The organism is Hymenobacter sp. HDW8 (assembly GCF_011305775.1).
In the GTDB taxonomy this organism is placed as follows: Bacteria; Bacteroidota; Bacteroidia; order Cytophagales; family Hymenobacteraceae; genus Hymenobacter; species Hymenobacter radiodurans.
This window is the reverse complement of the sequence record NZ_CP049907.1, coordinates 1,326,443-1,384,113: the sequence shown is the minus strand read 5'-3', so window position 1 is coordinate 1,384,113 and position 57,671 is coordinate 1,326,443. Positions and strand designations below refer to the sequence as shown.

47 protein-coding genes and 2 pseudogenes (2 of these 49 running past the window's edge) are annotated in these 57,671 nt (G+C 53.1%); 26 read left to right on the top strand and 23 right to left on the bottom strand.

Features of this window, described 5'->3' with window-relative positions; translation table 11 throughout:
* Positions 1-627 carry the start of an ergothioneine biosynthesis protein EgtB gene (gene egtB, locus G7064_RS05655; protein WP_317172830.1) on the bottom strand. Its footprint begins 678 nt before the window's first position, so only the first 627 of its 1,305 coding nucleotides appear in the window; its start codon is at positions 625-627; its stop codon lies off the left edge, out of view.
* Between the two features lie 391 nt (positions 628-1,018).
* Between egtB and G7064_RS05650 the strand changes: the two genes are divergently transcribed.
* The 7 genes from G7064_RS05650 to G7064_RS05620 all read left to right on the top strand — a co-directional run bounded on the left by G7064_RS05650 (position 1,019) and on the right by G7064_RS05620 (position 8,927).
* The gene (locus G7064_RS05650) at positions 1,019-1,294 is read left to right on the top strand and encodes a KGG domain-containing protein (protein ID WP_166072825.1); all 276 of its coding nucleotides are present in this window, start codon (positions 1,019-1,021) and stop codon (positions 1,292-1,294) included.
* Positions 1,295-1,474: 180 nt separating this feature from the next.
* The gene (locus G7064_RS05645) at positions 1,475-2,557 is read left to right on the top strand and encodes an o-succinylbenzoate synthase (protein WP_166072824.1); all 1,083 of its coding nucleotides are present in this window, start codon (positions 1,475-1,477) and stop codon (positions 2,555-2,557) included.
* A gap of 69 nt (positions 2,558-2,626) precedes the next feature.
* A complete protein-coding gene (locus G7064_RS05640; RefSeq protein WP_166072823.1) occupies positions 2,627-3,922 on the top strand; it encodes an aspartyl protease family protein in 1,296 nt (431 codons plus the stop codon).
* Positions 3,923-4,012: 90 nt separating this feature from the next.
* Positions 4,013-5,173 (top strand): hypothetical protein, encoded by a 1,161-nt coding sequence (locus G7064_RS05635; RefSeq protein ID WP_240935767.1) that lies wholly within the window; start codon positions 4,013-4,015, stop codon positions 5,171-5,173.
* Between the two features lie 121 nt (positions 5,174-5,294).
* Positions 5,295-6,287, top strand: a complete 993-nt coding sequence (locus tag G7064_RS05630; protein WP_166072822.1) for an alpha/beta hydrolase — start codon at positions 5,295-5,297, stop codon at positions 6,285-6,287.
* 238 nt (positions 6,288-6,525) lie between these two features.
* A complete protein-coding gene (locus G7064_RS05625) occupies positions 6,526-7,056 on the top strand; it encodes a phasin family protein (protein WP_166072821.1) in 531 nt (176 codons plus the stop codon).
* Between the two features lie 188 nt (positions 7,057-7,244).
* On the top strand, positions 7,245-8,927 hold the full coding sequence (locus tag G7064_RS05620; protein WP_166072820.1) for an ABC1 kinase family protein: 1,683 nt from the start codon (positions 7,245-7,247) through the stop codon (positions 8,925-8,927).
* Between the two features lie 630 nt (positions 8,928-9,557).
* Here the strand turns inward: G7064_RS05620 and G7064_RS05615 are convergent.
* The gene (locus tag G7064_RS05615) at positions 9,558-11,294 is read right to left on the bottom strand and encodes a phospho-sugar mutase (protein WP_166072819.1); all 1,737 of its coding nucleotides are present in this window, start codon (positions 11,292-11,294) and stop codon (positions 9,558-9,560) included.
* A 136-nt stretch (positions 11,295-11,430) separates the two neighbouring features.
* A complete protein-coding gene (gene hppD, locus G7064_RS05610; protein WP_205711183.1) occupies positions 11,431-12,564 on the bottom strand; it encodes a 4-hydroxyphenylpyruvate dioxygenase in 1,134 nt (377 codons plus the stop codon).
* 181 nt (positions 12,565-12,745) lie between these two features.
* On the opposite strand from hppD, the gene G7064_RS05605 reads away from it, so the two are divergent.
* The 3 genes from G7064_RS05605 to G7064_RS05595 all read left to right on the top strand — a co-directional run bounded on the left by G7064_RS05605 (position 12,746) and on the right by G7064_RS05595 (position 14,455).
* A complete protein-coding gene (locus G7064_RS05605; RefSeq protein WP_133272204.1) occupies positions 12,746-13,144 on the top strand; it encodes a hypothetical protein in 399 nt (132 codons plus the stop codon).
* A 131-nt stretch (positions 13,145-13,275) separates the two neighbouring features.
* On the top strand, positions 13,276-13,632 hold the full coding sequence (locus tag G7064_RS05600; protein WP_166072818.1) for a DUF952 domain-containing protein: 357 nt from the start codon (positions 13,276-13,278) through the stop codon (positions 13,630-13,632).
* An 82-nt stretch (positions 13,633-13,714) separates the two neighbouring features.
* Entirely contained in the window at positions 13,715-14,455 is a 741-nt protein-coding gene (locus tag G7064_RS05595; RefSeq protein WP_166072817.1) for a hypothetical protein, read from the top strand.
* Between the two features lie 82 nt (positions 14,456-14,537).
* Here G7064_RS05595 and G7064_RS05590 read toward each other — a convergent pair whose 3' ends face one another.
* From G7064_RS05590 to G7064_RS05570, 5 genes are all read right to left on the bottom strand, one after another.
* On the bottom strand, positions 14,538-16,454 hold the full coding sequence (locus G7064_RS05590) for an ABC-F family ATP-binding cassette domain-containing protein (RefSeq protein WP_166072816.1): 1,917 nt from the start codon (positions 16,452-16,454) through the stop codon (positions 14,538-14,540).
* Positions 16,455-16,562: 108 nt separating this feature from the next.
* A complete protein-coding gene (locus G7064_RS05585) occupies positions 16,563-19,373 on the bottom strand; it encodes a PAS domain S-box protein (protein WP_166072815.1) in 2,811 nt (936 codons plus the stop codon).
* A 14-nt stretch (positions 19,374-19,387) separates the two neighbouring features.
* Complete coding sequence (locus G7064_RS05580; protein WP_166072814.1) at positions 19,388-19,873, bottom strand: PAS domain-containing protein; 486 nt, start codon at positions 19,871-19,873, stop codon at positions 19,388-19,390.
* Complete coding sequence (locus tag G7064_RS23205) at positions 19,810-20,100, bottom strand: PAS domain-containing protein (protein ID WP_410505540.1); 291 nt, start codon at positions 20,098-20,100, stop codon at positions 19,810-19,812. Before G7064_RS23205 ends, G7064_RS05580 begins: the two co-directional genes overlap by 64 nt.
* Before the next feature lie 268 nt (positions 20,101-20,368).
* A complete protein-coding gene (locus G7064_RS05570) occupies positions 20,369-20,602 on the bottom strand; it encodes a hypothetical protein (protein WP_133272209.1) in 234 nt (77 codons plus the stop codon).
* A 114-nt stretch (positions 20,603-20,716) separates the two neighbouring features.
* Here G7064_RS05570 and murI point away from each other — a divergent pair, with 114 nt between their 5' ends.
* The 5 genes from murI to G7064_RS05545 all read left to right on the top strand — a co-directional run bounded on the left by murI (position 20,717) and on the right by G7064_RS05545 (position 29,705).
* A complete protein-coding gene (gene murI, locus G7064_RS05565; protein WP_166072812.1) occupies positions 20,717-21,553 on the top strand; it encodes a glutamate racemase in 837 nt (278 codons plus the stop codon).
* Positions 21,554-21,733: 180 nt separating this feature from the next.
* Positions 21,734-22,393, top strand: a complete 660-nt coding sequence (locus G7064_RS05560) for a hypothetical protein (protein ID WP_166072810.1) — start codon at positions 21,734-21,736, stop codon at positions 22,391-22,393.
* A gap of 96 nt (positions 22,394-22,489) precedes the next feature.
* On the top strand, positions 22,490-23,662 hold the full coding sequence (locus G7064_RS05555; RefSeq protein ID WP_166072809.1) for a glutathionylspermidine synthase family protein: 1,173 nt from the start codon (positions 22,490-22,492) through the stop codon (positions 23,660-23,662).
* A 516-nt stretch (positions 23,663-24,178) separates the two neighbouring features.
* Complete coding sequence (locus tag G7064_RS05550; RefSeq protein ID WP_166072808.1) at positions 24,179-27,295, top strand: T9SS type A sorting domain-containing protein; 3,117 nt, start codon at positions 24,179-24,181, stop codon at positions 27,293-27,295.
* Positions 27,296-27,428: 133 nt separating this feature from the next.
* Complete coding sequence (locus tag G7064_RS05545; RefSeq protein ID WP_166072807.1) at positions 27,429-29,705, top strand: T9SS type A sorting domain-containing protein; 2,277 nt, start codon at positions 27,429-27,431, stop codon at positions 29,703-29,705.
* A gap of 77 nt (positions 29,706-29,782) precedes the next feature.
* On the opposite strand, the gene G7064_RS05540 is transcribed toward G7064_RS05545, so the two are convergent.
* The 3 genes from G7064_RS05540 to G7064_RS05530 form a co-directional block, all read right to left on the bottom strand.
* The gene (locus G7064_RS05540) at positions 29,783-30,109 is read right to left on the bottom strand and encodes a HesB/IscA family protein (RefSeq protein WP_133272215.1); all 327 of its coding nucleotides are present in this window, start codon (positions 30,107-30,109) and stop codon (positions 29,783-29,785) included.
* A 90-nt stretch (positions 30,110-30,199) separates the two neighbouring features.
* The gene (gene iscU / locus G7064_RS05535) at positions 30,200-30,616 is read right to left on the bottom strand and encodes a Fe-S cluster assembly scaffold IscU (RefSeq protein ID WP_084446771.1); all 417 of its coding nucleotides are present in this window, start codon (positions 30,614-30,616) and stop codon (positions 30,200-30,202) included.
* A gap of 98 nt (positions 30,617-30,714) precedes the next feature.
* Entirely contained in the window at positions 30,715-31,929 is a 1,215-nt protein-coding gene (locus G7064_RS05530) for an IscS subfamily cysteine desulfurase (protein ID WP_166072806.1), read from the bottom strand.
* 166 nt (positions 31,930-32,095) lie between these two features.
* On the opposite strand from G7064_RS05530, the gene mce reads away from it, so the two are divergent.
* From mce to G7064_RS05515, 3 genes are all read left to right on the top strand, one after another.
* Complete coding sequence (gene mce / locus G7064_RS05525) at positions 32,096-32,500, top strand: methylmalonyl-CoA epimerase (protein WP_133272217.1); 405 nt, start codon at positions 32,096-32,098, stop codon at positions 32,498-32,500.
* A gap of 39 nt (positions 32,501-32,539) precedes the next feature.
* The gene (locus G7064_RS05520) at positions 32,540-33,112 is read left to right on the top strand and encodes an L-threonylcarbamoyladenylate synthase (RefSeq protein WP_166072805.1); all 573 of its coding nucleotides are present in this window, start codon (positions 32,540-32,542) and stop codon (positions 33,110-33,112) included.
* Positions 33,113-33,190: 78 nt separating this feature from the next.
* Positions 33,191-34,621, top strand: coding sequence for a CCA tRNA nucleotidyltransferase (locus G7064_RS05515; protein ID WP_166072804.1), 1,431 nt, complete (start codon positions 33,191-33,193; stop codon positions 34,619-34,621).
* 302 nt (positions 34,622-34,923) lie between these two features.
* Here G7064_RS05515 and G7064_RS05510 read toward each other — a convergent pair whose 3' ends face one another.
* Together G7064_RS05510 and G7064_RS05505 are read right to left on the bottom strand one after the other, a co-directional pair.
* Positions 34,924-37,569: a PspC domain-containing protein gene (locus G7064_RS05510; RefSeq protein ID WP_166072803.1), complete on the bottom strand. Its 2,646-nt coding sequence runs from the start codon at positions 37,567-37,569 to the stop codon at positions 34,924-34,926.
* 43 nt (positions 37,570-37,612) lie between these two features.
* Complete coding sequence (locus G7064_RS05505) at positions 37,613-37,972, bottom strand: PadR family transcriptional regulator (RefSeq protein ID WP_133274623.1); 360 nt, start codon at positions 37,970-37,972, stop codon at positions 37,613-37,615.
* A 483-nt stretch (positions 37,973-38,455) separates the two neighbouring features.
* Between G7064_RS05505 and G7064_RS05500 the strand changes: the two genes are divergently transcribed.
* The 4 genes from G7064_RS05500 to G7064_RS05485 all read left to right on the top strand — a co-directional run bounded on the left by G7064_RS05500 (position 38,456) and on the right by G7064_RS05485 (position 44,726).
* A complete protein-coding gene (locus tag G7064_RS05500; RefSeq protein ID WP_166072802.1) occupies positions 38,456-39,559 on the top strand; it encodes a PorV/PorQ family protein in 1,104 nt (367 codons plus the stop codon).
* A gap of 180 nt (positions 39,560-39,739) precedes the next feature.
* Complete coding sequence (locus G7064_RS05495) at positions 39,740-40,630, top strand: hypothetical protein (RefSeq protein ID WP_166072801.1); 891 nt, start codon at positions 39,740-39,742, stop codon at positions 40,628-40,630.
* Complete coding sequence (locus G7064_RS05490; protein ID WP_166072800.1) at positions 40,582-42,585, top strand: C25 family cysteine peptidase; 2,004 nt, start codon at positions 40,582-40,584, stop codon at positions 42,583-42,585. The genes G7064_RS05495 and G7064_RS05490 overlap by 49 nt, the downstream gene beginning before the upstream one ends.
* Positions 42,543-44,726, top strand: a complete 2,184-nt coding sequence (locus tag G7064_RS05485; protein ID WP_166072799.1) for an interleukin-like EMT inducer domain-containing protein — start codon at positions 42,543-42,545, stop codon at positions 44,724-44,726. Before G7064_RS05490 ends, G7064_RS05485 begins: the two co-directional genes overlap by 43 nt.
* A gap of 72 nt (positions 44,727-44,798) precedes the next feature.
* Here G7064_RS05485 and G7064_RS05480 read toward each other — a convergent pair whose 3' ends face one another.
* The 3 genes from G7064_RS05480 to G7064_RS05470 all read right to left on the bottom strand — a co-directional run bounded on the left by G7064_RS05480 (position 44,799) and on the right by G7064_RS05470 (position 47,704).
* Positions 44,799-45,284: a dihydrofolate reductase gene (locus tag G7064_RS05480; RefSeq protein WP_166072798.1), complete on the bottom strand. Its 486-nt coding sequence runs from the start codon at positions 45,282-45,284 to the stop codon at positions 44,799-44,801.
* Positions 45,285-45,399: 115 nt separating this feature from the next.
* Positions 45,400-46,356 (bottom strand): methionyl-tRNA formyltransferase, encoded by a 957-nt coding sequence (gene fmt, locus G7064_RS05475; RefSeq protein WP_166072797.1) that lies wholly within the window; start codon positions 46,354-46,356, stop codon positions 45,400-45,402.
* 94 nt (positions 46,357-46,450) lie between these two features.
* On the bottom strand, positions 46,451-47,704 hold the full coding sequence (locus tag G7064_RS05470) for an exo-beta-N-acetylmuramidase NamZ domain-containing protein (RefSeq protein ID WP_166072796.1): 1,254 nt from the start codon (positions 47,702-47,704) through the stop codon (positions 46,451-46,453).
* A 49-nt stretch (positions 47,705-47,753) separates the two neighbouring features.
* Between G7064_RS05470 and G7064_RS05465 the strand changes: the two genes are divergently transcribed.
* The gene (locus G7064_RS05465) at positions 47,754-48,968 is read left to right on the top strand and encodes an ABC transporter permease (protein WP_133272226.1); all 1,215 of its coding nucleotides are present in this window, start codon (positions 47,754-47,756) and stop codon (positions 48,966-48,968) included.
* 90 nt (positions 48,969-49,058) lie between these two features.
* Here the strand turns inward: G7064_RS05465 and G7064_RS05460 are convergent, their stop codons facing one another.
* The gene (locus G7064_RS05460) at positions 49,059-49,754 is read right to left on the bottom strand and encodes a peptidoglycan DD-metalloendopeptidase family protein (protein ID WP_166072795.1); all 696 of its coding nucleotides are present in this window, start codon (positions 49,752-49,754) and stop codon (positions 49,059-49,061) included.
* Between the two features lie 171 nt (positions 49,755-49,925).
* Between G7064_RS05460 and G7064_RS05455 the strand changes: the two genes are divergently transcribed.
* Positions 49,926-51,032 carry a ferredoxin--NADP reductase gene (locus G7064_RS05455; protein ID WP_166072794.1) on the top strand — a complete coding sequence of 369 codons (1,107 nt, stop codon included), beginning with the start codon at positions 49,926-49,928 and terminating at the stop codon, positions 51,030-51,032.
* 120 nt (positions 51,033-51,152) lie between these two features.
* A complete protein-coding gene (locus G7064_RS05450) occupies positions 51,153-52,898 on the top strand; it encodes a M3 family oligoendopeptidase (protein WP_166072793.1) in 1,746 nt (581 codons plus the stop codon).
* Positions 52,899-52,980: 82 nt separating this feature from the next.
* On the opposite strand, the gene G7064_RS05445 is transcribed toward G7064_RS05450, so the two are convergent.
* From G7064_RS05445 to G7064_RS05420, 6 genes and pseudogenes are all read right to left on the bottom strand, one after another.
* The gene (locus G7064_RS05445) at positions 52,981-53,580 is read right to left on the bottom strand and encodes a hypothetical protein (RefSeq protein ID WP_166072792.1); all 600 of its coding nucleotides are present in this window, start codon (positions 53,578-53,580) and stop codon (positions 52,981-52,983) included.
* 45 nt (positions 53,581-53,625) lie between these two features.
* Positions 53,626-54,105: a 1,2-phenylacetyl-CoA epoxidase subunit PaaD gene (gene paaD / locus G7064_RS05440; RefSeq protein WP_166072790.1), complete on the bottom strand. Its 480-nt coding sequence runs from the start codon at positions 54,103-54,105 to the stop codon at positions 53,626-53,628.
* A gap of 65 nt (positions 54,106-54,170) precedes the next feature.
* Positions 54,171-54,925, bottom strand: a pseudogene (gene paaC, locus G7064_RS05435) (1,2-phenylacetyl-CoA epoxidase subunit PaaC).
* Positions 54,922-55,602 carry a phenylacetic acid degradation b gene (locus G7064_RS05430; RefSeq protein WP_166072789.1) on the bottom strand — a complete coding sequence of 227 codons (681 nt, stop codon included), beginning with the start codon at positions 55,600-55,602 and terminating at the stop codon, positions 54,922-54,924. The pseudogene paaC and the gene G7064_RS05430 overlap by 4 nt, the downstream one beginning before the upstream one ends.
* Before the next feature lie 145 nt (positions 55,603-55,747).
* Entirely contained in the window at positions 55,748-56,737 is a 990-nt protein-coding gene (gene paaA / locus G7064_RS05425) for a 1,2-phenylacetyl-CoA epoxidase subunit PaaA (protein ID WP_166072788.1), read from the bottom strand.
* 32 nt (positions 56,738-56,769) lie between these two features.
* Positions 56,770-57,360, bottom strand: a complete 591-nt coding sequence (locus G7064_RS05420; RefSeq protein ID WP_166072786.1) for a TetR/AcrR family transcriptional regulator — start codon at positions 57,358-57,360, stop codon at positions 56,770-56,772.
* A 163-nt stretch (positions 57,361-57,523) separates the two neighbouring features.
* Between G7064_RS05420 and thiL the strand changes: the two are divergent.
* Positions 57,524-57,671 (top strand): annotated as a pseudogene (gene thiL / locus G7064_RS05415) (thiamine-phosphate kinase) (it continues 880 nt past the right edge of the window).

The window sequence follows — 57,671 nt, the reverse complement described above, 5'->3', positions numbered from 1 at the left end:
GCCCTCTTCCTCAAAGCCAATCCGATAGACGCCGCCCGCCACCGGCAGCCAAGTGGCGGGGGTAGGCTCGGGCGTGGGCGCTGCTTTCGGAGCCGACTTATAAGCCGGCGCCAACGGACTCGTGCTCAAAATGTACTTGATATCCGTGACGAGCAACTCCTGGTGCTGCTGTTCATGCTGAAGGCCCAACTCAAAGATTTCGGCGAAGCTGGGGGGCAAATCGTTAGCGGCAAGCCTGGTAAGCAAGCGGCCCATATGCTCATCTACGTGCGCGCGGTAGGCGTACACATCGGCGAGGGCAGGGCGGGAGATAGTGCCGCGGTCGGCGCGGTTTACGCGACTGCCCAGCGAGTTATAGTAGGAGTTGAACAGGTAGGCATAATCAGGATGAAATACCTGGTAGCCAGCTAGGTATTCGCGCAGCAGGAAGGTTTCGAAAAACCAGGTAGTATGCGCTAAGTGCCACTTCGGCGGACTCACATCGAGCATAGGCTGCACCACAGTATCCTCCGGCAGCAAGGGCCGACAGATGTCCTCCGTTTGCTGCCGCACGGCGTGGTAGCGAGCGGGGAGTTGGGCCAACATGGGCTCGGCAACGGTTTGGGGGGCAAATACGGAGGAAGACATAGTCACAGGAATGGGGGTTAATTACTTATTAACCTTAACTCAAAAAACGACGACGGGTTTTGTTCTATAGGGCTTCGAGTTTAATTAATCAGCCCCGAGACTACGGCAAATACCGAGTACAAATGCTTAGCGAAGACCTCGTTTGGTAGACGTCGCGGCTAGTACGTAGCACAACAGTAGCAGCGGGTATTTATCGCGTTTACGGCAAGCTCAACTACGGAGCAAACGTCGGTAGAAAGCGGTATTTTGGGCTGGAAATGCGGTTTTTGGGTTCCAAATCGTTATCCTTACTATCGCTATTCCGTTCAACTAAGGAGTGGTTCAGCACCTGTTTTCCTTCTTTGGGACGCAATCAAAATACCATAGATACTTCTCCCAAACCCCAAACGCTATGATCTCGAACCAGCAAAACCAGCGCGGCAATGCCGCAACTCAGTCGTCAAGCCGTAGTGGCGCGGCTAAGCAAACAACTTCTACGGGCAAAAGCCTGCGTGGCTTCGCCGCTATGGATCCAGCTGAGCAGCGTCGCATTGCCAGCGAAGGTGGTAAAGCCTCGCACGAGAGTGGTCGCGGCCACCGGTTTACATCAGAGGAAGCCCGCGCCGCCGGCCGTAAGGGGGGTCAGGCGAGCCGCGGACGGAGCAACCAGGGCGGTGCTACCCGATAGTTTCCATTGATGTAACGACGGCACTTCTCCCGTAGCGGTGCCGCCGACTTTGTAAACCAGCCTTTGCGCACAGCGCAAAGGCTGGTTTTTTTGTTCGTTACTTGTCAGACGGTTGAAATCCCGAACAGCCGGTTCTGAAGTGTATACGATTTCGCCGATAGCCAGCATCTGCCCCGCCCAATGCTTCACCTTACGTATTGCCAGCGCGCTTTGCGCTTCAACTTTCCGGCCCGTACCTCGCGTGGGGCGATTACCGAGCATGTAGCCTATTATTTAGTATTGCGCGATACAGCGCAGCCGGAACATCTAGGGCTGGGAGAAGCAGCGCCATTGGCTGGCCTGAGCCCCGATTTCGGGCCTTCTTTCGAGCCTAGAGTAGCTATGCTATGCGCCGATTTTAACCGCCGCCAGCTCACCGATTTGCCCCCCAATGCATCCATCTACTTAGTTGATGAGCTTGTAGAGCCTACTTGGCCCGCGCTCCGATTTGCGCTTGAAACAGCCTTGCTGGACTGGCAGCTCGGTGGCCGACGTCAGCTTTTCGATAATGCATTCAGCCGGGGCGAGGCGGGCATTCCTATCAACGGCCTCGTCTGGATGGGCGAGGCGGCCTTTATGCAAACCCAGATTCAGAAGAAGCTAGCCGATGGCTATTCCTGTTTAAAGATGAAAATCGGGGGAATTGATTTTGCCACCGAATTGCAGCTACTGGCTGAAATCAGGGCCGTAGCTGGCCCCGAGCAGCTCTCGCTGCGCGTGGATGCCAACGGCGCATTTGCCCCCCATGAGGCTTTGAGCAAGCTGGAGCAGCTGGCCCGCTTCGATCTGCATTCCATCGAGCAGCCCATTGCGGCCGGGCAGCCCGCTCTCATGGCGGATCTGTGTCGGCAGTCGCCTATCCCTATTGCGTTGGATGAAGAACTGATTGGCGTGACGCAGCCTGAGCAACAACAGGCGCTGCTGGCCCACATTCAGCCAGCCTACATTATACTCAAGCCTACGCTGGTAGGCGGACTGCACGCCACCCGGCAGTGGCTGCGCGTGGCGGAAGCGAACAATGCCGCCTGGTGGCTGACTTCGGCCTTGGAATCGAATGTAGGGCTGAATGCCGTGAGCCAGCTGGCGGGCGAGTACGCCCGGTCCGATTTTCCCCAAGGCCTGGGCACGGGCCAACTTTATCATAACAACGTGATGGCACCACTCCAAATAGCATCCGGCCACCTGCACTATGACCCCGCGGGAGATTGGGAAATTCCGTGCTGATATACGTGGTTGATAAGTGGTGCTAAGGCGGTTTTTTCAGTAACTTACCCAACCCACCACCCTCCCTGCATGATTGCCTCTTGGCTCGTTACTGTGCTGCTTTTCGGAAGAACCCTGCGGGGCTGGGGGGCTTTTTTGGGGTTGCTGCTAAGCTTAACAGCTGCTGGCCAGTCAACCCAATCCGCAACCGCAGCATTCAGTTTTAAGAGTGCCAAAACGCGCAGCCTTGCGGTGCCCGTTGAATTGCAGCGCAACCTGATTATTATCAGCGCTTCGCTTAACGGGCAGGGCCCTTTCAACTTTCTGCTGGATACCGGCGTGAGTACGTCCATTCTCACCGACCCAACGCTGCGCACACAGTTGGGGCTACGGCTGGGGCAGCGCTTCCGCGTAGCGGGTGCCGGCGAGGATCAGGCCCTAGAAGCCTTCCAGACCGATAGTGTGCACGTTAGTTTAGCCGATGGCAGGGTGGAAGCGCCAGCCCTCACGTTCCTGATTCTTTCCAGTGATGTGCTCAACCTGTCGGGCTACGTGGGTATGCCCATCCATGGCATTCTGGGCTATGATGTGTTTCGCAGCTTTGTTGTGCGCATTCATCCGGTCGAGTCCCGGGTAGTGTTGATTAATCCCGCGTCGTTTCGGGCGCCCAAGGGAAGGCGCTGGACTTCTATGGGCATCGATATGGAAGGTAGTAAAGCCTACTTACGTACTGAGGCCGTGGTGCACGATTCGCTGCAGCTGCCGCTCAAGCTGGTGCTCGATACCGGGGCAGGGCACGCGTTGTCGCTCGAAACCACCTCCGACCCGCGCCTGACTCTGCCGCCGCGGCGGATACGGTCGCAGCTGGGCCGGGGACTCAATGGGCTCATTAATGGGTACCTGGGACGGGTAACATCGTTGCAGCTAGGTAAATACAAGGTCAAATCGTTGGTTACCTCTTTTCCCGATGCAGCCGATGTAAGCCATCGGGCCGAGGTATTTCGTAACGGCAACGTGGGCTTGGAACTGCTCAAGCGTTTTGATATCATCATTGATTACACCCGCAATCGGCTCTGGTTGCGCCCCAATAGTCTTTACCGCGACCCTTTCGAGCACGATATGAGCGGCCTGGATTTGCTGGCCACCGGCTCAGATTATCATCAGTATATCATTCTGAAGGTAGAAAAAGGCTCGCCGGCAGAAGAAGCTGGTCTGCAGCCCACCGACGAGATTCTGGCCATCAATCTGATGCCCGTAGCGGGTCTTTCGCTTACCCAAATCAGCCGGATTCTGCACTCCGACGATGGCCGCCAGCTTCTGCTCATCGTGCGCCGCGCCAATGGCGAACTGATCACAACCAGCGTGCGCCTGAGGCGTCAGATTTAACGATAGGAGCGACTGACTGCCGTTCGCCTTACTTACAAATTGTCCGTAAAACCACTACATTAGAAGCCCACCTACTTTGTTTTTCGCCTGATGCCAACGGCCCCTTCGCCCGCGCTGCCGCTACCGTCGCCTGCCATCTTGGCCAATCAGCACATCTACTCCGATTATTTCGACGAGGAATACGTGCGGGCCGTCGACAAGCACCTGCTGCAGCTACTCGATCGGGTGTGGTTCCGCTCCAAGCTGGTGGGTTTCGAGCAGTATCCGCAACGGAATAACCCGGAGCGCCCACTGCTTTTCGCCAGCAATCATTCGGGCATGGCGTTTCCCTGGGATGCCATGGTAGCCCTCTCGCACTTGCTGCGCGTGCTGCCCGGTATGTACGACCTGCCGCGGCCCCTTTCAGCACCTATGCTCTCGCAATCGGTGCTGATGAACCCCTATCTGATTCCAAACTTCTGGAAGAAATGCGGCTGTGTCGATGCGACCACGCTCAATTTTGAGACGATGATGTACTGCAACGACCACAACCTGATGCTGTACCCCGAGGGCGTGCCGGGCATTGGCAAAGGGTTTAACCGCAAGTATCAACTGCAGCGCCTCGCTACCAGCATCATCCGGCTAGGCATCGAGCACCGCACCGATATTGTGCCGTACTATACCGTAAATGGGGAATACCTGAACCCCTACGCTTATAGCTGGGACTGGCTGAACAAATGGACCAAGAAGATAGGGATTCCTTTCATTCCCGTGGGGCCCATCATCATCATGGTGCTGCTCCAGCCCTGGTTTTTTTACCTCGCGTATCCGGCCAAGCTCACCTTTGTGCTGGGCACGCGCATCAAGCCCTACGAGCTAACCGAAAAGTCCCCCAGCGAGCTTACCCGGGAAGATTATCTGGCCTTGTCGGAGCAAGTGCGCCAACAAATGCAGACGGAGCTGGATGCGGCTGTGCGCAACCACGGCAAGCATCCTTACTGCTGGAGCGAGCTTTGGCAACGTATGAAAGCCAACTGGAGCTACTTTCCTTTCTTTCTGCCCTTTGCATGGCCCGAACTCTTCCGGGAGTTTGAGCGCCAATATGCGGAGAAAGGTCCTGAGGGAGTAGATCTAAAACTAACTAAGCGCGGCTCTTGGCTGCGCATGATTTGGCGCAACCCCTTCACCCTCACTTTCTTCATTCCCGTATTAGGATGGATACCTATTGCTATTCGTGGCTATAAGGGGCATCGAATAGGAAAAAAAGCATAACCAGTCATTGGGAAGGATTCCCCAATTCTTGCCGCTAACAATATTCCTGCGTGTAAAAGCCCCCCGCTACTGCTCGCAGTCCGTACCCGCCCTGCCTCCCTTCCCACCCAATAGTATACAAATGCCCTCCACCCAGCATTTACTGCTCAAACAACTCCTGACGGCGGCAACTGGCCCGCTTGCCCGCAAGCGGCCCGGCCTTGGAGCCATGCGGCTAGCTATGGAAGTGAGCTCGTTGTTTCAATTTATGCCGTGGGGCGTGCACCTCGAAAAGACAACGATTGACGGTATGAGTGCCGAGTGGGCCCGGCCCGCCAACGCTGATCCGCGCCGAGTAATGCTCTATCTGCATGGGGGCGGCTATGTACTCGGCTCTCTGAATACGCACCGCAGCCTGGTAGGAACGTTAGCCAAACGCTGCAATACCAATGCTTTAGCCATCAACTACCGCAAGGCGCCCGACTATCCTTTCCCCGGTGCCCTCGACGATGCCTTGCTGGCGTATCATTGGCTGCTAAAGCAAGGATTTGCCCCCCATAATATTATTGTGGCCGGCGACTCGGCCGGCGGAGGCTTAGCTCTAGCCTTGCTTATTGCCTTACGCGAAGAAGGGCAGCCTTTGCCTGCTGCGGCCGTGGGGCTTTCTCCCTGGACCGACCTCGATATGCCTGATGCGCTGCTGCGCCGGGTAGCGCGCGAGGAAACCCAGTTGTTGGAGGCCCTTGAGATGCGCGGCTGGGGCCCGCACTACGCCGGCGAAACGTCTCTCACGCACCCGTTAGTATCGCCGGCCCGCGCCGCGGTACACGGATTGCCGCCGCTGCTCATTCAGATATCGGACTCGGAAGTGCTGTGCGAAAGCGTCTTGTGCTTTACCGACAAAGCCCGCACAGCTGGCGTAGCGGTTACTCTGCAATCCTTTACAGGGTTGGTACACTGGTGGCACCTGTTCTGGCGCTTGCTACCCGAGGCCCGCGAAGCCCTCGATGGCGTAGCCACCTTTGTCAATGCTATATGGGCGGCTCAGCCGACAATACTACCTCTCCCTACTCTCAAGCCCAGCAGCCCGATAGTCATAGCAACTGCCACGCGGCCCCGTAAAAGAGCAGCGTAAAATTGAAACGAAAAAAAGCCCCCCAGGCATTAGAAATAGGTGAAAAAACCCATAAAACACGGTTGTATGAAGAGGGGGTGACGAGGAATCTGAAAAATTTCTACCTCAGCACCAACTATATAGCTATGTTTTCGTAGGTTTGCCAAAAGTAGTCGGCTTGCATACTATTTTTTCCGGCGTGCAAATCCGTAACGCCATTTTTCGTTTCATTTCACCTCCTTTTAACTAACTCAACAACATGGAAGATCTGTTTAAAAAATTCATCAATGCCGGCGTTGGTTTTGTTTCGCTGACCAGTGACCGTTTCCAAAGCACCATCGATAAGTTGGTAAAGGAAAGCAAGCTGTCGGAGAAAGAGGGGCAGAAGATCATGGATGATCTGAAGAAGAACACCGATACGAAGCGGAAGGAGTTGGAAGCACAATTCACGGGTATTGCCAACCGCCTGATGAAAGGTGTGGGTGTAGCTACCAACGCCGATGTAGAAGAGCTAAAGCGCAGTGTGCGTGGCACTAAGACCTCAACGGGTGCTGCTGCCGGCAGCAAGAGCAGCGCCAAGCCAGCTTCAAGTACAACTGCCAAAGCCGCAGGTGCTACCAAGAAGGCCGCCGACAAAGTGAGCAGCGCCGCTGGCACTGCCCAAAAATCGGCTGCTGCCAAAGCAGGTGCCGCCAAGCCTGCTGCAAAACCTGCCGCTAAGCCAGCAGCCAAAAAAGAAGCCCCCAAGCCCGCTGATAGTGGCAACAATGGCGCTTCCAACGCGTCATAGTTTTGCTATAAGCGCCTTGCGTGAAAAGCCAGCGCCGCTACTGCGGGCGCTGGCTTTTTCGTAGGCACACCGTACGCATCGCACTTCAAGCGGTGCAGTTTTGATTTTTAGCTAGCTGGGGGGCATTTTGCTTACCTTTCTTGTCGAGGCTGGCCAGGCTGCCTCTTCACGGGCTTCTTTTTTCGCGCATGTTCAAAAACACGATTTCTAATCTGGGCCGCATCCGGCAGGTAATGGAGGTGCTGGTGCGCTACGGGTTTGAGGATGTAGTAACCAGCACGGCCCTACGCCGCTTAGTGCCCCAAGGACGCCGGGTATCGTGGCAGCACGCGGAGAAAACGGTGTTTGACACCAACCGCTGGGAGCGTATCCGCTTGATTATTGAAGAATTGGGCCCCACGTTTATCAAACTTGCCCAAGCCTTGAGCAACCGCCCCGATTTGCTCCCCGAAGCTCTGATCGACGAGTTTGAGAAGCTGCAAAGCGACGTGCCGCCCTTTGATGTTGTCACGGCCCGCCGCCTGATTGAAGAAGAGTTGGGGCGGCCCATCTCAGAGGTTTTTAGTGAATTCAACGACGTAGTACTGGGCTCGGCCAGCATCGGGCAGGTGCATAAAGCCCGCCTGCTCACGGGCGAGGAAGTAGTGGTAAAAGTGCAGCGCCCCGGCGTGCAGGAAAAGGTGCGCACCGACCTGAGTTTGCTGCGCGAGTTAGTGCGTCTCACGGCTGGTTTTTTGCGCAAGCAGGGCCTTAGCAACCCGCAGGATATTGTGGATGCCTTCGAGCGTAGCATGACTAAGGAATTGGACTACACCTCCGAGGCCCGGAGCATGGACCAGTTTCGCAAGCTCTACGCTGACTACGAGACGTTTTATGTGCCGAAGCCTTACCGCGAGTTCTCTACCAGCAAAATTCTGGTAATAGAGTTCGTGAGTGGCTGCAAAATATCCAACAAGCCGCAGCTGCTGGAATGGGGCCTCGACCCCGCCAAGGTGGCCGAAACGGGCATGGATATTTACCTGACCCAGATTTTTGAGTTTGGCGTTTTCCACGCCGATCCGCACCCTGGTAACGTACTGGTGCGGCCCGATGGCACCATCGTGCTCATCGACTTTGGGATGGTGGGCAAGCTCACCAAGCAGCAGAAATACGCTTTTGCTGGTGTGTTTATCGGGATGGCCCGGCAGGATGCGCGCAGTATGGCGCTTAACTTCCGCCGCCTCGCGCTCCACGCCGAAATTCCGGATATGCGCCGCTTTGAGGCCGACCTCAACGAGCTAATCGAGGATTTCACGGTGCTCGATGTGAAGGAAATGAGCATGTCGGACCTCGCCGACCGCCTGCAAGTCATCATCTACGACTACAAGCTGCAAGTACCGGGGGCTGTTTTCTTGATTCTGCGAGCGCTGGTGATTCTGGAAGGAATCGGTAAGGTGCTGCACCCGTCGTTCAATACGTTTGAATTCGTGCGGCCTTACGGCGCCCGTATTATTGCGGAGCAGTACTCACCCGAAAACCTGATGAGCGAGGCTCAGTACACGGGCGTGCAACTTCTGTCGTTGCTAAGCACCTTGCCCACGGATGTGCGGCAGATCATGCGCAAAATTTCCCGTGGAGATTTGCGCGTTAAAGTAGAATTAGGCGGTTATCAGCCGCTACTGCGCAAAGCCGACCAACTTGTAAGCCGCACCATTATCGCTCTGTTGGCAATAGCGTTTCTCCTGTTTTCGGGCCTGAGTCTGATGGGTAGGTATTCGCCCGAAATGACCTACCACCGCGGCATCCCCATGCTAACGTGGTTTAGTCTGGGCGTGACAGGTTTTTTGTTGTTGGTACTGGTTATTCTGGGGCTGCGTAAGCCGCGCGACTAAGATTGCATGGTGTGTTCGTAAGATTAATAAACTACTTGCACATTGAAAAGTGTGCTGAGTTCTTGTGCTCTGACTAAAGCTGTTTCCTTACTACACCAAGCTGCCACAATCCCGACGTTAGAATTTGCCACCGATAATAATACACGGTAGCCACCTTCTTGGGCTTGCAGACTAATGGTGGCCGCATCACCTATGCTACGGCTTAGTAAGAGGTAAAATATGCTGATGTTTGTAAGGATTCAGCAGGATTTGAGTTATGACAGGTAAATGTTGCCACCTGCCAAAAACAATCCCTAATACTTTCGTAGAAATTCGGTAACGTTTCGAATCTATGTCAATTGTAATACTCTCTTGTTGAGTAAGTATTGCGATAATAATTAGAGAGTAATTTATGATCAGGATGACTATAAATGGAGTTGGCTCTGAACTGGGAAATAAGGTTAATGCCACACACAAGATCGGAATAGTGCTCCATAAGCAAGTGATAAAAGCTTTGTGACACTTATCAAACAAAAGTGGAGTTCGAAATAAGCGCTCATATTTTTCTGAGGGCATGAATTTACTTATTGAGTAAAAATGAAGCCCGACAAGATATCTTGTCGGGCTTCATTTTTATTATACGTTGATTATTTATTTCAACTTCATATCCTCAATAATGCGAGCAATTTTGCCCCCCAGTTCTTCATAACCTTGCTCAAACTTATCCACTGAATCGAGCGGCTGTTTTACGCTGAAATAGAACTTGATTTTGGGCTCTGTGCCGGAAGGACGGGCGGAGATTTTGCTGCCGTCTTCGGTCAGGAACTGGAGCACGTTGGAGGCCTCTAAGCCGGTGCGCGTTTCCTGGCCGGTGCGGAGGTCGCGGACGATGCCTGTGTGATAATCGCGAATTTCTACTACCGGCGAGCCAGCAATGGTGTGGGGCGCCTGGGCACGTAGGTCGCGCATCATCTCCTGAATTTCCTCGGCACCGCGCTGGCCTTTTTTGGTGAGCGAAATCAGGTCTTCGCGGTAGAGGCCGTAGGTGGCGTACATCTGCACCATTTCCTCGTAGAGCGTGCGTCCGTTGTCTTTAGCTACGGCGGCCATTTCAGCTATCATGGCGCAGGCCGACACGGCGTCTTTGTCGCGCACAAAGTCGCCAATCATGAAACCATAGCTTTCCTCGCCACCACCGATGTATGTTTCCTTGCCTTCCAAGTCGCGGATGAGACCGGCGATGTACTTGAAGCCCGTCAGCGTCTGGTACGACTTCACGCCGTGCGCCTTGGCAATGTCACCCAGCACTTCGCTAGTTACGATGGTGTAGACGATGAAATCCTGCTCGGTCATTTTGCCGGCATTTTTGCGCGCCGACAGTAGGTAGAAAGTGAGCAGTGCGGCCGTTTGGTTGCCATTTACCAGCACCCATTCGCCCTGGGTATTTTTCACGGCAATACCTACGCGGTCCGCGTCGGGGTCAGTGGCAATGACCAGGTCAGCGTCGAGTTGGCGGGCTTGGTCGAGGGCCATTTGCATGGCAACTTTTTCCTCGGGGTTTGGCGAGACAACGGTAGGGAAGTTGCCATCGGGAGTAGCCTGGGCCTCCACGATGCTGACATTGGTGAAGCCGAAGCGCTCCAATACTTTTGGTACTAACGTAATGCCGGTGCCATGGATGGGCGTGTACACAATTTTTAGATCGTGCTGCCGCTTAATGGCTTCGGGGTTGATGCTAAGCTTTTGAACTTCATTCAAATAGGCTTCGTCCAGTTCCGCTCCAATCAAATGAATGCGCGACTCAACGGCTTTGAACTTTACCGTGTCTACGCTCTGAATCTCATTCACTTCGCGGATAATGTTCGTGTCGTGTGGCGCAACTACTTGCGCACCGTCGTTCCAGTACACTTTGTAGCCGTTGTACTCCTTGGGGTTGTGCGAAGCCGTGATAACCACGCCGCTTTGGCAACCCAAGTGGCGGATGGTAAACGACAACTCCGGTGTGGGGCGCAGGGCTTCAAACAAGTAAACTGTGATGCCATTCGCAGAGAAAATACCAGCGGCAATGCGCGCGAACTCGGAGCTATTATTACGCGAATCGTGGGCTACGGCCACCTTTATCTCCTGACTCGGAAATGAGTCCAGTAGGTAATTGCATAGTCCTTGGGTAGCCATGCCCAAAGTGTAGCGATTCATGCGGTTGGAGCCCGTACCCATGACGCCACGCAAGCCACCTGTTCCAAACTCCAAGTCGCGGTAGAAGGCGTCATTCAGGGCCTCTTCCTGATTGCTGTCGAGCAACTGTTGGATGTCGGCTTGGGTTTGGGCGTCGTAGTTGCCTTTGAGCCAGGTGTTTATTTTCTGCTGAACGTCGGAGGTGAGGGCCATAGGATTATAAAAAAGTGCGATTGGACTAAAGAACGAGCGTAAAGAAAAGAGGTTTGATGAAAGCAATCACAAAAAAGAACGTCATGCCGAGGCGAAGCCAAAGCATGACGTTCTTTTTTGTGCGTTCTATCACGTATTACAAATTCCCGCGTAGCGCCTGCTCACGCTCTATGGATTCAAACAACGCCTTGAAATTGCCTTTACCAAAGCTTTTGGCGCCTTTACGCTGAATGATTTCATAGAATACCGTGGGCCGGTCTTCTACGGGCTTGGTGAAGATTTGTAGTAAGTAGCCTTCCTCGTCGCGGTCCACCAAGATGTTCAGATCCTTCAGCGTCTGGAGGTCCTCCTCAATGCTACCGATGCGCTCCAGTAGATCGTCGTAGTACACGGCTGGCACGGTCAGGAACTCTACGCCGCGGCGGCGCAACTCCGTGACGGTGTGGCGAATATCCTTGGTGGCAATGGCGATGTGCTGCACACCGGGCGAATGATAGAAGTCGAGGTACTCTTCAATCTGCGACTTTTTCTTGCCCTCAGCCGGCTCGTTGATAGGGAATTTGACGTAGCCGTTGCCGTTGCTGACCACCTTGCTCATTAGGGCCGAATACTCAGTGGAAATGTCTTCGTCGTCGAAGGTTAGCAGGAGCTTAAAGCCCATTACGCCCTCGTAGAATTTCACCCACTGGTTCATCTCGCCCCAACCCACATTGCCTACGCAGTGGTCAACGTGCAACAGACCCACGGGAGTAGGTTGTGGAATCAGGCTGGTTTTGGGCACGAAGCCCGGCATAAAAGCCCCCCGGTAGTTACGGCGCTCCACAAATGTGTGGATAGTCTCACCGTAGGTATAGATACCAGAAAGCGTTACTTCGCCGTGCTCGTCGCTGATGGTATAGGGCTCGAAAGCGGCCTTCGCGCCACGCTTGGTGGTTTCTTCGAAGGATTTGCGGGCGTCATCTACCCACAGCGCCATCACTTTTACGCCGTCGCCGTGCTTGCGTACATGCTCCGAAATGTCGGAGTCGGGGAGGAGGGAGGTGGTGAGTACTAAGCGGATTTTTCCTTGCTGCAATACGTAGCTGGCGCGGTCGCGGAGGCCAGTCTCGGGGCCAGCGTAGGCTACCAACTCGTAGCCAAAGGCCGCTTGGTAATAATAAGCCGATTGCTTGGCGTTACCAACATAAAACTCAACGTAATCAGTACCGTTCAGGGGGAGGAAGTCGTGGGCGGGGTGGGCCTGCACGGCCGGCGAGGTCATCGTCTGCATAGCGGATGGGTGGAAATCGGGTGAGAAAAATGTTAGTTTGGTAAAAATAAGGGTTTAGGTTAAATAGCTTGGGCAAACACGCCAGTCTGGTGCGCTGGGGGGCAAAAGTGCCCTATGTCTGACCCGACACAGAATTGCCGAATCCTACGCACCTTTGTACTACACTTATGCACGAGTAGCTATGAATAAAGAGGAATTAAATAAAGCCCTGGTCGCCCTGATCGAGAAGAAGCAGGAGTTGCACAAACTGCCTTACAACCACGACAGCTACGACGACATTGAGGAGGAACTGCACGACCTGGAGGATGACTTCAATGAGGAGTACGGCGCTTACCTGGAAGAAGTGCTAGAAAAAGTACACCAGCAGCTCTGCCCCGACACCGACGTGCTGCTGCCCACCGCCTATCTGCCCAACGACGTGGGCGGCGACACCGGCTACGAGCCTTCGCATAAGGAAGGCGTATGGGTCGATTCGGATGAGTTCCCGGGCAAAGAAGCCCGCCTTGTGCTTGTGCCCAATCCTACGCGCCTGATTCTGTCGGTAGGCAAAAAGGTGCGCAAAGAAGTGTGGCAGGCGTAAGCACGCTACCATTTTCGTAACAAGCATTTTCTCTCTGGTGCACTTGAAGAACCTCTCCTGCAATAGTAGCTACTGTTGCGAGAGAGGTTCTTTACGTTGTGCTGGGGGGCAAATACTTCCCTTTTTCTACCATGATTTACCGCATTGCCGAACTAGCTGATTGGCAACATGCCCAGCAAACCGGCTTTTTTGCCAGTGCCGACTTATCGGCCGAAGGCTTCATTCACGCTTCCGAACTGTATCAGGTAGAAGCCACTGCGAACCGCTACTACGCCGGTCGCTCCGATATTATCCTGTTGGAACTCGACGAATCGGAGTTGTGGGTGGCGGCGGTGCCTGTGAAGCGGGAATACGCCGAAGCGCGCAATGACTATTTTCCTCACATTTTTGCGCCCTTTCCGCTCGCCGCTATTGCCCGTGCTTTGCCATTTCAAGTTGGTTCCGATGGACAGCACGAGTTGCCGCCGGAGTTGGAAGACGAAGCTTGAAAAATAGCACGGGTTCTGTTTCGGCAATGAACCGTCTTTCTGCTACTATTGCCTGTCTGCTATATAAGCCAGTAAATACTGTATGAGCTCTCGTCTATATTTTGGCTGCAACGCTTGGCTACTGGTAATGCTTGGGCTGTTGCTCACGGCTTGTGGGCCTTCGTATTATCTGGCTGTGCAACCCACTGAGCTAAAAGGTGATCCAGTAAATGCCTCTCAGACATTATTTGCCGAACTCGACGGAGTGGAAGTGGAGCTTACATTTTCTCATTTCCGAATCAAGGATGCAGTGTTCCAAGCGGAGATTCGTAATGGATCGAGCCAACCCGTAATGGTTGACCCGGCTAATTTTTATTACCAGTTGAGTGCGCTTCAGGCAGCGCTATCCACCGCCGATACGGCGTCCTTTTTGCCCCCTGTGCCTGCCTACGATCCGGAAGCGGAAGTACAGCCGCTCAGCACCCGGCTCAGCATCGACAATGGTGCCGTTATGGGCGTCAGCGAAATTGAATGGCTGGTTATTATGGCTAGTGTTACCAAGGAAGCCATAGGTAAAAAACGGCTGGAAGCTAGTAGGACAACAGAAAATCGTCAAAAAAGCACGCCGCAAACCCAGGGGAAAGACGTCGACGATATGATTGCGCAGGAGTTGGAGTTGTGGCAGGGAGCTATGCTGCGCCGCTACAACCTACAGCCTGGTGAGCTGATTCGCGGCTACGTCGTGTTTCCGGGCTATGATCAAGCGGCGGTACTGCGCATCATTACGCCCGTTGGTCCGCATGTCTTTACTTTCGACTACAGCCAAAAGCGTTTGAAGTATTGAGCCGGCTGCTCTCCATTAAGTATGTTACATAAAAAGCCCCCAGAAGTACTTCTGGGGGCTTTTTTTCGCTGTTTGTTAGATATTATATAAAGTCGGCTAGCTCAAGCCACCGCTCGCCTTTGCTATCTAAGGCAGCGTCGGTGCGCTTTAGTTCGGCGGCCCAATCAGTCAAGTCTTTATGGGAACCAGTGCCGGCATTGAGCTTCTCGATAAGCTGCTGCTTCACTTCTTCGAGCTTCTCGATTTCCTTTTCTAAGGTCTCGTACTCCTTTTTCTCCGCAAAAGTGGCCTTGCGTTTTGGTGCCTCAGCAGGGGCAGCTGCTACTGCTTTCACTGGGGCGGCTGAAGGCGCAACGCCCGCAGCAGCTTTGGCCGTTTTGGCTTGCTCTTTCGCGTATTCTTCGGCGTTGTTTTCCTTCTGCCACTCGCGGTAGTCGGTGTAGTTGCCGGGAAAGTGGCGAATTTGCCCCCCGGGCTCCAACACAAACACGTGCTCCACCAGCGCATCCATGAAGTAGCGGTCGTGGGAAACGATGAGCAGGCAACCACCAAAATTCAGCAGAAAATCCTCCAGAATATTGAGCGTGATGATGTCCAGATCGTTCGTGGGCTCGTCAAGAATCAGGAAGTTTGGGTTCTTGATAAGCACGCGCAGCAGTTGCAAACGACGCTTCTCGCCGCCTGAGAGCTTGCTAACCAGTGTGTACTGCTGGGCCGGCGGAAACTGGAAGTGCTGTAAAAACTGCGACGCCGTAACTACCTCACCGTTGGCCATTTCCACCACTTCGGCCACCTCCTTTACAATGTCGATGACGCGCTGGGTAGGGTCAAATTCCAGCTCCGTTTGGGTGTAGTAACCGAAAACGGTGGTCTGGCCCTTGTCGATGGTGCCGCTATCCGGCTCTTGGCGGCCGGTGAGCATGTTGAGCAAGGTAGATTTGCCGGCGCCATTCGGGCCAATCAGGCCAATACGGTCCTTTTTCTTGAATACATAGCTGAAGTCATCGAGCACTACTTTATCGCCAAATTGCTTGTGCAAGTGCTCCACCTCAATGATTTTGCCCCCCTGACGCGTGGTTTTCACCGACAGCTCCAACTGCGGACCGCTGATTTTGGTCTTGGCCTTTTCCTGGGTTTCGTAGAAGGCATCGATGCGGGCCTTTTGCTTAGTGCCGCGGGCTTGCGGTTGCCTACGCATCCAGTCTAGTTCCTTGCGTAGCAGGTTGCGGGCTTTTTCTACTTCGGCTACCTCAATCTGCTCGCGCTCAGCCTTTTTCTCGACGAAGTAGGAATAATTGCCCTGGTAGCGGTGCACGCGACCTTGGTCGAGTTCCACGATTTCATTGGCTACTTTATCGAGGAAGTAGCGGTCGTGGGTCACCATTAATAAGGTGAGATTAGGCGAAGCCAGCCGGTTTTCGAGCCACTCAATTGTGTCGAGGTCCAGATGGTTGGTGGGCTCGTCAAGAATCAGAACTTCCGGCTCTTCAATCAGAACGCGCGCCAAAGCTACGCGCTTGCGCTGTCCGCCCGATAATTTGCTGACCGGCCGCTCCAGTAAGTCACCCAGAATACCCAAACGCCCTAGTATTTGCTTCACCTGCGACTCGTAGTCCCAAGCGTTCAGAGCGTCCATGCGCTCCATTACGCGCTGCAAATCGTCGGATTTGTGCGCGGGGTCATTCACTACATGCTCGTAGTCGCGGATGGCCGCCAGCGTATCGTTCTGACTGGCAAAAATGGTTTGCTCTACAGTCAGGGCCTCATCAAAAATGGGCTGCTGGCCCAAAAAAGCCACCCGGATATCCTTGCGTACGCTCACCGAGCCCGTGTCGCCGGGCTCTAAACCGGCCAGAATGCGAAGCAGAGTCGTTTTGCCCGACCCATTGATGCCCACCAGTGCCACCCGCTGACCTTGGCTCAAGCCAAAGGAAAGGTCGCGAAACAGCCAGCGGTCGGCGTAATTTTTAGAGATATTCTCAGCTGATAACAGATTCATGCCGCAAAGGTAGGCAAGGCATCCCAGCTAGGAAGCAGAAGTGTTAATTCTGAGCCGCGTAATATCCCCGGCAGACTATGAAGGCTAGGCTTTTTATCAGCAACAACGTTACTGGGGGGCTTTTTTGGCAGCTAATGCTTGTATATCGAGGTGCATCTGCTCAATTATTTGCAGCAACAGGTTGTTCACGGTTTCAATGCGAGGTTGCAGTACCTGGGGGGCAAAGTTGCCTTCCCACGAATCCAATTCCTCCACTAACGAGAGTGTCTGATGCACTTGCAGATGATCGAGGCTGGGCTTGAGCTTATGGGTGGTGGCTTTTAGAAGCGTCACATCATAGGTCTGCAACGCCTGTGTGAAGTCGCGCACGGCTTCTTCACAGCTCTCAATAAAGCTCTCGAGCATGAGGGCCACGAAGTCATCATCGCCCTGGCCTACTTGGTGTAACAGGTCAAGCTTGTAGAGCGGGGTGGGGAAGTTTGAGCTGACGATTGGGCCGCTAGCAACCGGCGTTGCATCCGTGTTGGCAGCAGCAGGGCCTAATACCCAGTCGCCAATCAATTTTAGCAGCTCATCTTCCCGAAACGGCTTTGCCAGGTAGTCATCCATGCCTGCAGCCAAGCATTTTTCCCGCTCCCCTTTGATGGCATTCGCCGTTAGAGCAATAATCGGCGTTTTTAAGGCCAGCTGCTCGCGCAATATGGCAGTGGCTTCCAACCCATTCATAACGGGCATTTGCATGTCCATCAAAATCAAATCGAAATGCTGGGTCTGCAATAGCTCCACCGCCAGCGCGCCATTCTCCGCCTCAGCCACGTGGATCTGCGCATTAGTAAGTAAAGCCTTCGCAATCTGTCGGTTAAATTTGTTGTCCTCCACTAATAGCACTTCCTTCCCGCGTAGCCTTTCGCGCAAGCCCTGATCGACGGTTTCCTTGCGCGGCAAATCACTTTCGCTGCCTATCTGCAACAGGAGCGAAAAGGAGCTAACGGTACCTTGGTGCTTCTCACTCTCAATCTGCAATTCGCCCCCCATCAGGTTCACCAGGCTTTTACTGATGCTGAGCCCGAGGCCAGTGCCGCCAAATTTGCGGGTCACCGAGGGGTCCTCCTGGCTAAACTCTTTGAAAATGTGGCGCAAGTACGTTGGGTCGATGCCAATACCGGTGTCAGCCACGGAAAACTTGATTTCCACGGCATCATTAATCTGCCGGATGAAGTCACACGAAATCGTGACGTGCCCTTTTTCCGTGAACTTGATGGCATTTCCGGCCAGATTCAGTAGTACTTGGGTGATGCGGTAAGGATCGCCGAGCAGCACCGCGGGCAGCTGTGGCGCTACCTTCGTCTCAAAGAACAAACCTTTCTCTTCCGCTTTGTAGTGCAGCGTTTGCTCAATCTGAGCCATAAACTGATTGGCACTGAAGCCAATCTTCTCGACTTGCAGCTGGCCCGCCTCTATTTTAGAAAGGTCCAGAATATCGTTGATGATTACCAGCAGGTTTTCGCCCGATATAGTAATAGCGCGCAAGTATTCGTCCTGATCTGGAGCAAGTGGAGTTTTGGCAAGAAGTTGCGCCATGCCCAGAATGGCGTTCATAGGTGTCCGAATTTCATGGCTCATATTGGCCAGAAATAGCTCCTTTGCTTTCGACGAGTCCTCGGCGTGCTCCTTGGCGGCGCGCAGCTTGTGCTCCAGGGTTTTCTGGTGGGTAATATCCAGCGTTATATGGATGGAGCCTATAGCCTGGCGGTCATCGTCGTATACGGGCGCGCGGCTTACCAATAGCCATTTGTAGCTACCATCTTTGCCCAACACCATGCGCTCGTAGGCCCCCAGATCATCCTGCGCGGTGGACGCTGCTTCCTGCGCCAGCAGCGGATGCAAGAGATGCTGTTCCAGAATTTCGGCACTGGTAAAGCCGAGCATATCACAGAAAGCCTGGTTGATATACAGTACCTGCTCCGTTAAATCGGTCTCGATAAGACCCAGATTCATTCGCTCGATGATGCGGCGGTACTTCTCTTCACGCCGCTTCAGTATGTCCTCTGCGTTCTTCTGCTCCGTCACATCCTGAAATTTCCACAGATAGCCCAGGGAAGCGTCGTGGCTGAGTATGGGAATAAAGTCACGCTGGAATACTTTACCATTTCTGCGCGGAAGTAGCTCGCCAATGACAGCCTGCTGCTCCAGAACACGGCCATCAGTGCCCTCCAGCCACCCGAGTTCTGTAGGAAGCTCAACGGCGGCCAGCAGCGCTGCGGTTTCTACGCCAATCAATTGCTCAGGCATCACCTGAGTGTTCAGCATTCGGCAGAAAGCCTCGTTTACCAATACCACACGGCGGAGTTCATCCTCTATTAAAATACCTTCCTGAAAGTTGGCAATAGTAGTTGACAATCGCCGCGTAGAGGCCTCAATGGCCAGATTAGCTTGTTTTATGGCCGAAATATCCGTGTGGACGCCGGTCATAATGAGCGGCGCGCCATTGGCGTCTCGCTTGGTTATGAGGCCCCGGGTCAGCACCCACTTATACTCGCCATTCTTGCAGAGCAGGCGGCGTTCCACGGAGTAAATGGGGAGGTCGCCGCGTAAGTAGGCATCGGAGGCCTGCATACTAGCTACATGGTCGTCGGGGTGAACGTGGTTCTGCCAGGCATGAAAGCCCGTCGGAAAATCCTCATTCGGGTAGCCAAGCATGGTGCGGTAAGCGTTGGAAAAATACTCGTCGCCTGTTTGATAGTTAAACTCCCACGCGCCGTCGCCAAACCGCTCGATAGCTAAGTGCCAGCGCTGTTCGCTGTCCTGCACCGCTTCTTCGGCTTCTTTTAGGGGGCTAATATCCTGTATAATTCCGCTGTACAGAATGCCCTCAGCATCGGTGGCCGTAGGTTGGCAGTCGGCTTGAAACCAGCGCAATGGCTGACCCGGCACTAATGCACGACCCTCGAATGAGGCCGATCCGACACTGGGGGGCGCTTCCAGAACTTAACCCACGCTGCCCGGTCGTCGGGGTGAATGATTTCTCCGAGGTGAGCTAATTGGGCTGGGTTGTACCCAAATATTTTCGAGGCATTATCACTCAGGTAAGTGAGGTGGGAAGTGCCATCGTAATTATTGCGCCATTGAAAAAGTACACCCGGAACCTGCGCCAATAAGTGTCGCTGCTGCGTTTGATAAGCTTGAGTTGCTAACTGCTCAGCTTTCCACGTGGTGATATCTTCCAACAGTACTAAAAACCGAGTCGGCTCGTGCGGCTCGGTTGGCACACTGGGTTGCAGCTTGGCGCGCATCCAACGGGCGCTGCTATCGGAGCCAGTTATGCGGCCTTCATATTGCAGAGCGGTCTTAGCGTTCAGGCTAGCCGTGGGGGGCAAATCTGGCGCTGTATCAGCGGGCTCGGGGGCAAAAGTTGCCATAAGGTATGCTCCGACAACGAACTAGATTCACAGCCAAAAAGCGTGAAAAAGCTATCATTAGCCCACTCCAGATGACCTTGTTCGTTGATGATAGCCACGGCCGCAAAGGCGTGCTGAATCAATAGTAGCGCCTGCTGCAACTGCTCCGGTAGTTTGGAGTCCACAGGCGGTGGGCTGGGGTGCACCCGTACTGGTACCGAGGACGTGTGAACACCACTTTGCTTCATAGCATCAACAGCACGTTGGAATTCATATTTGCTATAAAAACCCCGGCTTGTTCATTAAAAATGCACTAAAAATCTATATTCACTAGGCTGATTTAAACAACAATATACAGGTAAAACGAGAAATTTTTACGCAAGCGCTCTTGACAACTAAGCGCAGTTGAGTATCCTGATAGGAAGACAAAATGTGACTTTTAGAAGAAGGACACAAAACTGTTTGGGGTAAGGCATTACCACAGCGAAGTAGTGTAGTTGCCTTTCATGGCGGGGCTTAGATTACCCGCACGCGGTCTACATACAACTCGTCGCGCAGGATCTCTAGACCTTTATAGGCTAGAGGGCGGCCGGTATTGGTTGTCAGCTCGCCACCATCGCGGTACAGATGAGCTACGTCGAGCACGAGCTGAGTGTATTTTAGTTCACCCAACTCTATTGCCACTGGCCGGCCTTGGCTAACGTCGAAGGCGGCAATGGCATGGTCTATTTCTTCTAAAATCTTACTCATAAAAAGGCAAAGCTTGAGCGAAGAGGCGTCAAGATAGAACATTACTAAAAATTACACATTTACTAAGACCCCAAATTACAAAGCAGGTTGCCTAAAGCCCGTACCTTCGCCTCTATGGCATCTTCTTCTGCTTCCGCCGATTTGCGGACCCGGCCCATTGGAATGTTTGATAGCGGTATCGGCGGGCTCACTGTGGCACGGGCTGTCAGCCGCCTTTTACCCCACGAACAGCTTATTTACTTCGGCGACACGGCTCACCTGCCTTACGGCGACAAAAGCACGGCTGCTATTCAGGCTTACTCAGTCAAAATCTGCGACTTACTGCTCAAGCAACAGTGCAAAGTCATTATGATTGCCTGCAACTCGGCTTCGGCGGCAGCCTACGAACTGGTGCGTGAGTATGTAGGCTCTAAAGCACGAGTACTCAATGTAATTGACCCAATTGTTGCGCACGTAGGGAGGGCATATGCTGGGCGCGCCGTAGGTCTTATTGGTACCAAGCAAACCGTCAATTCTAATGTGTACAAAAAAAAGCTGGACGACCTCGATGCCGGCGTGCGACTGCAGTCTCTGGCCACGCCGCTGCTGGCGCCCATGATTGAGGAGGGTTTCTTTAATAATAGTGTCAGCGACAATATTATTCAGAACTACCTCACCAATCCGGCCCTTGATGATATTGAAGCGTTGGTGCTGGCCTGCACGCATTACCCCATGATTAAGGAGCAGATTACCCAGTTTTACGAGGGTAAAGTAGAAGTATTGGATGCTTCTGATGCAGTGGCTACTCACGCGCAAGCTTATTTGGAGGAGCACAACTTGGCTGCGGGGCCCGCAAAAAAGCCCCCCACGCATCATTTTTACGTTTCTGACTTCACCCAGTCTTTCGAGGAAAGTACCCGCATTTTCTTTGGGCAAGAGGTTCATCTGGAGCACTATCCGCTCTGGGAGTAGTGGTTGCATAAAGGACCTCAGTGAGCCGTTCTACAGGCAGTAAGACGCGCTTGATAGCTGTCTAATAAGCCAAAGTAGATTCGACCTTTTTCAAAGCTATTCACGTTTAGATAGTCTGATTAATTTGCCATTCCTGAAGCGCGCAACGTCTCAGGTATATGCAGTAAGGAGCTAATAACCATGAAAAAGACCTATTACCGTCTCGGCGACTGGCGCCGCAATACATTATTGGTAGCGGCCGCCGCTACCTTAGGCCTGTCGGTGTTGCCGGCTTGTTCGGGCAATAGCGGCTCCGAAACCAGCCAGGAACAGTGGAGTGGGGGCGAGACCTATTCGCAGGGTGTTATCACGGAAATGACTGAAGTACAGCCAGGCGAATGGAAAGTAACTGCTGAGCGCCCCGCTGGAAAAGAGGAAGTAGCTGCTATTCTCAAGCACTTCGACGGTCAGGTGGACACACTACAGGGCCAGGCCTTGCAGAAACAGATGCAGGATTACAGCCAGCAACACCCCGAAAACCGGGTAGCTGGCACCGGTATGATGGATATTCTGATGTGGAGTGGCATCGGCTATATGGCCGGTCGCTTTCTTACGCCCAACCGGGCAGCATATGCTAACCCCGGTTTGCTACAGCAGAATGCTGGCTGGCGCCAAAATGTGGCGCGGGAGCAACAGCAAGGCCGTGGTTTCTTTGGGCGGGGCTTTACTGGCAGCCGCACTGCTGGCGCTGGTATTCGTCCGAGTACATCAGTAAATAGATCGGGAGTGCGTAGTACTGCCCCGCGGGCGGGCCGTAGCAGCGGCTTCTCCAATCGGGGAGGCGGCAGCTTCGGTGGCTAGATCAAAAGACTTGTTTCTCCTATAATTTGCCCCCCAACACCTTGTACAGGGCGTTGGGGGGCAAATACATAGTATATAGTTGCTAACGTTAACCGTATGATAAAGCTGTTACCTCTGACCGGTGATATTGCACCTGCTGTGCGTGGCTTAGGCTGGGATTGGGCCATTGAGGAGGCCTGCGCGGCTTACGTAGCGCGCGAAGCCGTTGTATTGACTGAGGCTGAGGCTGATACCTTGCTCCAGGCTGCTGATACCCTCTACGAGATGCTCGTAGCCTCCATTCCCGACCCAATTCCGGATGATCTGCTCCAGTTGCTGGCTATTCCGCCCAACCTGTGGGCAGCGGTGCGTCATTCCTGGAATGATGAGCGACACTGGCATATATACGGTCGGTTCGATATTGCCGTCACGCCCGATGGTCCTAAACTGCTTGAGTTCAATGCTGACACTGCAACTAGTCTTCCCGAAACAGCTGTGGTACAATGGGCTAGTTTGGTGGCAGCAGGCACCTCCGATGAAAGCCGACAAGCTAACGGGTTGTTTGAAGGACTGAGTGCGCAGTTTCGCGAGTGGCTTGATCTCAATTCAGACCTAGATCCAACCTTATTACTGGTGTATTTGCCCGGCAGCCCAGAAGATGAAGCCAACTGCGCTGTGCTGGCCGAAGCCGCTCGCGAGGCTGGTTTTGAGCAAGTGCATATCTGCTCGGTAGATACTATGCAGGTGTCCGTGGCAGGAGAAGAGCGCGGCGTGTGGGCACCAGTTGAAGCAGATCAATGGCAACGCTTTGGCTTCCTATTTAAGCTGGTACCATGGGAAGTTTTAGCGGAGGAGGAGCCAGCGCTTACCGCTGACTTATGCGAACTGCTTTTAAGCCGTGACGTAATTATTGCTAATCCAGCTTATGCGCTTTTATTTCAGAGCAAGGGCATTCTAGCGTGGCTCTGGCAAGTATATCCACACCACCCGCTACTTCTAGAGGCTTCCTTGCAGGATTTGTCGGGCCACAGTGTGCGCAAGCCACTTTTCGGTCGCGAAGGCCAGAACGTAGCTGAGATGCAAAATGGGCAGGTGGCGTATGAAATTCCAGGTGATTTTGCCCCCCAGCCCCAAGTGCGTCAGCGTTGGGCCGATCTTCCTGCGGATGGGCAACGGCGCCTTTATCAGGCGGGCGTATTCTGGGCGGGTGAAGCATGCGCCTTGGGATTTCGCCGAGAGAAAGGCTTTATAACCAACCTGTCGGAGTTCGTACCTCATATCCTGGAGTAGCACGCTATTCGCTTGGTAGCAACATGATTCGAAGACAAGTCGACTAGTTTATCTAATCATGTACAGATCAAAATAGCGTCGTGTATAGCTAAAGTCTAAAATCTATTAATAGAATACCCAGCCTACATAGCGCTGCTCATATATGGGCAGTCATATGTAGGCTGGGTATTTTATTATCAAAAAAAATACTGAGCCTGGTGAATTTAAGGTATGCTAATTGTAGAAGGAGGACTCAAAAGTCAGGTTGGATATTACTGAGAATCAGATTTATGGCTTATTCAAAAAATAATTGTACTCCTGCATGTTTTGCGAAATGGCCGTTATAAAAATTAGATTCTGCAAGTATAAGAATAGACTTTAAATAGAGACTCATAGCGCATTTTACAAGTCACATCTCATTCTCTATAAACTTTCTTTCCCACGCGTATGAAAAACACTTACCTAAGTACCATGGCCCGAGCACTACGACCTCGAACTTGGACTCTTCTATGTTTGATGCTTTTGCCATTTTTCACTATGGCTCAAACCATCACCTATACACCCAAACAGTCAACTCGACAAACTTTAGACTTTGGTGATCAAGCCGTTGGCACCCAAGCATCACCACCTGAAGAGTATGTTGTTACGGGTAACGGATTGACAGAGCGTATTCTGGTAACGGCTCCAAATGGGTTTGTTGTAAGTACTAACGGAAGTACTTACAGCTCATCTATAACCTTAGCCAATAATGGTGGTAATTTCTTTCTAACCTTTGCTCCTTCCGCTGGGGGACTTTATAGCGGCAATGTTGTGCTCGGTAGTGCCGGCGCAACCGATGCTACTATTAGAGTAGCAGGTAACGGAATTGCCCCATTGGTTACTCCGAGTACTCGTAACATAGTGTTTGGTAGTGTTACGGTAAACACTTCTGCCACACGTCAATTGACGATTGATGGAGAGAATTTGCAGGGAGACTTAATCCTCTCAATTCCGACTAACTCGGGTTATCAGGTAAGATATAATGGAGTTACTGCTAACACAGTTACAATACCGAATAAGCCCAATGGTCGCTTGAGCAACATAACTGTCGACGTAATATTTTCACCTACTTCGACCAGAGACTTCAGCTCAAACCTTCAGATTTCCAGTACTAATCTTGCACCTGCTGTAAGCATCGGGTTAGATGGATCTGGTGTTCCTCAACCACTATTAACTGCTCAACCTGCTACTCTCCCCAACTTTGGTGCTGTTGTAGTTGGTCAAACTTCTTTCACTCAATCATTTGAAGTCAAAGGCAGTTTCTTGCAGGCACCAGTAACGATTGCTGCTCCTGCAAATGGCGCTTTCCGAATTCGGACAGGTACTACTGCTTTCTCCACAAGCACTTTCACACTCAATCCTGCTGCTGATGGATCGGTAGATGCTACTGTTGATGTAGTATTTGCACCCACTGCTACTGGTGCGGTTAGTGGAGCAATTGCCATCGCTTCTTCGGGAGTGACTTCTGCTCAGGTTCAGGTTAGCGGTACAGGTACAGCTGTTGGCCAGCCTACAATTGTTGCTTCACCCACTTTACTCGACTTTGGGACAGTTAGCAGCAACGGTTCGGCTAATACACTAACGTTTACCTTGAGTGCTACTGGACTTACTGAGGCACTCGTATTGACCCCTTCCTTTACTACCGCTGGTGGCGAAGAGATTCGCAATATTGAGTTCCGGGATACTTCGGTGCCAAGCTTGTTTCAAAACCGTCCGCTGACAATCAATCAAGTAAACGGGAATATTCAGACCCGCACAATTGAAGTGAACCTAGCCGGAACAATAGCCACTGGTAGGTTTCGTGGCTCATTGATCCTAAGCAGTTCAGGTACACAGACTGTGGTTACGATTGAGGCAAATAGCACCGGTAATCAGTCAGTTATTGTAACCTCACCGGGTGCGTTTTCGCAATTTACCACTGTTCCTAATGTGCCTTCAGCGGTACAGTCTTATCAGCTGTCCGGACAAAACCTGCTACAGCCTATTACTGTAACTGCCCCACTGCTTTTCCAAGTATCGAAATTTGCTGACTTTAGTGATCTGACAGATTCAAAAGCGACTGGTAACTCAATCACCTTTGCTCCAAACAAAGGGAATGATTTGACCCCAGCTGTCAATGTGTATGTGCGTTTCTATCCTACTACCGCTACAACGGTTTCAGATGGCGTGAGAAACACAAGTGCCCCTGCCACTGGTACCAGCATCCCGGTGTCTGCGACCAGCGTTCCATCTATTCAAACGGCCGATGTTGCTCTGATCAAGCAGGTAGTGATTTATACTTCCAAAGATGGACAAACGCCGATTACCGTGCGTGCTTCACGAGTACAGCGCGATATTACCCTCTCTGTAGCACAATCCCCTAACTCGTTTAACCCAAACAAAACGCCTCAGTACCAATTATCACTCGATGGTACGACGTTTGGATCAACAGTAGTTCTACGCCCTAATCTAGATCCAAATAGCGCGGCAGTTTATACTGTAGATCAGCCGGTTTATGTTCGCTATAACCCTACTTATTTAGGCGTTGCAGATGCTGCATTGCAGTATCAGAGTGGTGACTTTGCAGTGCAAACAGCACAGTCTTTCACTGCTAATGGCTTGATTACTGGTCAGTCGATTGCTACTGAGCCCGCTCAGATATTGGTAGCGGCGCAACAGTCTATCACTCGTAGCGCTGATGGTAAGTCGGCTACTGTAAACTTCAATCCGGTACCAGAGCGTACTGGCACTTCAACTTACGGCGAAGGTCGTTTGATAGTAGCGAGTGAGAATGGCACTCTAACCAATGCTCCTGCGAGCCAGCCTAATGATGGTGCTGGTTATGAGACGTCTAATGGAGTGTATAACGGACAGAACCAGGGAACCATAGCTCCGGGCTTCTATACCGTATTCGCTGGTACTGCTGTTCCAAGTACTACTATTACTGGTCTAGATCCTTACAAGACGTACTACTTCTACGTTTATGGCTACAACAACATTGACCCTACGCAGAACATCAGCGTAACCGGTGCTGAAAATTACCTCACGCCTACGACTCCTACCACGCTTGTGGGTATTGAAGTTGTTGGTCTACCTCCTGTTATTCTGCCAGTTGAGTTAGTGTCCTTCACGGCTAAGCTGCAAAACAACAAGGTCAATTTGAACTGGGTAACTGCCTCGGAGAAGAATAACAAAGGTTTCGAGATTCAGCGCAGCCAGGATGCTACTACATTCTCTACCATCCTGTTCAAAAATGGCAAAGGCACTACCAACAACAAGACTACTTACACGGCCGTTGATGAGCAACCTTTATCAGGTGTATCTTACTATCGCCTCAAGCAGATAGATAATGATGGCAAAATCAGCTTGTCAAATGTGGTAGCCGTTACTGGCCCCGAACTGGCTGAAATAGCTATGTATCCGAATCCGACACAGCACATCCTCAACATTCGTTTGCCTTACGCTAGCAAAGCAGGCGCGCAGGTAACAGTAACTGATCTGAGTGGCCGAGTGGTGCGTACGGAGAAGTTGGCTGCCAACGGTGAAATGAATATGAGTTCTTTGAGCAACGGCACTTATTTAGTGACTGTGAATGATGGAGTGAAAAAGGTGACTCGTCGCATCGTAAAGAACTAGTACAGACTAAACAGTTGATAAAAAGCCCCCCAGATTCTGGGGGGCTTTTTTTATATGATTTGCTGACTGTGGCATGATTTGGGGTAAGCGGCAATCACCTTCAAATATTCCTATCTGTGTTATTATTTAAGAGATGAAAATCTTTACTATTCAAGTACGTTTTCTACGCCTTTCATTCTCAGTAATTACTTTAGTTATTGCCTTCATATTGGTTACGACAGCCAATGCAGCAACCTATACTTGGGTAGGAACAGGTGGGAACACCAATTGGTCAAACGCCAACAACTGGGAGCCGGCGCGCACGCCGGCTAACGATGATGTACTAATTTTTGATGGTAGCAAAACGGCGGCAGCGAGCGTGAACGTCGACTTTGCTTCGCCGCAGATTATTGGTCAGTTGCGGTTCATCAACGGTGTGGTTGCCGTACTGACAGTGCAGCCTAATACAGACGCTACTGCGGCACCGCCGGCTCGGCAATTGACACTGGCTGGTACACCGTTAGCAGGTGCTAATCTCGACATTGCGGCTGGTAGCTCCGTCCAGGTTAAAAGCCCTGATGGGGTGAAGTCGACTGCTGGGATGGGATTTTATCTGGGCTCTGACGGGACAGCTGTTATTGCCGGTACGCTCATATTTGGAAGCAGCAGTACAGCATCCCTCACCAATGATCCGCATCAGCTAATCTCTTTAAAAAAGGGATTCAACATGATTCAATTTACTGCAGGCAGTACTTTTCGAGCAGATAAAACTTTTACTGGCTTTCCCTTCAATGATAAGGCCGAGTCCAGCGGGACCGTCGTTTTTAGAAGCAATTCGGTATATGATCATAGAGGCGGCAGCGCTCCATTCGGTACAAGTCTTCCGACCGCGCCAGTAACTGCTTTTGAGAAAGGGAATCGTTACGTTTATTCAGTTACGTCTACGGCTGCTGGCCCACAATTGTCTGGTCGTACGTATGGCTCCATCGAATATAACCGGGCCACTACGGCTACTGGAATTGTAGGAGGAACCACAACAATAGCTTCCTCAAGTCTGCCACTAATAATCCTTAATGATCTGATTATCTCGACGGGTAACGTTCGTCTTAACGTCGCAAATGTGAATGTGCAAGGCAACCTGATCATAAACGCGGGCACGCTAGTAAATACACTCGGACCGTCTACTATAGCCTTTAATGGGAGCACTGCTCAACTCATAACAAGTGCGGCGGTTCCGGTGGTACCTGTTTCATTCGGCAGTGACATCACAGTGGTTATAAACAATCCTACAGGTGTGACTTTGCAAACACCCGTGCAGGTAGCCAAAGCACTGACTCTAACTAATGGTAAGCTGATTACTACCACGGCTGGGTCTCTCACTTTAGGAGCAGGCGCAAGTACAACCGCCAACGAAAATAGCTTTGTAGTTGGCCCACTCACCCGCGTTGTAGCAGCCAGTGGCATAACCGGCCTGGATTTCCCCATTGGCTTTGGAACAGCATATCGCCCCCTGACACTAACCGTAAATCATGCTGACGGTACCGAGGCACGCTATACTGCAGAGCACATAAAAGGTAAGCCCCAATCCAGAAATCTTACTGGCGACTTAAAGAAAGTGTCGGCTGTACGTCACTTTACTATAACCAGGAGTTCTACTGTGTCTAACCTGGTCAGCGGCACTGTGAAACTAAGCTATGGAACAGATGATCAAGTTGATAACATAGAAAAATTACGCATTGCCAAGTCATCCGCTGATAACCAGACTTGGGAGGATCTGGGTGGCACAGGAAGTGGAATCCCTACTGGCACCATTACTTCCAGCATACCTTTTGCCAGTTTTGGCACCTTCCTGTTGGCGAGCACAGATGCCGGTGCTTTGACAGGAGCAGGAGCCAATCCATTACCTGTTGAGCTTGTCTCTTTCTCGGCTGAACCTCGGGCTCAAGGCGTATTACTGCGGTGGGCGACGGCCAGCGAAAAGAACAACGCTGGATTTGAAGTGGAGCGTAGCACTGACGGACGCGTATTCGAAACTGTAGGTAAAATGAACGGGCAAGGCCAGAGCACGCAAAAGCAAGCGTATAGCATATGGGATACTGCACCTCTCAGCAACTCTATCACCTATTACCGCTTGCGGCAAATTGACTTGGATGGTACAGCAACCTACTCAAATGTTATAGTCGTGAGAGGGGAGAGCAAGGAGGAGATTTTTCCTAATCCTGCTCATAACATTCTCACATTTCGCTTGCCATATAGTGGGGTGGCTAAATATCGGATTCTGGCTTCAACTGGTCAGACTTTGCAAACTGGGCAGTCTACGAGTGCTTCAACAACCCTTGATATAGCAAGGCTGCCTGCCGGCCTCTATCATCTAGAGATAGAGATTCAAGGCGCGCGAACGGTTTGCAAGTTTGTAAAGCAGGTAGATTAGGTATTATACTGTAAAGTAGGTCATAAAAAAAGCCCCCCAGACGTCGTCTGGGGGGCTTTTTTTATAAGAAAATGGATCTATACGGAGAAACTTTCACCGCAACCGCACGTGCGAGATGCGTTGGGGTTATCAAAGTAAAAACCTTTGCCATTGAGACCATCAGAAAAGTCGAGTTGCGTACCAGCCAGATAGAGAAAGCTCTTCATATCGACTACTACCCGTACGCCTTTGTCCTCAAACTCCTGGTCCATGGGCTTGACTTCGTTATCAAAATCAAGCTTGTAGGAAAGACCTGAACAGCCACCTCCTGCTACTGAAGCCCGCAGACGATATGTCTCGTCGAGCTGCGCGTCGTGCATGAGATGCGTTACTTTTTCCTTTGCTTTATCAGATACAGTAATCATGGGAATTGCCAGTTACGAGTTGTAAGTTGTCAATTATGAAGAGCCTGCCTTTGCTCAAAGCCAGCTCTTCATACTAACATTCGCAACGAATTAATGGTGCGATTTGGCTTCTTCCAGTGCTGGCAAACCGTTCTTCACGCGGTAGTCGTTGATAGCCGATTTGATCGCATCTTCAGCCAGTACCGAGCAGTGAATCTTAACGGGAGGAAGAGCAAGCTCTTCTACAATCTCCATGTTGTCGATGCTTAGCGCTTCATCTACTGTTTTGCCTTTCAGCCACTCAGTAGCCAATGAAGAAGAGGCAATAGCCGAACCACAACCGAACGTTTTAAACTTGGCGTCGGTGATGGTGTTGGTGGCTTCGTCCACTTCAATTTGTAGGCGCATTACGTCGCCGCACTCAGGAGCACCCACGAGGCCAGTACCTACGTTCTTTTTGCTTTTGTCCAGCGTGCCCACGTTGCGGGGGTTGCTGTAGTGGTCGATTACTTTATCGGAATAAGCCATTATAGTAGAATTAGGAAGTTACAAGTGAGATGTGAGACTAAAAATCGTTAATAGACAAAAGAGCCTCACTACTCATGTCTTGGTACAGAAGGGCTAAATCAATGTTCTGCCCACTCAATCTTACTGAGATCAACACCCTCCTTGAACATCTCCCATAGCGGAGACATTTCGCGGAGTTTATTCACGGCCTCTTTCACGTGGTTGATGGCATAGTCAATCTGCTCATCGGTGGTAAAGCGGCTCAATCCGAAACGGAGGGAAGAGTGCGCTAAGTCGTCGCTGAGTCCTAATGCCTTCAATACGTATGAAGGCTCCAAAGAGGCTGAAGTACAGGCAGAACCGGACGATACGGCTAAATCTTTTACACCCATCATCAGGCCTTCACCTTCAACATAAGTGAAAGAGATATTGGTTACGTGCGGCAAGCGATGTTCACGTGAGCCGTTTACGTAGCTCTCTTCCATCTCCAGCAAAGAATTCTCAAGCCGGTCGCGCATAGCGGAAAGACGCTTGGTGTCGCTTTCCATCTCGAGGCGGCATAGCTCACACGCTTTACCTAAACCTACGATACCAGGAACGTTGAGTGTACCCGAACGCATACCGCGCTCGTGCCCGCCACCGTCCATCTGGGCAGTAACTTTTACCCGAGGATTCTTACGACGTACATACAATGCGCCTACGCCTTTCGGACCATACATCTTGTGGGCAGTGAATGCCATGATGTCGATGCCGTCAGCTTGAACGTCCACTGGAATTTTTCCAACAGCCTGCGTAGCGTCAGTCATGAAGAGCGCACCGTGCTTGTGGGCAATAGCCGCGATTTCACGAATTGGCTGAATAGTGCCGGTTTCGTTGTTGCCGTACATGATAGTCACCAGAATAGTCTGGGGCGTCATGGCAGCTTCGAGGTCGGCTAGGCTGATAAGTCCTTCGCGGTTCACCGGAAGATACGTCACTTTGCCCCCCAGCTTCTCAATATGCTTGCAGGTATCGAGCACCGCTTTGTGCTCGGTGGTAGCGGTGATGACGTGATTACCCTTCTGGGAATACATCTCAAACACGCCTTTAATACCTAAATTGTCTGATTCGGTAGCGCCAGAAGTGAAGATAATCTCCTTGGGGTCGCTATTGATGAGCTGAGCAATCTGCTCACGGGCATAATCCACAGCCTCTTCCGCTGCCCAGCCGAAAGGGTGGTTACGAGAGGCCGCGTTGCCAAATACCTCCGTGAGGTAGGGCATCATGGCTTCTAACACACGCGGGTCGAGTGGCGTGGTGGCGTTGTTATCGAGGTAAATAGGTAGCTTGAGCATGGCTCGAATTTCAGTAAGTCAACGGAAAACCAATGAAAGTCCAAAGGTAACTCAGTGGAGAATCATTCGCATCTAGAACAGCAAAACAAACAAACTGGTTTTACTTTGCGCCCACAAAAGTAGAGATAATCCAAGTAAGCTTTCTCACCCACATTATTTGCCCCCTATGTTTACCAATTTGGAGCACCTTGGCTTGGCCGTACACGACCTAGAAGCAGCTACTGCGCTGTACAGCACGCTCTTAAATCAAGAGCCCTATAAGCAGGAGCATGTAGCCAGCGAAGGTGTAGACACCGTTTTCTTTCGGGTGGGCGGCTCCAAGATTGAATTATTGGCCGGTACGACGCCTGACAGCGCCATTACGCGCTATTTGAGTAAAAAAGGGGAGGGAATCCACCATGTTGCCTTTGAGGTGGCCGACATCCGAGCAACCATGGCGCGCTTGAAGGAACAAGGCTTTACGCTCTTAAATGAGGAGCCCAAGCGTGGGGCCGACAATAAACTGGTGTGCTTCGTGCATCCGAAAAGCGCGGCTGGCGTATTGGTAGAGCTGTGTCAGGAGATTGTCTGAGCAAGCAAAACGTTTTTCTGTCCTCTATCTAATAGCTCCGTGGCCAATTTTCAACAAGAAGTAGAAGCCGCCGTCGAGGCGTTGCTCTTTCAGCAAATCATACTGTATCCTACTGATACCGTGTGGGGAATAGGCTGCGACGCCGAGGTGCCACGGGCTGTAGAGCGCCTCTATAAACTAAAGGAGCGCCCCGAAGGCAAGCCCAGCATTGTACTGGTAGCTGACCTGGATATGCTGCGCCACTATACTGCTGAGGTGCCCGAGGGCTTGGAGCAAGCTATAGCGGAGCAAACGCGTCCTACTACCTATATTTTACCAGCCAACCATCGGTTGGCCCCGCAACTACTAGGTCCAGACGGCACTATCGGCTTGCGCATTCCGCAGGACGAGTTTTGCCACAAACTTGTGCGCCGCCTCGGTCACGGCGTAGTTTCTACCTCCGCCAACAAAGCTGGAGAGCCTACCCCGGCGACGTACGCTACCGTTGATCCTAAGCTGGTGCGGGCCGTTGACCATGTAGTAGGCTGGCGGCAGGAAGATGTAGCGAGCACCGCGCCCTCGCGGGTAGTTCGATTTGGGGCCGATGGACAGTTGGAAGTAATACGTGAGTAGAAGCCAAGGTCACAAATTTGCCCCCCAGCCACAGTGGGAGTGCTACCTTTGCGGCGTAAAATGCCCCCCAGTACTCTTATGAATTCTCCCCAGCTTCCTGACCTACCTATTTTCCGAGTTATTGCCGATGCCGCCGGTGAGTTGAATTTTCCGGCTTATGTGATTGGCGGTTACGTGCGCGATTTGGCTCTGAATCGGCCCAGCAAGGATATTGACGTAGTGTGTGTGGGCGACGGTATTCAACTGGCGCAGGCGGTGGGCAAAAAGCTGCCCGGTCGGCCCCGCGTAACAGTATTCAAAAACTTCGGCACGGCCATGCTGCCCACGCCGGAGGTTGAGGTTGAGTTTGTAGGTGCCCGCAAAGAGAGCTACCGCAGCGAATCGCGCAAGCCGGAAGTGGCAGCGGGCACGCTGGAAGAGGATTTGGCGCGCCGTGATTTTACCATTAATGCCTTAGGGTTAAGCCTGAACCCGCAGGATTTTGGGGCGCTGGTAGATCGCTACGATGGGATGGGCGACCTCAAGCGCAAAACTATTCGCACGCCCCTCGACCCGGATATTACCTTCTCCGACGACCCGTTGCGCATGATGCGCGCCGTGCGCTTTGCTACGCAGCTCGACTTTGATATTGAGCCGGATACCTACGACGCTATTGCCCGCAACAAGGAGCGGATTCGCATTGTGTCGCAGGAGCGGATTACGGATGAGCTGAACAAGATTATATTAGCCCCCCAGCCCAGCTATGGCTTCAAGCTGCTGTTTCAAACGGGTTTATTGCAGCTGATCTTCCCGAAAATGGCCTTGCTGCAAGGCGTCGACAAAGTAGGTCAGCACGCACACAAGGATAATTTCTACCACACCCTGCAAGTGCTGGACAATGTGGTGGCAGCCGGCGGCGACTTGTGGTTGCGCTGGGCTGCGATTCTGCACGATATTGCCAAGCCCGCTACTAAGCGCTTCGATCCTAAAGTTGGCTGGACATTCCATGGCCACGAAGACCGCGGCGCACGCTGGGTTCCCCAGATTTTTACGGAACTGAAGCTGCCCCAGGGTGAGGAGATGCGCCAGGTGCAGAAGCTAGTAAGGCTACATCTGCGCCCGATTGCCTTGGTTAAGGAGACCGTAACCGACTCGGCAGTACGGCGCCTATTATTTGAAGCTGGCGACGATATCGACCGCCTTATGCTGCTGTGCCGCGCCGATATCACCAGTAAAGACCACCAACGGAAGGAACGCTATCTGCGCAACTTTGGAGTGGTGGAGCAGAAGCTGAAAGAAGTAGAGGAGAAAGACCACCTGCGCAACTTCAAGCCAGTTATTACGGGAGAGGTCATTATGGAGACCTTCAACCTGAAACCTTCGCGCGAAGTGGGTGAGTTGAAAGAAGCGGTGCTGGAGGCTATTCTGGATGGTAAGGTGCGGAATGAGCTGGAAGAAGCGTACGCCTTGTTACTAGAGCTCGGAAAAGCAAAAGGGCTGACTCCGGTTCAGCCCTCAACTCTCCAGTAAGTCTTTGACTACACAACGTAAATGTATAAGGGCCAGGTGGTTCGCAGTATGTGCACTGCGAACTACCTGGCCCTTACACAAATGTGAGGAAGCTTCTACCCCCAGTTGCAGCTCGGTTAGGTAGAAAGCTTCCTCAGGGTCCACCTTTCACTCACTTTCAGACCCTATACTTTGTTCACCGCAATAATAGATGGTGATTATGAAGGCAAGGTTGCCCGATCGTCACGGTTTTGTTGCGTAAAATTTAGGTAGCGACCCATTCATGTGTTAAAAAAGCCCCCTCACTTATACTGGGGGCTTTTTTACTCATTAACCCGAGTGATACGGGAAGCACCTACGTCGCTCACCTTCACGCTATTGGGGTTGCCACTGTACTCAATCACGCTGGCACCCACGGCATCAGCCCGAAGCGACTCCTCAATCCGTAGGCGGGCCTTGCTCATGCCAGCCAGATCCACATCGGCCGAGCGGGCAGTGAAGTTAGCGGCCGCCAATTCGCAGGCGCCGGCACCGTCTACTTCTAATGTCTCGGCGCGGCCTTGCAATGTGGTGCGGCAAGCACCAGCCAAATCCAGATTCAGCGTGCGATAGTCACCATTCAACCGTAAGTGACTAGCGCCGGCCTGATCTACTTCTAGTGTCGATTGGTTTGAAAAGCCTGATACATCGGCGCGCACGGCTCCGGCTAAATCCAGCTTGTCCAGCGCAGGCATCTCAATCGTGATCAACACCTTCTCGCGGTCGTCATCACGGCCCCAGTTGCCACCAAAAAGGGAGCGGTTGCGGGGACGTACTAACAACTCATCGCCCTCGCGGTCTACTCTCAGATCACGCAGTTCCCGCTCTGGACCAGCCGCTGTCACCCGGAAGGTGTTGCCTGACCGAATAACTGTCCGGTAAGAACCCACCACCGTTACTTCCCGAAACCCATCCATATTATACGTCTCACGGCCCGAGCCGTAGTCATCGGCGTTGGTAGAGAAGCTGGGGGCACCGCCGTAATCCAGGGATACGTTTGTGTCGCCGGTTTCTTCATTCTCGTCAATATCAATATTGATCTCGCCTTCCTCGTCCGTGTTCTCGTCCTCGTCCGTGGTTCTGTGCAGATCTTCCTCCGTGCAGTCAATGCACTCGAGCTCGTTGCCTTTCAGGCGATAGAGATGTTGCTCTACGTTCTCGGGCATATCGTTGTCGACGAAGTTGTCGCTGCCGAGCCAGTGCGCCGCGCCTTGGCTCAACCGAATGGTCCGATTGCGGGGCAATTTGAGCGTCACATCTACTCCTTGGTCGCGGAAGCGAGCGTTTGGGCGGAAGGTAAAGTGATCATCGAAGCGCAGGGTAGTGTCGTTTACCTGCCGCACATTATAGGCTATGCTGCTAAGGGCCATCTGGCGAGCTTCTTCCTCGGTAGCGCCTTCAGCTCGGAACGTTTTGTCAACAGAAACCACCTGATTGCTGTCTACGGCGGCTATCTGCGCGCTCACCCATTGGTCGTGGCCGTTGTCGGTTCCCCGGATATCCAGATAGAGGTTAGAGGCACGCAGGGTTGGGAAAGCCTGGTTTTGCGTCACGTCGGCCTCTTCTTGGAAATCGTGGCTGATGCGGGTGGCACCGATGGAGGTACCCACTATACCCAGCAACCACAGGCCCAGCAACGTCAAGCCTACTGTACGAGTAAGAATGGAGCGGCGGAGTAACAAGCCCAAACCACCCAGCAACAGCGCAAGAGCAGGAATGGCAGTGGTCAGATAGAAGGCCAACATTGCCCATACTGGAACGCCATTGAGGAAAACGTGCGCCGGAATATCACCAGTCATGAAGCTGTTGGTGGCTGGAACCATGCCCAGTCCGATACCTAAGGCTATAGTGAGGCCCAGCAGCATCGAGAAACCGATAATGACTAGCAGGATGCCAGCAAACACCCGAATCAGGGAGCCTAGGAAGTTAACCAGCGGGCGCAGATTGCGGGCTAGCTCTTCCAAAAATGTTCCTACCTGGCGGCCGCTCCCTGCTACGCCGCCAGCTTCAAAAGCGTTGTTGCGCAGGCTATTGTCGATGCCAGAGAGGGTTACTGCGTCGCCGCGCATCCGCATCTTTTCAGATACGGTGCGGGCTTCGGGTATCACAATCCACAACAACAAGTAGAGCAGCAGGCCAAAGCCGGTAAACAAGCTCAGCACAAACAGGATGCGGATTAGGGTAACATCGGCTTTGAAATAAGCAGCTAAGCCAGCCGAAACGCCCCCGATTTTACCGGTATCCGTGTCGCGGAAAAGCTTCCGCTCGCCGGTGGCCTCACCAATACCCACTGGGTCGGGTAGGTCGTTGCGCTTGGGCAATACAGCCCACAGAATCACGTAGGCCAGAATGGTGAAGGCCGGTAAGGCACCCACAAAGTCGCCGATAACAACGGAGAACAGCGAAGCAAGCGCAATCAGCCGGATCCAAACGGCATTGATACCAAAGTAGTGAGCCAAGCCAGCGCAGACACCAGCAATCTTCTTGTTGGCTACATCGCGGAAAAGACGACGGGGCTCGGCAGCATCGGCGGCAGCAGTAGCAGAGGCTGCGCCGGCACCAGCGCCGGTGGTGTTGTAAGCATACTCGGGGCGAGCGTAGGTGCCAGCAGCCGTGCCGCTATTTACGGCGGAGGCGAGGAGCTCTTCGTCGTCCTCGGCATCGTCGGCGGCTTGGAAATCGCGCACCCGGCCCATTTTGGCGGTCATGGCCTCCACATCCTCCAGCGAAATAATTTGCTTGGTAGGGGAGAGGCGAGCCACAAATAGCTCGGCGATGCGGCTCTCAATGTCGGCCACGATTTCCTCGTGTCCGCGGTAGCCGCTGAAGTGGGCTTTTACCTCGGCCAGGTAGCGGCTGAGTACGTCGTAGCCATCTTCCTCGATGTGAAAGATGATGCCCTGGAGGTTGATACTGATGTTCTTTTTCATCTCAGTGCTGCAAGAAAACGTCGAAAGAAAGGTGGAAGCGGCGCTACTGCTGCGCCGGAGCAGTGCCGTTCACATGCGGCTTTTGGCGAATGATGCGGATTGAGTCGGCAACTTCTTCCCAAGTCAAGCGCAGCTGGTGCAAAAACTCCAGACCAACGGAGGTAAGGGTGTAGTACTTGCGCGGTGGCCCTGACGTGGACTCCTTCCAAGTATAATCAAGTAAACCCGCATTTTTTAGTCGGGTCAGGAGCGGATACAGCGTGCCTTCCACTACGATCATGCGAGCGGAAGTTAGCTCTTCCAGCATATCGGAGGCGTAGACCTCGCCGCGGGCGATAATTTCCAGAATGCAGAATTCCAGGATGCCCTTCCGCATCTGCACTTGGGTGTTCTCTACTTTCATGGGCTTGAGGCAGATATCGGTGAAGAATGAGTCAAAGATAACAGAAGGTACTATGTAACGCAAGGTACTTGTCAAAAATATTTTTGCAGAATGCTATTGAGGCGCGTTTTATAGTGAGAGAAAACATGTAACATCAAATAAAAAAGCCCCCCAGATCACATCTGGGGGGCTTTTTTACTTCCTAATAATTTCTTTTAGATCACTGAAATAAAAATGAGGCGCTTTTACTGATGAGTGGAAAGCAGGAGACGAGTCGAAGAGAAATAACAATGCTTAGGTAGGATCAGATGATAATAAGCAGAAGCTGTAAAACTGAATTTTGTCCCCCACGCATTTCTCACTTCCCAAAAAGCCCCCCGCTACCGCCCGGCCCGATTTATGCGGACCAAGCAGGCATTATTAGCCCGATTAGGCCAGCAGACGCACTAGAAATAAGTAACTTGCGCTACTGCTGCAATTATTCGTTTTTCCCTACTTTATTCTATGCTGCACTTCTCCAAAGTAGTCCCGTTGCTGGTTGGCTTGGGACTGAGCTTGGGCGCGGCGCCCGCCGCGTGGGCACAGTCGAACGATGCCACTCCTAAGTACAGCAATGAATTCCTGAATATCGGGGTTGGCGGCCGGGCTCTTGGTATGGGCAATACCCAGGTCAGCATCGTGCAGGATGCTACCGCTGGCTACTGGAACCCAGCCGGTTTGCTCGATTTGAAAACTAAGTACGATGGCGTGCTCATGCACTCCGAGCTTTTTTCGGGCATTGTAAAAAACGACTATGCGGCCTTTGCTATGCCGCTCGATGAGAATAGCGCCATTGGGGCTAGCATAATCCGCTTGGGCGTTGATGATATTGCCGACACCCGCGACCTCGTGAATGAGTACGGCTACATCCAGTACGACCGGATTCGTTATTTCTCCGTGGCCGACTATGCATTGCTACTCTCGTATGCCCGGCGCATTGGTGCTATCGAGGGCTTAAAGCTGGGTGTCAACGCCAAGATTATCTACCGCAACGTTGGCAAATTCGCTAATGCCTACGGGTTTGGCGTCGATGCCGGCTTGCAATACGAGCACCAAGGCTGGCGCCTCGGCCTGATGGCCCGCGATATTACTACCACCTTTAATGTGTGGTCTATTGATGCAGATGAGTTCAAAGGATCTGCTACTACCATCGACGAAATTCCGAGTAACAGCTCGGAAGTAACGCTACCGCGCCTCGTGTTGGGTGTAGCGCGCGCTATTAAGTTGCCCGGTCAGTTCACGGCCCTCGTCGCCACCGATCTGGAAATGACCACCGACGGGCAGCGCAATACACCTATTTCTACGGGCTTAATCAGCATCGATCCGCACGCGGGCTTAGAAATCGGTTACAACAACATCGTGTTTCTGCGCGGCGGGGTCAGTAACTTTCAGAAGATACAGGCCTTTAACGGCAAAGAGGAGTGGAAAGCCCAGCCGAGCCTTGGCGTAGGTGTAGCTACCAGCGGTCTGCGCTTGGACTTAGCGTTGTCGCGGCTGGCGGTGGAAAAACTGGGGCAGCGCTCCCAAACCAACTCTATTATCGTCTCGCTGGGCTACGGATTTAAATAAGCAAGTGAATGAGTACTGGCGATGGGTTAACCATCTGGCCAGCCGATTATTCAGCCATACCATTAGCATGAAACAAAAGTACACGTTACGCTACCTGCTGGGGGCTTTTTAGGGCTCCTACTGCTGTTCAGTAGTCTCCCAGCTGCCGCACAGTCGGGCCCTTACGGCAACGAGTGGATAGTGCCAGGTCAGCAGTATTATAAGATCAGGGTAACGCAGGATGGCATTCACCGCCTCGACAACCAATACCTAACTCGCGCTGGCCTGAGCAACGGCACCGATCCGCGCCGCCTGCAACTCTGGCGGCGGGGCCAGGAAGTAGCTATCTATGTGGGTGGCAACCAAACCAGCCTCGACCCCAGCACTTTCATCGAGTTCTATGGCCAGCGCAACGATGGGCGCCTGGACCGCGGCATGTATAAAAAGGCCGGGGATCAACCGCAGCCATTGTATAGCCTTTTCACGGATACCGCCGCTTATTTCCTGACGGTGGCCCCCACGGCTACTGGCCGGCGCATGGCGGAGCCCACCGCAGCGGCTTCAGCTGGTCAGCCTTACCACTTACAGCAACGGCAGCGTATATTTTCTAACGAATACTCTGATATAACCGAGGGGGTGCTCGCTTATATGCCGTGGGCCGGTGCTGGTGAAGGGTTTCTCTCAGGCGCCTTTGGGCGCAATGCTGCCAATCCGGTAGAATACGAAGTTGATTCTCTACAAAGTATCCTCACTAATGGGCCAGCGCCGCGTGTAAAAATTGGCTTAGCTGGCACCAGTGATACCGACCATATCACGCAGGTGTCGGTAGTAGGAAGCGGTGGTGCAGTGCGTTTATTAGGCACTGTGGCCAATTATGATAGCTTTAATCGTGTCGAGGCTGAGTTTCCGCTTCTTCGCTCAGATATCAGTTCGGAAGGAAAGGTAAAACTGCGCTTCGAAGGATTAGGGGCAAATGACAGTCGCTTTCCTCGCGATAGATCCCGGCTGGGCTACATTACTATAATTGCCCCCGCGATAACCGCGTGCTTGGTGAGCGGCGTAGCACAGCCTTCACCAACGATTCTACGCTAACCGGCCCTGCTACGTTCACCTTAGAGAATGCCCCATCCACCCTGCGCGGCTATGACGTCACAGACCCCGCCAACGTGCAGCGTGTGGAAGGAAGCGCTCAACGAACCTACGTGTTTCCGGCGGCTAATGGCCGCACGCGCCGACTACTGTTCGCTGATGTAGCACGCCCACAGGTACCACTTCCGGCTCGTTTGATTCGGTTTCGGACCTTGGTTCCCAACGCGTATAGCTTCCTTATTGTAAGTCATGAGACTTTAATGCGCCCTGCGGGTAATGTGCCCAACCCCGTGCGTGCTTACTCCAACTATCGGGCATCGGCTGCTGGTGGCCGCTATGATACGTTGGTGGTAACCAGCCAGCAACTCTACGATCAGTTTCACTATGGCGAGAAATCTCCCCTAGCCATTCGTCAATTTGCGCAATGGATGCTAACGAGCAATCGTGAGAAATTTCTGTTGCTGTTGGGTAAAGGCCTATCCACGGGTTGGGGAACGGGCGGAATTTATCATCGTAAAAATCCGCTTCAGCTTCCAGCCCAAGACTTGGTTACGGCTAGTACCCGTGCCGCATCTGATATATTTTTTACCGCCGACTGGCAGCGTAATCAATACGTAGCACGCATCCCGACTGGCCGCGTCTCAGCTCGTACTTCGCAAGAGGTAGCGAACTATTTAAAAAAGCTTCAGGAGCATGAGGCTTTAGGACCAGAGCCTTGGCGAAAGAATCTCTTACATCTGGCCGGTGGTGCTAATGAAAGTGAGTTTGCTCAGTTTCAGAGCTATGTAAATGGGTACAAGGAGCGAGCTGAAAAGCCTTGCTTTGGAGGCACAGTGGTAAAAACTTACACGCGCGATACACCCGGCGACTACCAGCGCTTTCCAATTACCATCAATATTGCACCGGAGCTAAATGCTGGCTTAAGCTTGATTACGTACTTTGGCCACGGTGCACCCGAAGTGTTCGACCTGAACTTGGGCGATATCAATGACCCGAGTAATAACTATAATAACCGCAGTAAATACCCCGTATTTATTGTGAATGGCTGCGCTGGGGGCAACGCTTTTGGCGGATTTACATCGATAGGTGAAGCTTGGACACTTGCAGCTGATAAGGGGGCTGTAGGCTTTCTCGCTGACTCGGATTTTGGCTACGACGGTCAGCTGGACGCTTACTGTGACCGTCTGTATCAATTACTTTTCAATGACCCTCAGTGGTATGGCAAGCCCATAGCGGTGATCCAAACAGAAGTATCGCGCCGTCTACAAACAGTATTTGGCACGAATCCGAATGGTATTTCGCTGATCTTGAATACCATCTGGCAAGGTGACCCCGCGCTAAAGCTTTACGCGCCCGACAAGCCAGATTTCGCTACCGCCGATCCACGCTTGCAAATTGCCCCCCAGGCGCCCGAAACTACAGTTCAGGCTTCATCGCCCCGCTTTCAATTGCGGGTAGGCGTGAGCAATGCTGGTAGCCTCTGCTCCGGCAGCACAAGCCTGGGTATTTCCGTAACGCGCCGCTATCCGGCAACGGCTACGCGGCCCGCTGAGGTTCTGCGTTTCGAGGTTCCGCAGCCCCGCCGCGACACGACTTACGTTTTTGAGTTGACAAATACAGGCAATGTATTCGGCGAAAACGAGTTCACAGTTGTGCTGGACGAAGGCAATAAAATTGCCGAGCTAAGCGAGACAAATAACCAAGCAACGATTAAGTTTAACTTTTTGCAAGGCGGCGTTACGGCCCTCAGTCCTCCCGAGTTTTCGATTGTATCTAATCCGGCCGTCCGCTTAATTGGGCAAAATAACGACCCCAAAGGCCAGCTGCGCTTCTATGAAATGGAGCTAGATACGGTGCCAACGTTCAATAGCCCACTAGTGCGCCGCACCACCGTACAGGCTGCTGTGGCCCCGGAGTGGAAGCCAACTTTGCCCCCACGGCCGGCCGCGACAGTGTAGTATGGTATTGGCGGTTGCGTTTTCAAACCAGCGGCCCCAGCGAAAATCAGGAGTGGGCTGTCAGTTCTTTCCGTTTCATTAACGGTAGCCCCGGCGGTTGGTCGCAGAGCCACCACGGACAGTTTCGCCGCGATGGACGCACTACTGTGGATGTTGCGGCTCCATCGGGCAAGTGGGACTTCAGCGACCAAAGTATTGGCGTGAAGCTTTCTACCCGCGGCGGAAGCACCGGCGCCGGCCCTACTTTCCTGACTTCCTACGGCATTGCGCCGGAAGGTACCAGTCCGTACGTGATCAACTGTGCGCCCTCAACGCCCAATATGTTGGCGGCCGTATTTGATGGACTGACGTTGAAGGCGGTGCGCAACGTGCCGGGCGCATACGATTCCTGCGGTCTTAAACCCAATATGTATTATCACTTCGCCCGCGAAGGGACAGCTGATAACCTGAATACGCCTGCCCGTCAGGCGCAGCTTCTGGCCTTGCTGAATAACCTAAAGCCTGGTCAGTACGTGGCGCTGGTATCGATGAATAAGGTGAACTTTTCTTCCTTCTCGCCCGAGTTGAAAACGGCGCTGAAGTCACTTGGTTCGCAGCTTATTGATCAGCTGCAAGACGGCGACCCATTCGTATTCCTAGGGCAAAAGGGCCCCGGCGCCCGGCCGGCGCAGGAGCGTACATTCGACGCGGCTAGCACGGTGGCTCGCGCTGAGCAAGTCATAACTCTAGACGCCTTCCTGCGCACCCGCGCTGCCCGCGGCACGATAACTTCTACCCTGATTGGGCCGGCCAAGCAGTGGGGTACACTCTTCCATACGGTGCGCACGGAGGCATCCGATGGCTACACGCTCCGGCTGATTGGTATTGATAAAGACGGCAATCAGCGACAGCTAAATCCCGACGTGAAAAACCGGCAATTGGCCTTGGCTGGCGTATCGGCACAGGACTACCCTTATTTGCAGCTGGTGCTACAGATGCGCGACACGCTCAACCGGACGGCTCCACAGCTCAAGCAATGGCTGGTAACTTATGAGGGCTTGCCAGAAGGAATTGTGCGCCGCGACTTGGCAGAAGCGAAAGATGCGAAAGTATACGATGCCGCTACGTTGGCCCAGCAGGCCATGAGCCGCGGCGAATTAACCTTTCCGGTTTACTTCCAAAACGTATCGTCTGTGGCGTTTGGCCAGCCACTTATTGCCGAAATCACGGTGCGCGACGCCAGCAATAATGTGCGCACGGCTAAAATTCAGTCGCTCCGTCCGCTCAAAGCCGACTCGACGGCTACGTTCAATATCCGCCTCGATGTGCGCGGGTTGCTGGGGAACATTACGGGGCAGGTAAACGTGAATCCACGCTTGCTGCCGGAACAGTTCTACTTTAACAACGAGCTGATACTGCCGCCTTTCACGATAGAAGACCGCAATACGCCGCCCGTACTCGATGTGGCCTTCGATGGGCAGCATATCTTGGATGGCGATATCGTGTCGCCGATGCCCGTTATCATGGTGCAACTCAATGATGAGGACAAGTTGAATGCCGTCCGCGACCCTAGCAACTTTGACTTGTTCCTGACGAAGCCCGGCGAATCTATTCCAATTAAGGTGCCGATGACAGGCTCCGATGTACTGTTCACGACCGACGTAGAGAAAGGAATCGCGCGCGTCGAATATCAGCCGGGTAAGCAGACGCCTTTGCTAAATGGTATCTACAAGCTGGAAGTGCAGGGCCGCGACGCCACTAATCTAGCGGCTAGCACGCAGCGCTACTCCATTCGGTTCGAGGTGATTAACGAGTCGACCATTACGAATTTCTATCCGTATCCGAACCCTATTACCAGCAAAGCCAAGTTCGTGTTTACGCTCACGGGCGCCGAGCTGCCTCGCGACCTGAAAATTCAGGTGATGACGCTGACGGGCAAAGTGGTTCGCGAGATAATGATGGCTGAACTCGGGCCTCTGCACATCGGCAACAACATCACCGACTATGCCTGGGATGGCACCGATGAGTTTGGTGACCAATTGGCAAACGGTACCTACCTGTACCGCGTGGTAATGGATAACCCTGGCCAGTTTGAGCGCCGCCGTACTGCCGGCGACCAGGCCTTCAAGAAAGATTGGGGTAAGCTAGTGCTATTGCGTTAACCTTTATTTAAGCACAAAAAAAGCCCCCAGAGAAGTTCTGGGGGACTTTTTTTGTGCTATTTACTTTTGCAATTAACGCCGACGCAGGGTCACGAAACTGAACGGATAGGCGTGCTTCTCATCAGGCCCATGACGTTCCCGAGTTTCTTCGCGCCATTCCGTGTGACTGAGGTCGGGGAAAGTAACATCGCCCTCAAAGTCGTAGTGCACTTCGGTCAGGTAAATCGTGTCGGCCGCCGACAGGGACTGACGGTAGATCTCGCCGCCGCCAATGACAAAGATATTTTCATCGTGCGTTTGGGCCAATTCTATTGCTTCGGGTACAGAGTAAGTTGTTTCCGTGCCGTCGGCTTTCCAGTCAGGCTGACGGGTCACCACAATATTCTGCCGCCCCGGCAGCGGCTTCCCGATGGCCTCAAACGTGCGCCGGCCCATAATAATTGGGTGACCCAGCGTCAGGGCTTTGAAATGCTTCAAATCTTTCGGCAAGTGCCAGATAAGCTGATTATCACGACCTATAACGCCATTCTGAGCTACTGCTACTACTAAAGCAATCATATAATTCTTTCGATTAACGAGAAGTGTTTTCTTCTCACTCTATTCCGCGATGTCAAGTTGCTGCAAGCGCAGTCGGACATTGCGTAATAGCTTATTGTGGGCCGGAAGCAGATGGCTATTTCTGCAATGCCGACAGATTAAAACCGCGCAGAAACTCCTGGATCGACATGCGCTTTTTACCTTCTAGCTGTACGTCCAGCAGATCTAGTAGGCCATTGGTCGTTTGTACGCGCAGATACGTCCGACCGTCGGAAAACCATGTACCCGGATACGTGGTGGTAGGGCCGGTGGAGTCTTCATCATCCAGGGCCTGAGCACGAAATACCTTGAGGGTGCGGCCATCAGGTAGCGTGGCGAAGGCCGTGGGGATGGGGGAGAGGCCGCGCACCAAATTCACCAGCTGGGGGGCATGTTGCTTGAAATCGAGGCGGCCAGTTTCCTTCTGAATCTTGGGAGCGGCGCGCAGTTCCCTGTTTTCTATTTGGGGCAAGCTAGGCGCGGTACCATCCGCAATGGCTTGCACGGTGCGCAGTGCCAGCGCTGCACCGGCTATTTTTAGTTTTTCATACAAGGAGCCAAAATCGTCCTCATCTGTAATCGGCACGACATCCTGAAAAATCAAGTCGCCAGTGTCAATCTCATGGCGCAGGAAAAAGGATGTGACGCCCGTTTGCGTTTCACCGTGAATTAGCGCCCAGTTGATCGGCGCTGCTCCCCGATACTGCGGCAGCAACGAGGCGTGTATATTAATGGAGCCCATGGGCGGCATGCTCCACACGGCCTGCGGCAACATCCGAAAAGCCACTACCACCTGCAAATCAGCCTCGAAGTCCTTCAGCGCAGCCTGAAATTCCGGGTCTTTCAGATTGGTGGGCTGCAATACGGGCACATTATGCGCCTGCGCGGCCTGCTTCACTGCCGACTCGGCTAGCTGGCGTCCGCGCCCGGCAGGCTTATCGGGAGCCGTAATGACTGCCACCACCACGCACCCAGGCCAGGAAAGCAAGGATTCCAGCGTAGGTACGGCAAATTCGGGCGTACCCATGAAGACAATGCGCAGGGGTTGAAGCATAATACTTAGTTGCGGTGAACAGAGATAAAGGGTTGTGTATGCCGTACTAGCATAGCTTTTATGTGATTACGCGCCTCGCTAGCACAGCGGCAGGTTACGCCTCAGGATACAACAGGTACTTCTTGCGCATAGCCTTGTACTGGCTCAACGCCGGCTCCCAGGTCTTACGAATCTCAGCCTCCGACTTACCGGCGATAATTTGCTGGCGTAGGGCTGCCGTACCAACTAGGCGCTCAAATCCTTTATTAAAGAAGTTTGCTTTATCGGTACTCTGTTGGTAGAAGTCGAGCAGGTATTTCAGCGTGAAACCGATGTCGCCGTTGGTCTGGCGTAGGTCGAGGCCGTAGCAAAGCTTGCCTTTTTGGGGTGGCGCGGTAGAGGCAGCGTTAGGAGTAGGCGTGAAGCTGAACGGGCGGCTAGTTGGCTGAGTAGGCGCACCAATTACTTCAAACGGCATCGCTGTGCCCCGGCCCACGCTGACATCCGTGCCCTCAAACAGACACATCGTTGCATACAGATCAACTGAGTGTGCGTTCGGTAGGTTGGGCGAGGGACGTACGGGCAGCTTGTAGCGGGTGGTATGGGTGTAGCCTTCCACTGGTATCACCGTCAGGGAGCATTTTTTGCCCCCCGCGAGCCAGCCTTCCCCATTTATCATTTGCGCCAGCTCGCCCATTGTTAGCCCATGAACCACCGGAATAGGGTTCAGGCCGACGAAGGTTTTAAACTGCGGCTCCAGCACCGGTCCATCTACGTAATGGCCGTTGGGGTTGGGACGATCCAGCACAATTACCGTTTTGCCCTGCTCGGCGGCGGCCTCCATTACATAATGTAAGGTGCTACTGAACGTATAGAACCGAGCACCCACGTCCTGAATGTCGAATACCAACACATCTAGGTCTTTCAGCATTTCGGGCGTGGGCTTGTGGGTGGCGCCGTAGAGGGAGCGCACGGGCAGACCGCTACGAGCATCGCGCCCATCCTTAATCGTAGCTCCATCAGCCTCTTCGCCCCGAAAGCCGTGCTCGGGAGCAAAGATGGTCTTGACCTGAATGCCTTGCCGAAGGAGCGTATCTACTAAGTGAGAGCGGCCCACCAGCGAGGTCTGATTGACGACTAGCCCCACGCGTTTGCCTTTAAGCAAGGGCAAGTAGCGGTTGCCCAGCTCAGCGCCCATGCGCGGACCCTCCATAATTTGCTGCGGCGCCGACTGCGCTGTTACCGGCGCGACTGCTGTACTGGCTTTGGTAGTCGTGCTGGGGGGCAAAATTGGTGTGGTTTGGGCTGCGGAGCAGTTGGCCATCAGTACACTCAAACTTAGCAGACTAGGGAGGAAGGACGAATACATGCGCAAAATGGGGCTAGAAAACTGGATGGGTTAGAGTAGCTTTACGGCAGTGAATATATCGCGCTACATCTCCAGTAAGATTGACGGAGCCGACTCCGGGTCGTTTACTTCGTCGGTGACAAAAATAGCCATTATCAGCATTGCCCTTGGGCTGGCTGTGATGATTGTGTCATTTTCCATCCTGGAGGGCTTCCGCAACGAGATTCAAAGCAAGATATTTTCCTTTGGCGCGCACCTGCAAATCAGCAAGTACGACACCAATAACTCCCTGAACGCCGAGCCCATCAGCGGGCCGCGCCTGATTCAAACCTTGCGTCGTTCGCCGCAGGTAGATGTTATCCAGCCCTTTGCCCGCAAGACGGCAATTATCAAAACCAAGGATGAGGTGCTGGGCATCGTGCTCAAAGGTATCGATGAGAAAACCAGTCGCTCGCCCATGCGCCAAAATCTGGTGGCTGGTGAGTTTCTGACATTTCCCGATTCCAGCGCCAGCAACGACGTGCTGCTTTCCCGTAAAGTGGCCGATAAGTTGCGTTTGAAAGTTGGCGATGAGGCGCTGTTTTATTTCATCCAAAATCCGCCCCGGGTGCGCAAATTCCAGGTGCGCGGTATTTATCAGACCGGCCTCGATGAGTTTGACGAGGTGTACATCATTGGCGATATTCGGCAGATTCGGGAGCTGAACGCTTGGCCCGACACGTTGGTGGGCGGACTGGAAGTGACGTTACGCGACTTTCAGCGCCTCGACCCTGTGTCGGATACCTTGTACGAAACCCTACCCTACGACCTGAAGCTGGACAAGATTACCGATCAGTACGCCCAGCTTTTCGACTGGCTGAAGCTGCTAAACAAGAACGTTGTCATCTTCCTGATCCTCATCATCTTCGTGGCTACCTTCAATATGGTGGCTACTATATTTATCATGATTCTGGAGCGCACCAATATGATTGGTGTGCTCAAAGCCATCGGCGCTACCGATAACCAGATCCGGAGCATGTTTTTCTTTCGAGGCCTAAGCCTGACCTTGCGCGGCATGCTTATCGGCAACCTAATCGGTCTGGGTTTCTGCGCCTTACAGTACTACACGCACCTTATTCCCCTCGACCCTGAGAACTACTACATGGACCGCGTGCCGATTCACTGGGACCTTACCATTATCATCGTCCTGAATGTGGCCACTTTCCTCACGTCGCTCTTAGCCGTACTCATCCCAACGTACCTGATTTCGCGCATTATGCCCGTAGCCGCTATCAAGTTCGACTAAATTAGCTAGATAAGAGTATCCTATAAAAAGCCCCCAGCGCATTACTGGGGGGCTTTTTTATGTAGCGAAGTGTCGGTCCTGCTTTCTGCGCTAGTCGAGGTGCCGGCTTTGCAGAATCAGGTTCGGATTGGGGCACAAAGCGGCCCATTTCTCGCGCTCCGCTGGGAGCGCTACGCCCGGGAAATCACCCTCTAGGCCCTGCATATCAGCTATAACCTGAAAGTGAAGGTGAGGTGGCCAATCGCCATTCTCGGGGTGTGGGCCTACTTCGGCAAACGTGACGCCCGGCTCCACCAGCATTCCCGGCCGCAGCAACGCCACTTCACGGCGGCCTAAGTGCCCATAGAGGGTATAAAATGTGGTGCCTTCCAGCTTGTGCTCCAGAATAACGGTAGGGCCATAATCGCCGAAATTATCATTGTCGGCGAGGCTGTGTACGGTAGCTGGCAAGGGCGACCAAACGGGCGTGCCGGCCCGCACCCAAACATCGACACCGAGGTGCAAAGAGCGCGCTGGCACGGCTGGGTCGCCAAACAAACCAGGGCTGCGGCGGTAGATAATACGATTCTCCAAATAGCCACCAACCCCAATTAATGCTTCCTGAGCTTCCAGCAGTTCAGTTACCAACTCCTCAAAAGCAGCGGTATCGCGCAAATCAGCCTCCAAGACTCGCGGATTACGGTCAGTAAAGTCGAGCCGACATACTTCCGGGCTGTTCAGGTCAATGGGCAGCACCGGCCCGAATTGCGCCTGATGCCGTTGTAAGAGTTGAGAAAGTTCAGTCATATAAATTTCGGGAGCAGATGACCGTTTATGAGGCATTCGTAAATAATGAAAGCTCATAACCGCGCTGACCTTACCACGTAAAGTCGAGCGCAAGCTAAGGTCTGAGCAGCATTAATCCCGTACTTTTGTACCTAGGTTTCCAAGTTCCTAAGCCCCAGTCCTCCATCCAGAATGAGCAGTCCTTACCTCACCCTCCACGTTGTCGAGCTCACCCACGAAACGCCCGACGCCGTTACTATCCATCTTGAACAACCCACCCGTCAGCCCATTGCCTGTCAGCCCGGCCAGTTTCTAACCCTGATTCTGCCCTGCGGTCCGGGGGGCAAAAAAGAGCGCCGCGCCTACTCCCTGAGCAGCACGCCGCACGAAGCCCCGCGCCTGTCCGTCACGGTAAAGCGGGTGCCGGGCGGTTTGGTAAGCAACTATCTGCTTGATACAGTGCGCGTAGGTCAGCAAATCGAGGCAATGGCGCCGCTCGGCAACTTTACGGTGAAGCCCAGCCCAAAATCGGCCCGCTCGTTGGTGCTGGTGGGTGCCGGCAGCGGCATTACGCCCCTGATGAGCATATTGAAAGCCGTGCTACGCGAGGAGCCACAAAGCCATATCTTGCTCGTGTATGGCAACCGCAACGAAGAATCTGTGATTTTTCGGCAGCAGCTGGCCACGCTGGAGCAGGAGTCGGGGGGGCGTTTGCAAGTCGAGCACGTATATAGCCAACCTTCTAACCCTGCCGCTACGCAGCACAAAGGCCGCCTGAACCGCACTATGCTGCTGCGCATTCTGGAGCAGCGCCACCAGTTCCCAGCCGAGCAAGCCGAATACTACTTGTGTGGCCCCGATGGCTTGATGCAGGAAGCTCGCTCTGCGCTGGAGTTACTAGGTGTTCCTGCTGCTAATATTCATCGTGAAAGCTTTGTAGCCGCAGCCGACAGCACCGAAGCCGCTGCTGCCCAGCCAAACGGTCACGGCGACGTATCAACGGCCGACGACGATGGCAAAATCGTGACCCGCACGGTAACTATTAATTATGAAGGCAGTGAGTATAAACTGGTAGTTGAGCCCAACCAAACGATTCTGGAAGCGGCTCTCGATCAGGATATCGACTTGCCATATTCCTGCCAAGCAGGCTTGTGCACGGCTTGCCGCGGCAAGTGCCTTTCGGGCAAAGTGCACTTGGATGAGCGTGAAGGCTTATCCGACTCCGAAATGAAACAAGGCTACGTACTTACTTGCGTTGGTCATCCGCTCACAGCCGACGTCGTTATTGAGATAGCATAAAGACCTGGCGGAACGGAATTTCGCGTAAATGCCTCATGTTGAGGCTGATTTGTACTAAGTTGATAGGAATTTGCCTCAACTATCGACAACATTAAATCGCTGGCTTATCTTGTACTCCCTATGCTACACGCCGCCCCCGAAATTCAACTCGCCTCGGCCACAGATACCCAGCGCCCAGCGCGCCGCTACTTGCCCGAAGATTTTGTCGTAACAGATTGGTCTGCCCTTGAATCATATTTTATTGAGCTGCGCGACCGGGAAATAAATGCCCCCCAGGAGCTGGAAGAGTGGCTGCTCGACCGGAGTGAACTGGAAAGCGCGTTGAGTGAAAACCTGGCGTGGCGCTACATCCGCATGACCTGCGATACGCAGGATGAGGAACGCGCCGAAGCCTTCCAATACTTCGTGAGTGAAATTGAGCCTAACGTAGCGCCCTACGACCACGCCCTGAACGAAAAGCTCATCCAATCGGAGTACGTGGGCGAGCTGGATCCGCAGCGGTATCGTGTGTTTATCCGTTCGGTTCGGCAAGCTTTGGAGATTTATCGGGCCGAGAATATTCCGCTCAAAACCGATATCAGCACGAAGCAGCAGCAATATGCGGCTACAGTAGGCGCGATGACGGTCACGATAAACGGGGAGGAAATGACGCTGCCGCGGGCAGCTGATTTCCTGAAAAACCCTGATCGGGCAGTACGTGAGCAAGCTTACATAGCTGTGCAGGAGCGACGCTTACAAGACAAAGACTCTCTCGATACGTTATTTACGCAGTTGGTGCGTTTGCGTCACCAGATGGCTCTGAACGCGGGTTTTAAGAACTTCCGCGATTACATGTTTGCCGCGCTGGGCCGCTTCGACTACACGCCCCAGGATTGCTTCAACTTCCACCGCGCCATTCGCGAAACGGTAGTGCCGCTCATCGACGACCTCGACTTAGAGCGCCGCCAGGATCTGAATCTGCCAGAGCTGCGCCCGTGGGACTTGGATGTGGATGTGAGCGGTAAAGCGCCGTTGCGCCCATTCGAGACGGGCGCGGAGCTGCTCGAAAAAACCATCACCGTTTTCCAACACCTTGACCCTTATCTCGGTGATTGTCTGCGTACGATGCGTCAGATGGGCCATCTTGATTTGGAGTCGCGAAAGGGTAAAGCACCTGGTGGCTACAACTATCCGCTGGATGAAACCGGGGTGCCGTTCATCTTCATGAACGCTACCTCCTCCCTGCGCGATGTGGTTACGATGCTGCACGAAGGCGGCCACGCCGTGCACTCTTTCCTGACCCGTACGTTGCCGCTATCGGCCGACAAGCACCCACCGAGTGAAGTAGCCGAGTTGGCCTCCATGAGCATGGAGCTAATGAGCATGGACCATTGGGATGAGTTTTTCCCGGATGCTGATGAACTGCGTCGGGCTAAGAAAACGCATCTGGAGAGCGTACTTGAAACCTTCCCTTGGGTAGCTACCATCGATAAGTTTCAGCACTGGATTTACGAAAACCCGGAGCATACCACGGAGCAGCGCCATGAGCGCTGGGTGCAGGTATTCGACGAGTTTAACCAACGCACGGTGAGCTGGAAAGGCCTTGAGCAATACAAGCCATATCTGTGGCAGAAGCAGTTGCATCTGTATGAGGTGCCGTTCTACTATATTGAGTACGCCATGGCTCAGCTTGGTGCTATTGCCGTGTGGCGTAATTACCGTCAGAATCCGCAGCAGGGCCTAGAGGCCTATAAGCGCGCTTTGGCGTTGGGCTACACGGCGCCCATCGGCGAAATTTATGCTGCTGCTGGCATCCGCTTCGATTTTAGCACTGAGTATCTGCGCTCCCTGGCTGACTTTGTGCGTGAGGAAATGGCTCGGTTGTAAGGAATAGAGGCATAACTCACTACTACCCAAAAAAGCCCCCAGAACTATCTGGGGGCTTTTTTGGGTAGTAGTGAATTTATGTCTATTGCTGCAACTCGAACAAAGGCACAGGCTGTAACTGCCGGTACTCACCACCTATCTTAGAAATCTCAGACTCGTGCAGCTTTAAGTAGTTGTTAAACTGTTTAGCCGCCTGATCGTAGCGGACGCGGTAGCCAACCACTTCATTATCAGCTGTCTTAATGTTTTCGGTAAGCGTCTGTACAGTTTCGTTGACAGGGCCACTAGCAGGGAGTGCTACTGCGTAAACTGCCCGTAGCACCGAATCCTGAGCGTTGTCGTAAGCATCAATGCGTTCAGAAGCAGCCATGCTTTGTTGGTTGTAGCGCAACGCTTTAAGCCGCTCATTAGCGCGTGTTAGCTGTTGCACCTGAGTTGCATTGGTATCGGGTTGCTTGCGCAACTCGCTCAGTACTTGTGTAGTGGCTTCTATTTTGGCGTCGTCACTGGCTATCATTGTCTTCCAGCGTACATCCAGCGTGTCGCGGAATACATCGAGCTGTGCCTTGGCAGCGGCCGGCGATACAGGATCGACAACGGCATTTTTGTTGGCTGGGTCAGTTTTGCAGGCCGTAAAGGCGGCCACAAATAGAAAGAATGCTAGCTGAATTAACTTTTTCATAGGGGCAATAACGCCGAAGTTCGGCGAAGAAATACATGGTAAGGGTTAAACAGGTTTAAATTGTTCAAATAGTTGTCGACAGTCGTTGCAATAGTGCATAGAACGGCACAAAGTGGCTCCAAAAGGCGTCCGCAGCTCCGTATTATGACTGTTGCAGTGCGGACACTGGGCGTACTCCAGAATATCAAGGTCCAGAATTCCTTGGTACGTGGGCGGAGGCGCAAGGCCAAAGTTCTTCAGTGCCTCCCGACCTTTCTCCGAAACCATATTTGTATCCCAAGGTTCCTCAAAGCTCATTTCGGTGGTCACTTCGGCTATGCCGTGCGCTTGTAGTGTTTGTACTACGTCGCGCTGCATATAGTCCATGGCCGGGCAGCCCGAAAACGTCGGCGTCATCTTCACTGTTACGCGTCCTCTCTCGTCTATCACTACGTCGCGGATTACTCCCAAATCCACCAAGGAAAGCACTGGAATCTCGGGGTCTTTTACCGCTTCGAGCCAGGTAAGAATGGTGGCCTTATCCATGAGTAGTGAGTAATGAACTTCGGTTTAGAGGTTACGGGTGCTAAGGTTGAACAAACAACAACCCATTACCATTCCGCCGTCGGATCGACCCGAAACACTTCGGCCATCTCATCCAGTAAGGGCTGCAGATATTCTGTGTGTTGACCAACTCGCCCACCATAGACGGGTGTAAGGGTAGCCAAATCGGGAATATCCAACGCAGTTTGACTCAGCACTTTGGTAATATTCTCCTGCCAGTGGGCCTTGATTTCATCTTCGCCCACGAAGATGCCTTCGGAGATAATCTCATCCTCGGCCGCAGTCTTCTCAAACAACCCCAGCGCGTAGGGCAAGGTGTAATTCAGTGAGTTCTGCAGTCGCTCAATAGCTTCTTCCGTCGAGCTACCAAGCTGCTTTATCCAGGTATTGGCGTGCAGGGTGTGGTACTTCAACTCGCCTTTGAACTTGCGCGCCACCTGAGCCAACGGCTCGTAGCTGCTGTGGCTCAGCGCCTCGAAGCGCAGGATTTCGGCGTGATCGTACAGGAAATGACGAATCAGGCTGAAGTCGTATTCCCCGATGGGCAGTTCCACTAGTTGCGCGCAATGGAACTGGGGGCATTTCTGGTGAAAGCTACCGTGTCGGGCTCCGCTTCGCCGAGCTGGTGCAGGAGGGTATAGAGCTGCAGACTGTGGCCCAGTTTATCTTGAGCCATGGAAGAAAAGGCAATGTCTTCTTCCAGAATTGGCCCCAAGCCGTTCCACTCGGAGTTGCGATGACCTAGGATTAGCTGGTCGTCGGCCAGGCGGTAGAGCAGGTCTTTTAACGCGTCGGTGTTCATGCTTGGGGGGCGTTTTCGGGGTTTTCAGCTTTGAAGCGCTCAATCTTGTCCTGTACTTTGTAAGCCAGGGCGTCGCGGTATTTCTTTTCCGGGGTCGTCGACCAGATGTCGCGGTCGTCTTCGTCGGAGCGCAGAATATCGGCCGAGCGAATCACCCACACATTTACTACTGGCTTTTGCTCGCCAAAAACTGCTTTGGCTTGCTGTAAGGCCATTGCATGCGAGCTAGCCCGCACTTTACCCACGTGCACGTGGGCTTTGCCGCGCTTCTTCAGGTGAAAAATATCGTAGTCTTCCTCACCCGCCGCGTAAGCTGCCTGTTCCTCCGCCGATTCGGAAAGTGGTGCTTCCGTGGGCTCATTTTGCCCCCCAGGCAGCGTGTCGTACACAGAACCGGCATCGTCGCCGTACGCTGTCACCTGCACGGCGCTGGTCGGCGTCACCCACAGACCAGTACAGGCAAAACGACGGCTATACTGCTCTTTGCCAAACAGAAAAGCCACTTCTAAAGAAGGTGCGTGCACTGGCCCCACGTAAGCGTAAGCTGTACCTTCCTTTTTCTGGTGAAACACTTCGTAGGTCTCGAACTGGTCTAGCTCGGGCTTATCCGGTGGAGGCAGGGGCGAATCGGGCAGCCCTAGGCGGGAAATGCGCGGGTCGAGGGAGGAAAGGGACATGGGAGAATCGTGTGTCAAGCTAATAAACGTCATGCAGAGCGGCAGCGAGGCATCTCGCTCGCGGTCGTTGCAATGGTAGCTTCAACGAAGCGAGCGAGATGCTTCGCTGCCGCTCTGCATGACGTTCTACTTTATTTCAATCTGACTATGCTAGGGGCTTCACGTACTTCGCCTTAGGCGAAAGCAAAGCGCGGCGTACCCAAGCACCGTTCTCTTCCGCAGCGCGGCGTACGGCTAGTCGCTCAGCATTGCAAGGCCCGTCGCCGTTGATAACACGCTTGAAATCTTCCCAATCAGGCTCGGTGAATTCCCACACGCCATCTTCGTTTTTACGCAGCTTGGCATCGGGCACCGTCAGACCAAGTTCCCAGATTTTGGGCACGTACATATCGAGGAATTGCTGGCGGCAATGGTCGTTGGAGGCCATCTTTACCTTCCAACGCATCAGAATCTCAGTGTGCACGCTCATCTTATCTGAAGGACCGAAGAAGGTCATAATCGGCGGCCACCAACGGTTCAGCGCCTCCTGAATCATGCGGCGCTGAATGGGCGTACCGGTAGCCAAATGTACCACGGCATCGTGGCCGTACTTCAAGTGAAAGCTTTCCTCGGCACAAATCCGCTCCAGGGCGCGGCAATATGGACCGTAGCTGCCTTTGGCGTTGGCCATCTGGTTGACGATGGCGCCGGCGTCAATCAGCCAGGAAATAACGTTGGAATCAGCCCAAGTGAAGGCAGGATAGTTGAAGACGTTGGAGTACTTACTCTTACCGTTAATCAGGTCAGAAAGCATCTGCTCGCGGGTTTTGCCTAGCGTTTCAGCCGCTGAATACAGCAGCTGAGCGTGGCCTACTTCATCCTGCACTTTGGCCATTTGGGCCATTTTGCGACGGAAGCCAGGAGCCCGCGTAATCCAGGTGCCCTCGGGCAAGGAGCCGATGATTTCGGAGTGGGCGTGCTGCTCAATCATGCGAATGAGCTGCTTGCGGTACAAAGCCGGCATCCAGTCGCGGGGCTCGATTTTTTCGCCGCGGGCAATGCGTGCCTCAAACTCAGCCAACAGAATTGGATCTTCGTTTTCGAGGCCGGTAGCGGCGCTGGCCGGAATATCGTGGGTGCTTGCGGAGCCGTACATAAGGGTGGGATTATGAAGGTGGAATGCTGAGATTAGGAGTTAGCCAGACCAAGTAACAACTGGTCGGCCAAGCGATGCGCAATTTCACTGGGGGGCAATTTGCCCTCGGGCTTGTACCAAGTCGGCAGCCAATTCAGGCTGGCCAACAGGGTGAGCGTGGCAAAGGCGGCATCAGGCGTGCGCAGGTCGTTTTGCTCAATACCGCGCTGAATTAATAGGCGGAAACCGGCTTCGTACCGCTCGCGCAAAGCCAAAAAATCGGTGCGGGCTGGTTCACTCAGGTGGCGCCACTCGTGCAAAAACACGGCGGAAGCAGCTACATCCTGGGTCAGTACGCGCACGTGACTCTCGATGGCCCGCCGCAGCTGTAACGCGGCTGGCTCGGCCGCATCATGGGTAGCAGCCGCGAAACCGGCAAAAAAATCGTCGGCCAAGCGGAAGCAAATGCGGTGTAGCAACTCCTGCTTAGACTTAATATGGGAGTACAAGCTGCCCGCCTCCAAGCCCAACGCCTCCGCTAGCTCGCGCATGCTCGTGGCCGCAAAACCCCGCGTCCGGAACAGGGCCGTAGCCGTCTGGTCGATCTGGGCTTTCCGCGAAAGGGTAGGAGCAGTGGCTTCCATATTCTAGTCAACAAAGCTAAGGTTCCTAACGTTCGTTAGCAAGTGGAAGTTGCGTTTAGTATAGTGCTGCAAATCACTGCCTAAACCCAATACTGCTCAGCGGTAAACCTTATGAGCAAATTGCCGCCAACGCCAGCCCAAAACCTCACGTACCTTTGCACCTATGAGCGACATCACACCTCTCGACAAAGTCGGCGAGTTCGGCCTTATCCGCCGCATCCAAGAAACCATCACCCTACGCCAGCCCAGCACCACGCTCGGCATTGGCGACGACGCCGCCATCCTGACGCCCGCTGCCCAACACGATATCG

Excerpts from the sequence above, each read along its gene's own strand:
- G7064_RS05650 (WP_166072825.1), top strand. The coding sequence starts at position 1,019 with ATGATCTCGAACCAGCAAAACCAGCGCGGCAATGCCGCAACTCAGTCG.
- G7064_RS05645 (WP_166072824.1), top strand. The coding sequence starts at position 1,475 with ATGCTTCACCTTACGTATTGCCAGCGCGCTTTGCGCTTCAACTTTCCG.
- G7064_RS05640 (WP_166072823.1), top strand. The coding sequence starts at position 2,627 with ATGATTGCCTCTTGGCTCGTTACTGTGCTGCTTTTCGGAAGAACCCTG.
- G7064_RS05635 (WP_240935767.1), top strand. The coding sequence starts at position 4,013 with ATGCCAACGGCCCCTTCGCCCGCGCTGCCGCTACCGTCGCCTGCCATC.
- G7064_RS05630 (WP_166072822.1), top strand. The coding sequence starts at position 5,295 with ATGCCCTCCACCCAGCATTTACTGCTCAAACAACTCCTGACGGCGGCA.
- G7064_RS05625 (WP_166072821.1), top strand. The coding sequence starts at position 6,526 with ATGGAAGATCTGTTTAAAAAATTCATCAATGCCGGCGTTGGTTTTGTT.
- G7064_RS05620 (WP_166072820.1), top strand. The coding sequence starts at position 7,245 with ATGTTCAAAAACACGATTTCTAATCTGGGCCGCATCCGGCAGGTAATG.
- G7064_RS05615 (WP_166072819.1), bottom strand. The coding sequence starts at position 11,294 with ATGGCCCTCACCTCCGACGTTCAGCAGAAAATAAACACCTGGCTCAAA.
- hppD (WP_205711183.1), bottom strand. The coding sequence starts at position 12,564 with ATGCAGACGATGACCTCGCCGGCCGTGCAGGCCCACCCCGCCCACGAC.
- G7064_RS05605 (WP_133272204.1), top strand. The coding sequence starts at position 12,746 with ATGAATAAAGAGGAATTAAATAAAGCCCTGGTCGCCCTGATCGAGAAG.
- G7064_RS05600 (WP_166072818.1), top strand. The coding sequence starts at position 13,276 with ATGATTTACCGCATTGCCGAACTAGCTGATTGGCAACATGCCCAGCAA.
- G7064_RS05595 (WP_166072817.1), top strand. The coding sequence starts at position 13,715 with ATGAGCTCTCGTCTATATTTTGGCTGCAACGCTTGGCTACTGGTAATG.
- G7064_RS05590 (WP_166072816.1), bottom strand. The coding sequence starts at position 16,454 with ATGAATCTGTTATCAGCTGAGAATATCTCTAAAAATTACGCCGACCGC.
- G7064_RS05580 (WP_166072814.1), bottom strand. The coding sequence starts at position 19,873 with ATGGCAACTTTTGCCCCCGAGCCCGCTGATACAGCGCCAGATTTGCCC.
- G7064_RS23205 (WP_410505540.1), bottom strand. The coding sequence starts at position 20,100 with ATGAAGCAAAGTGGTGTTCACACGTCCTCGGTACCAGTACGGGTGCAC.
- G7064_RS05570 (WP_133272209.1), bottom strand. The coding sequence starts at position 20,602 with ATGAGTAAGATTTTAGAAGAAATAGACCATGCCATTGCCGCCTTCGAC.
- murI (WP_166072812.1), top strand. The coding sequence starts at position 20,717 with ATGGCATCTTCTTCTGCTTCCGCCGATTTGCGGACCCGGCCCATTGGA.
- G7064_RS05560 (WP_166072810.1), top strand. The coding sequence starts at position 21,734 with ATGAAAAAGACCTATTACCGTCTCGGCGACTGGCGCCGCAATACATTA.
- G7064_RS05555 (WP_166072809.1), top strand. The coding sequence starts at position 22,490 with ATGATAAAGCTGTTACCTCTGACCGGTGATATTGCACCTGCTGTGCGT.
- G7064_RS05550 (WP_166072808.1), top strand. The coding sequence starts at position 24,179 with ATGGCTCAAACCATCACCTATACACCCAAACAGTCAACTCGACAAACT.
- G7064_RS05545 (WP_166072807.1), top strand. The coding sequence starts at position 27,429 with ATGAAAATCTTTACTATTCAAGTACGTTTTCTACGCCTTTCATTCTCA.
- G7064_RS05540 (WP_133272215.1), bottom strand. The coding sequence starts at position 30,109 with ATGATTACTGTATCTGATAAAGCAAAGGAAAAAGTAACGCATCTCATG.
- iscU (WP_084446771.1), bottom strand. The coding sequence starts at position 30,616 with ATGGCTTATTCCGATAAAGTAATCGACCACTACAGCAACCCCCGCAAC.
- G7064_RS05530 (WP_166072806.1), bottom strand. The coding sequence starts at position 31,929 with ATGCTCAAGCTACCTATTTACCTCGATAACAACGCCACCACGCCACTC.
- mce (WP_133272217.1), top strand. The coding sequence starts at position 32,096 with ATGTTTACCAATTTGGAGCACCTTGGCTTGGCCGTACACGACCTAGAA.
- G7064_RS05515 (WP_166072804.1), top strand. The coding sequence starts at position 33,191 with ATGAATTCTCCCCAGCTTCCTGACCTACCTATTTTCCGAGTTATTGCC.
- G7064_RS05510 (WP_166072803.1), bottom strand. The coding sequence starts at position 37,569 with ATGAAAAAGAACATCAGTATCAACCTCCAGGGCATCATCTTTCACATC.
- G7064_RS05505 (WP_133274623.1), bottom strand. The coding sequence starts at position 37,972 with ATGAAAGTAGAGAACACCCAAGTGCAGATGCGGAAGGGCATCCTGGAA.
- G7064_RS05500 (WP_166072802.1), top strand. The coding sequence starts at position 38,456 with ATGCTGCACTTCTCCAAAGTAGTCCCGTTGCTGGTTGGCTTGGGACTG.
- G7064_RS05480 (WP_166072798.1), bottom strand. The coding sequence starts at position 45,284 with ATGATTGCTTTAGTAGTAGCAGTAGCTCAGAATGGCGTTATAGGTCGT.
- fmt (WP_166072797.1), bottom strand. The coding sequence starts at position 46,356 with ATGCTTCAACCCCTGCGCATTGTCTTCATGGGTACGCCCGAATTTGCC.
- G7064_RS05470 (WP_166072796.1), bottom strand. The coding sequence starts at position 47,704 with ATGTATTCGTCCTTCCTCCCTAGTCTGCTAAGTTTGAGTGTACTGATG.
- G7064_RS05460 (WP_166072795.1), bottom strand. The coding sequence starts at position 49,754 with ATGACTGAACTTTCTCAACTCTTACAACGGCATCAGGCGCAATTCGGG.
- G7064_RS05455 (WP_166072794.1), top strand. The coding sequence starts at position 49,926 with ATGAGCAGTCCTTACCTCACCCTCCACGTTGTCGAGCTCACCCACGAA.
- G7064_RS05450 (WP_166072793.1), top strand. The coding sequence starts at position 51,153 with ATGCTACACGCCGCCCCCGAAATTCAACTCGCCTCGGCCACAGATACC.
- G7064_RS05445 (WP_166072792.1), bottom strand. The coding sequence starts at position 53,580 with ATGAAAAAGTTAATTCAGCTAGCATTCTTTCTATTTGTGGCCGCCTTT.
- paaD (WP_166072790.1), bottom strand. The coding sequence starts at position 54,105 with ATGGATAAGGCCACCATTCTTACCTGGCTCGAAGCGGTAAAAGACCCC.
- G7064_RS05430 (WP_166072789.1), bottom strand. The coding sequence starts at position 55,602 with ATGTCCCTTTCCTCCCTCGACCCGCGCATTTCCCGCCTAGGGCTGCCC.
- paaA (WP_166072788.1), bottom strand. The coding sequence starts at position 56,737 with ATGTACGGCTCCGCAAGCACCCACGATATTCCGGCCAGCGCCGCTACC.
- G7064_RS05420 (WP_166072786.1), bottom strand. The coding sequence starts at position 57,360 with ATGGAAGCCACTGCTCCTACCCTTTCGCGGAAAGCCCAGATCGACCAG.